The sequence below is a fragment of the Nocardia sp. NPDC001965 genome (assembly GCF_053594175.1).
In genome coordinates, this window is the sequence record NZ_JBSFDZ010000014.1 from 1 (window position 1) to 57,671 (window position 57,671).

At 66.2% G+C, this 57,671-nt stretch carries 47 protein-coding genes and 2 pseudogenes (1 of these 49 running past the window's edge); 19 read left to right on the top strand and 30 right to left on the bottom strand.

Going from position 1 to position 57,671, the window contains the following annotated elements; translation table 11 throughout:
• Positions 1 to 1,518 precede the first annotated feature (1,518 nt).
• From ACWCPQ_RS20225 to ACWCPQ_RS20260, 8 genes are all read left to right on the top strand, one after another.
• Positions 1,519 to 1,707, top strand: a complete 189-nt coding sequence (locus ACWCPQ_RS20225) for a hypothetical protein (protein WP_449900992.1) — start codon at positions 1,519 to 1,521, stop codon at positions 1,705 to 1,707.
• A gap of 82 nt (positions 1,708 to 1,789) precedes the next feature.
• Entirely contained in the window at positions 1,790 to 2,854 is a 1,065-nt protein-coding gene (locus ACWCPQ_RS20230) for a magnesium and cobalt transport protein CorA (RefSeq protein ID WP_449901249.1), read from the top strand.
• A 216-nt stretch (positions 2,855 to 3,070) separates the two neighbouring features.
• A complete protein-coding gene (locus ACWCPQ_RS20235) occupies positions 3,071 to 5,008 on the top strand; it encodes a potassium transporter Kup (RefSeq protein WP_449900995.1) in 1,938 nt (645 codons plus the stop codon).
• 149 nt (positions 5,009 to 5,157) lie between these two features.
• Positions 5,158 to 5,637 carry a hypothetical protein gene (locus ACWCPQ_RS20240; RefSeq protein ID WP_449900997.1) on the top strand — a complete coding sequence of 160 codons (480 nt, stop codon included), beginning with the start codon at positions 5,158 to 5,160 and terminating at the stop codon, positions 5,635 to 5,637.
• 42 nt (positions 5,638 to 5,679) lie between these two features.
• A complete protein-coding gene (locus ACWCPQ_RS20245) occupies positions 5,680 to 6,363 on the top strand; it encodes a TetR/AcrR family transcriptional regulator (RefSeq protein WP_449900999.1) in 684 nt (227 codons plus the stop codon).
• A complete protein-coding gene (locus tag ACWCPQ_RS20250; RefSeq protein ID WP_449901001.1) occupies positions 6,360 to 7,241 on the top strand; it encodes an alpha/beta fold hydrolase in 882 nt (293 codons plus the stop codon). The genes ACWCPQ_RS20245 and ACWCPQ_RS20250 overlap by 4 nt, the downstream gene beginning before the upstream one ends.
• Positions 7,242 to 7,289: 48 nt before the next feature.
• Positions 7,290 to 7,610, top strand: coding sequence for a hypothetical protein (locus tag ACWCPQ_RS20255; protein WP_449901002.1), 321 nt, complete (start codon positions 7,290 to 7,292; stop codon positions 7,608 to 7,610).
• Between the two features lie 1,013 nt (positions 7,611 to 8,623).
• Positions 8,624 to 9,823 carry a cytochrome P450 family protein gene (locus tag ACWCPQ_RS20260; RefSeq protein WP_449901005.1) on the top strand — a complete coding sequence of 400 codons (1,200 nt, stop codon included), beginning with the start codon at positions 8,624 to 8,626 and terminating at the stop codon, positions 9,821 to 9,823.
• Here ACWCPQ_RS20260 and ACWCPQ_RS20265 read toward each other — a convergent pair.
• On the bottom strand, positions 9,771 to 10,718 hold the full coding sequence (locus ACWCPQ_RS20265) for an AraC family transcriptional regulator (protein ID WP_449901007.1): 948 nt from the start codon (positions 10,716 to 10,718) through the stop codon (positions 9,771 to 9,773). The genes ACWCPQ_RS20260 and ACWCPQ_RS20265 overlap by 53 nt on opposite strands.
• A 394-nt stretch (positions 10,719 to 11,112) precedes the next feature.
• On the opposite strand from ACWCPQ_RS20265, the gene ACWCPQ_RS20270 reads away from it, so the two are divergent.
• The gene (locus ACWCPQ_RS20270; protein WP_449901010.1) at positions 11,113 to 11,328 is read left to right on the top strand and encodes a cold-shock protein; all 216 of its coding nucleotides are present in this window, start codon (positions 11,113 to 11,115) and stop codon (positions 11,326 to 11,328) included.
• Positions 11,329 to 11,976: 648 nt separating this feature from the next.
• Here ACWCPQ_RS20270 and ACWCPQ_RS20275 read toward each other — a convergent pair.
• The gene (locus tag ACWCPQ_RS20275; RefSeq protein WP_449901013.1) at positions 11,977 to 12,432 is read right to left on the bottom strand and encodes a hypothetical protein; all 456 of its coding nucleotides are present in this window, start codon (positions 12,430 to 12,432) and stop codon (positions 11,977 to 11,979) included.
• On the opposite strand from ACWCPQ_RS20275, the gene ACWCPQ_RS20280 reads away from it, so the two are divergent.
• Together ACWCPQ_RS20280 and ACWCPQ_RS20285 are read left to right on the top strand one after the other, a co-directional pair.
• Positions 12,425 to 12,751 carry a hypothetical protein gene (locus ACWCPQ_RS20280; RefSeq protein WP_449901016.1) on the top strand — a complete coding sequence of 109 codons (327 nt, stop codon included), beginning with the start codon at positions 12,425 to 12,427 and terminating at the stop codon, positions 12,749 to 12,751. The two genes, ACWCPQ_RS20275 and ACWCPQ_RS20280, sit on opposite strands and share 8 nt — an antisense overlap.
• Before the next feature lie 574 nt (positions 12,752 to 13,325).
• The gene (locus ACWCPQ_RS20285) at positions 13,326 to 13,823 is read left to right on the top strand and encodes a MarR family winged helix-turn-helix transcriptional regulator (RefSeq protein WP_449901018.1); all 498 of its coding nucleotides are present in this window, start codon (positions 13,326 to 13,328) and stop codon (positions 13,821 to 13,823) included.
• 294 nt (positions 13,824 to 14,117) lie between these two features.
• Here ACWCPQ_RS20285 and ACWCPQ_RS20290 read toward each other — a convergent pair whose 3' ends face one another.
• Positions 14,118 to 15,158 (bottom strand): hypothetical protein, encoded by a 1,041-nt coding sequence (locus ACWCPQ_RS20290; protein ID WP_449901020.1) that lies wholly within the window; start codon positions 15,156 to 15,158, stop codon positions 14,118 to 14,120.
• A 113-nt stretch (positions 15,159 to 15,271) separates the two neighbouring features.
• Positions 15,272 to 16,147 (bottom strand): helix-turn-helix domain-containing protein, encoded by an 876-nt coding sequence (locus tag ACWCPQ_RS20295; RefSeq protein ID WP_449901022.1) that lies wholly within the window; start codon positions 16,145 to 16,147, stop codon positions 15,272 to 15,274.
• 170 nt (positions 16,148 to 16,317) lie between these two features.
• On the opposite strand from ACWCPQ_RS20295, the gene ACWCPQ_RS20300 reads away from it, so the two are divergent.
• A complete protein-coding gene (locus ACWCPQ_RS20300; protein ID WP_449901023.1) occupies positions 16,318 to 16,617 on the top strand; it encodes a putative quinol monooxygenase in 300 nt (99 codons plus the stop codon).
• A 186-nt stretch (positions 16,618 to 16,803) separates the two neighbouring features.
• On the opposite strand, the pseudogene ACWCPQ_RS20305 reads toward ACWCPQ_RS20300, so the two are convergent.
• The 5 genes and pseudogenes from ACWCPQ_RS20305 to ACWCPQ_RS20325 form a co-directional block, all read right to left on the bottom strand.
• Positions 16,804 to 16,866 (bottom strand): annotated as a pseudogene (locus ACWCPQ_RS20305) (DUF202 domain-containing protein); the annotation flags it as partial.
• Between the two features lie 251 nt (positions 16,867 to 17,117).
• Positions 17,118 to 18,509 (bottom strand): dihydropyrimidinase, encoded by a 1,392-nt coding sequence (hydA, locus tag ACWCPQ_RS20310; protein ID WP_449901025.1) that lies wholly within the window; start codon positions 18,507 to 18,509, stop codon positions 17,118 to 17,120.
• On the bottom strand, positions 18,506 to 18,889 hold the full coding sequence (locus ACWCPQ_RS20315; RefSeq protein ID WP_449901027.1) for an allophanate hydrolase-related protein: 384 nt from the start codon (positions 18,887 to 18,889) through the stop codon (positions 18,506 to 18,508). The genes hydA and ACWCPQ_RS20315 overlap by 4 nt, the downstream gene beginning before the upstream one ends.
• Positions 18,890 to 18,900: 11 nt before the next feature.
• Positions 18,901 to 20,049: an NAD(P)/FAD-dependent oxidoreductase gene (locus ACWCPQ_RS20320; protein ID WP_449901029.1), complete on the bottom strand. Its 1,149-nt coding sequence runs from the start codon at positions 20,047 to 20,049 to the stop codon at positions 18,901 to 18,903.
• Entirely contained in the window at positions 20,039 to 21,004 is a 966-nt protein-coding gene (locus ACWCPQ_RS20325; RefSeq protein ID WP_449901031.1) for a dihydrodipicolinate synthase family protein, read from the bottom strand. The genes ACWCPQ_RS20320 and ACWCPQ_RS20325 overlap by 11 nt, the downstream gene beginning before the upstream one ends.
• Positions 21,005 to 21,179: 175 nt before the next feature.
• Here ACWCPQ_RS20325 and ACWCPQ_RS20330 point away from each other — a divergent pair, with 175 nt between their 5' ends.
• From ACWCPQ_RS20330 to ACWCPQ_RS20345, 4 genes are all read left to right on the top strand, one after another.
• Positions 21,180 to 22,226: a LacI family DNA-binding transcriptional regulator gene (locus tag ACWCPQ_RS20330; protein ID WP_449901033.1), complete on the top strand. Its 1,047-nt coding sequence runs from the start codon at positions 21,180 to 21,182 to the stop codon at positions 22,224 to 22,226.
• Positions 22,227 to 22,395: 169 nt separating this feature from the next.
• The gene (locus tag ACWCPQ_RS20335; protein WP_449901035.1) at positions 22,396 to 23,253 is read left to right on the top strand and encodes an ABC transporter substrate-binding protein; all 858 of its coding nucleotides are present in this window, start codon (positions 22,396 to 22,398) and stop codon (positions 23,251 to 23,253) included.
• A gap of 33 nt (positions 23,254 to 23,286) precedes the next feature.
• On the top strand, positions 23,287 to 24,027 hold the full coding sequence (locus ACWCPQ_RS20340; protein ID WP_449901037.1) for an amino acid ABC transporter permease: 741 nt from the start codon (positions 23,287 to 23,289) through the stop codon (positions 24,025 to 24,027).
• A gap of 26 nt (positions 24,028 to 24,053) precedes the next feature.
• On the top strand, positions 24,054 to 24,803 hold the full coding sequence (locus ACWCPQ_RS20345) for an amino acid ABC transporter ATP-binding protein (protein WP_449901252.1): 750 nt from the start codon (positions 24,054 to 24,056) through the stop codon (positions 24,801 to 24,803).
• Between the two features lie 341 nt (positions 24,804 to 25,144).
• Here the strand turns inward: ACWCPQ_RS20345 and ACWCPQ_RS20350 are convergent, their stop codons facing one another.
• Entirely contained in the window at positions 25,145 to 25,324 is a 180-nt protein-coding gene (locus ACWCPQ_RS20350) for a helix-turn-helix domain-containing protein (protein ID WP_449901254.1), read from the bottom strand.
• Positions 25,325 to 25,398: 74 nt separating this feature from the next.
• Between ACWCPQ_RS20350 and ACWCPQ_RS20355 the strand changes: the two genes are divergently transcribed.
• The 3 genes from ACWCPQ_RS20355 to ACWCPQ_RS20365 all read left to right on the top strand — a co-directional run bounded on the left by ACWCPQ_RS20355 (position 25,399) and on the right by ACWCPQ_RS20365 (position 27,186).
• Positions 25,399 to 25,725 (top strand): hypothetical protein, encoded by a 327-nt coding sequence (locus ACWCPQ_RS20355; protein WP_449901265.1) that lies wholly within the window; start codon positions 25,399 to 25,401, stop codon positions 25,723 to 25,725.
• 120 nt (positions 25,726 to 25,845) lie between these two features.
• Positions 25,846 to 26,615 (top strand): IS5 family transposase gene (locus tag ACWCPQ_RS20360; protein WP_449901039.1). Its coding sequence is split into 2 segments (ribosomal slippage): positions 25,846 to 26,154 and positions 26,157 to 26,615, totalling 768 coding nucleotides; the frame shifts between segments, so codons are not numbered across the junction.
• 136 nt (positions 26,616 to 26,751) lie between these two features.
• Positions 26,752 to 27,186 carry a hypothetical protein gene (locus tag ACWCPQ_RS20365; protein ID WP_449901041.1) on the top strand — a complete coding sequence of 145 codons (435 nt, stop codon included), beginning with the start codon at positions 26,752 to 26,754 and terminating at the stop codon, positions 27,184 to 27,186.
• 371 nt (positions 27,187 to 27,557) lie between these two features.
• Here the strand turns inward: ACWCPQ_RS20365 and ACWCPQ_RS20370 are convergent, their stop codons facing one another.
• From ACWCPQ_RS20370 to ACWCPQ_RS20465, 20 genes and pseudogenes are all read right to left on the bottom strand, one after another.
• On the bottom strand, positions 27,558 to 28,838 hold the full coding sequence (locus tag ACWCPQ_RS20370) for an ATP-binding protein (RefSeq protein ID WP_449901043.1): 1,281 nt from the start codon (positions 28,836 to 28,838) through the stop codon (positions 27,558 to 27,560).
• A 381-nt stretch (positions 28,839 to 29,219) separates the two neighbouring features.
• On the bottom strand, positions 29,220 to 29,660 hold the full coding sequence (locus tag ACWCPQ_RS20375; protein ID WP_449901256.1) for a DUF1931 family protein: 441 nt from the start codon (positions 29,658 to 29,660) through the stop codon (positions 29,220 to 29,222).
• 13 nt (positions 29,661 to 29,673) lie between these two features.
• Positions 29,674 to 31,401, bottom strand: a complete 1,728-nt coding sequence (locus ACWCPQ_RS20380) for an FAD-dependent oxidoreductase (RefSeq protein WP_449901045.1) — start codon at positions 31,399 to 31,401, stop codon at positions 29,674 to 29,676.
• Positions 31,379 to 31,645 carry a UBP-type zinc finger domain-containing protein gene (locus ACWCPQ_RS20385; RefSeq protein WP_449901046.1) on the bottom strand — a complete coding sequence of 89 codons (267 nt, stop codon included), beginning with the start codon at positions 31,643 to 31,645 and terminating at the stop codon, positions 31,379 to 31,381. Before ACWCPQ_RS20385 ends, ACWCPQ_RS20380 begins: the two co-directional genes overlap by 23 nt.
• Positions 31,642 to 32,094 (bottom strand): thioredoxin, encoded by a 453-nt coding sequence (trxA, locus tag ACWCPQ_RS20390; protein ID WP_449901047.1) that lies wholly within the window; start codon positions 32,092 to 32,094, stop codon positions 31,642 to 31,644. The genes ACWCPQ_RS20385 and trxA overlap by 4 nt, the downstream gene beginning before the upstream one ends.
• Before the next feature lie 14 nt (positions 32,095 to 32,108).
• Entirely contained in the window at positions 32,109 to 34,742 is a 2,634-nt protein-coding gene (gene clpB / locus ACWCPQ_RS20395; RefSeq protein ID WP_449901049.1) for an ATP-dependent chaperone ClpB, read from the bottom strand.
• Positions 34,724 to 35,053, bottom strand: a complete 330-nt coding sequence (locus ACWCPQ_RS20400) for a chaperone modulator CbpM (RefSeq protein ID WP_449901051.1) — start codon at positions 35,051 to 35,053, stop codon at positions 34,724 to 34,726. The genes clpB and ACWCPQ_RS20400 overlap by 19 nt, the downstream gene beginning before the upstream one ends.
• Complete coding sequence (locus ACWCPQ_RS20405; protein ID WP_449901053.1) at positions 35,050 to 35,970, bottom strand: DnaJ C-terminal domain-containing protein; 921 nt, start codon at positions 35,968 to 35,970, stop codon at positions 35,050 to 35,052. The genes ACWCPQ_RS20400 and ACWCPQ_RS20405 overlap by 4 nt, the downstream gene beginning before the upstream one ends.
• Before the next feature lie 6 nt (positions 35,971 to 35,976).
• On the bottom strand, positions 35,977 to 36,501 hold the full coding sequence (locus tag ACWCPQ_RS20410; RefSeq protein WP_449901054.1) for a nucleotide exchange factor GrpE: 525 nt from the start codon (positions 36,499 to 36,501) through the stop codon (positions 35,977 to 35,979).
• A gap of 8 nt (positions 36,502 to 36,509) precedes the next feature.
• A complete protein-coding gene (dnaK, locus tag ACWCPQ_RS20415; protein ID WP_449901056.1) occupies positions 36,510 to 38,390 on the bottom strand; it encodes a molecular chaperone DnaK in 1,881 nt (626 codons plus the stop codon).
• A 3-nt stretch (positions 38,391 to 38,393) separates the two neighbouring features.
• A pseudogene (locus ACWCPQ_RS20420) lies at positions 38,394 to 38,731 on the bottom strand (hypothetical protein).
• A gap of 425 nt (positions 38,732 to 39,156) precedes the next feature.
• On the bottom strand, positions 39,157 to 39,570 hold the full coding sequence (locus tag ACWCPQ_RS20425) for a GlcG/HbpS family heme-binding protein (protein ID WP_449901058.1): 414 nt from the start codon (positions 39,568 to 39,570) through the stop codon (positions 39,157 to 39,159).
• Positions 39,567 to 39,863, bottom strand: coding sequence for a hypothetical protein (locus ACWCPQ_RS20430; RefSeq protein ID WP_449901060.1), 297 nt, complete (start codon positions 39,861 to 39,863; stop codon positions 39,567 to 39,569). Before ACWCPQ_RS20430 ends, ACWCPQ_RS20425 begins: the two co-directional genes overlap by 4 nt.
• A gap of 28 nt (positions 39,864 to 39,891) precedes the next feature.
• Positions 39,892 to 41,031, bottom strand: a complete 1,140-nt coding sequence (locus tag ACWCPQ_RS20435) for a glutathione-independent formaldehyde dehydrogenase (RefSeq protein WP_449901062.1) — start codon at positions 41,029 to 41,031, stop codon at positions 39,892 to 39,894.
• 939 nt (positions 41,032 to 41,970) lie between these two features.
• On the bottom strand, positions 41,971 to 42,525 hold the full coding sequence (locus tag ACWCPQ_RS20440) for a phosphotransferase (RefSeq protein ID WP_449901064.1): 555 nt from the start codon (positions 42,523 to 42,525) through the stop codon (positions 41,971 to 41,973).
• A gap of 111 nt (positions 42,526 to 42,636) precedes the next feature.
• Positions 42,637 to 42,870, bottom strand: coding sequence for a hypothetical protein (locus ACWCPQ_RS20445; RefSeq protein WP_449901067.1), 234 nt, complete (start codon positions 42,868 to 42,870; stop codon positions 42,637 to 42,639).
• A gap of 699 nt (positions 42,871 to 43,569) precedes the next feature.
• Positions 43,570 to 47,946: an amino acid adenylation domain-containing protein gene (locus ACWCPQ_RS20450; protein WP_449901069.1), complete on the bottom strand. Its 4,377-nt coding sequence runs from the start codon at positions 47,944 to 47,946 to the stop codon at positions 43,570 to 43,572.
• On the bottom strand, positions 47,943 to 52,925 hold the full coding sequence (locus ACWCPQ_RS20455) for an amino acid adenylation domain-containing protein (protein ID WP_449901071.1): 4,983 nt from the start codon (positions 52,923 to 52,925) through the stop codon (positions 47,943 to 47,945). The genes ACWCPQ_RS20450 and ACWCPQ_RS20455 overlap by 4 nt, the downstream gene beginning before the upstream one ends.
• A complete protein-coding gene (locus tag ACWCPQ_RS20460; protein ID WP_449901073.1) occupies positions 52,912 to 53,766 on the bottom strand; it encodes a 3-hydroxyacyl-CoA dehydrogenase family protein in 855 nt (284 codons plus the stop codon). Before ACWCPQ_RS20460 ends, ACWCPQ_RS20455 begins: the two co-directional genes overlap by 14 nt.
• Positions 53,763 to 57,671, bottom strand: the 3' portion of a protein-coding gene (locus tag ACWCPQ_RS20465) for a condensation domain-containing protein (RefSeq protein ID WP_449901075.1). Its footprint extends 459 nt past the window's final position; only the last 3,909 of its 4,368 coding nucleotides appear in the window; its start codon lies beyond the right edge, outside the window — the gene reads right to left on this strand; its stop codon occupies positions 53,763 to 53,765. Before ACWCPQ_RS20465 ends, ACWCPQ_RS20460 begins: the two co-directional genes overlap by 4 nt.

The window sequence follows — 57,671 nt, forward strand, 5'->3', positions numbered from 1 at the left end:
CCCAGGCGATGGCCAGCAGCGGAAGGTAGATCCGAGCACCACCATCCACCAAATTGGTGATACCCGCCATCGCCAACAGCCGGCCGAATCTTCCTCGCAGCACGCCCGCTCCTCAGATCAGTTCAACATCGAGAGCTCTGGACACTCGCTCGAGCCTGCCGAAGCTGGTCAGACAGAGATGGGTACGTGTAGACATCGGCGAACCTGGAATACCAGGGGTCTTCCATCAACTTCCGGGATTTCGACTTCCCGGAGGGTGGCAACCCCTCGCGACAGTGGATCGATATCAAAGCAGTTCACCATCGCCGCGCCCCGCCGCCCGATCGTGATCTGCTGTCCGCCCTGATCGGCAACCAATACTTCCGTGACGACTACATCGGCGGCAGGATCGACCCGGCGGGCACCCGCCACCGCCCGTACCGGATCGACCGGATCTCCCCGGACTCCTACACGCCCGCATCGGCCGATTCCGTCGTCGCGCTGGTGACGCGCCGGGTCGATCAGTGCGGTGTCGTACCGGATGCGCTACGCCAGGTGATCGACAAGGAAGTGTTCGGTCCGGCGCGCACTGCCACACACATTGTCATACTGCCCCGGCTCGAAACTTCAGCGGTCAACGATTGCGGGTTCATCCACACCGAATTTCACGAGATCATCACGTTCGACACAGTGGGCAGGACTCTCCGGCTCACAGTTGCCGCCGACGATCAGTCTCGGGATGTCTGCATCGTGCACACCGCACGGTCGCTGCCGTACCCGCCGTGCCCATCACCGTGCAGCTCTCGATGGCATGACCGGCGAACTCGAAGTGCGGGCCGGCAGCTATGAAACCCACCGGTAGTGAGATCTCCCAGCAGTTCCCGAGCCTGAACCTGCGCGCAGTTTCTCGCTTGCGGGCCGGACGGACGCGAACGGCCGACGGCCGACTCGGCCTCGTGCGATACAGCAGTCACCGCACCAGTCTCGGCCCTCTCACGGCCGGAGCGCCCGCCGCTGACACGATCTCGACGCATACGGTGACCACCCCCTCACGCCCCGGGGATCACTGTCGGGTACGGCCATCGTCGCGACCCCGGACCACGACACCGTCCGGACGCAGACCGGCGCGGTCCGAGCGCATCACGGTCGAGTCGCCGCGGCTGTTCAGGCCACGCAGCACCAACATCACTGCGGCAAAGGCCACGAGCAGCACAACAGTGCACAGGAAACTTTCCACAAGACCCTCTTCACTGCGATCGAAACCGAACAGACACCACGCCAGTGTGAACAGCAGAACCGCAGCGGAAACGCCGGCCTCTCGATCCTGACGCGGTCTTGACCCCCGGTTCCTGAATCGCCGCCGGCCCGGGATCCGAAAGTGCGTCCCTGCCTGTTCTGTGCCACGGCAACCCGGCGTTCGAATTCCGTAAAGATCAGACCGGAGGCCCGGCCGACGGGGCAGAGTGGACGCACCACCGATTCCGATTCCAGAGGTACAGAGATGCCGGGCCTGCTCCTACAGCGCGAAAGACACAACAGGTGCTGCGACCGTTCCTGATCAGATATCGCTCCGCCGCTCAGCTGTTGACCTCGGTGTTCGCGGTGCTGATCGTCCTCGTCGGGGTCGGCGAGACCGGTGGCGGGTGGGCGATCGCAGCAGCGGTGGGACTGGGTGCGCTCGCCGCGGCGCTGGTGTGTCCGGGCTGGGATCTGTGGCTGCACCCCTGACACCACCACCCCGGCCCGCGCGCGGAAAATCTGTCTGCGTTCGACGGGCCGGTTGGGGCTGCGGTGGCGAGGCTTCTAGGCTCTGCCCGTGCTGAGTGGATCGGAGCACCGCGGTAGCGGATCGAAAGTGTCGTTGGAACGGAAACCGGTGCCGGTGGCACGGGCGGTTGTGGACTGCGGCATCTACCGTGACGGACACCGGCTACCCGGACGGTTCGATTTCACCGAGTCGCTGGCCGAGGTCCGCAACGCGGGCGGGTTCGTCTGGCTGGGTCTGCACGAACCCGATATCCACCAGATGAGCGTGGTCGCCGAAGCATTCGGACTGCATCGGTTGGCCGTCGAAGACGCCGTAGCCGGTAAGCAGCGCCCGAAATTGGAACGCTACGACGACACCCTGGTTTTCGGGATGCGGACCGTGGCCTATGTCGAGCACGATATGCACAGCGTCAGCGAGATCGTGTTGACCGGCGAGATCCTGATCTTCCTCGGTCCCGATTTCGTCGTCGCGGTCCGCCACGGCGATCACTCCGGATTGCGGGAAGTTCGCGCAGAGCTGGAAGCCGACTCCGACCGGTTACGGCTGGGACCCGGCGCGGTTCTGCACGCGATCGCCGATCATGTCGTGGATACCTATCTCGAAGTCGTGCAGGAGATCGAGACCGATGTCGAGGAGATGGAGCAGGAGGTGTTCACCCCTCGCTCCCGGCTCACCATCGAGTCCATCTATCAACTCAAACGCGAGATCGTCGAGTTGCGCCGGGCGGTGGTCCCGCTCGATCTTCCGCTGCAGATGCTGACCCGGCCCGAGTCCGGCCTCAGCAAAGAAGTGCGGCGATATCTGCGTGATGTCACCGACCACCACACCACCGCCGCCGAACGTGTCCACGATTTCGACGAGGCGCTGTCCGCGCTGATCGGCGCGACTCTGGCCCGGATCGCCGTGCGGCAGAACACCGATATGCGCAAGATCTCCGCGCTGGTCGCGCTCGCTGCGGTCCCCACCATGGTCGCCGGAATCTACGGGATGAACTTCGAACACATGCCCGAACTGAAACAGGTCTGGGGCTATCCGGCTGTGCTGGCCGTCATGATCACGGCATGCAGCGGATTGGTCGTCCTGTTCCGCCGCAACGGCTGGCTGTGATGCTTTCCGAGCCGAGGTGTTCGAGGAGGTGCTGTTCTTCGACATGGCAGCAACTATCAGCGTCCGGCCCCGACGCGGCCGGTGACACAGTGGCCGCCTGCTCACGCCAGGGCAGGAGTCTTCGTCGGTTTTCAGGTTCGCCCGGTGTAGCTGATCGGCTCCGATCGCGTCTACGGCACGATCTGATGCGGACCAGGTTCAGGAGGAACACAGCACATGGTTACCGAGACACAGTCGGCTTCGCCGGCACACACCGCGGGCCGTGGCCCGGTGCGTGCCGCGGTGGTGGTGGGTGCTTTGGGGGTGGTGTTCGGTGATATCGGCACCAGCCCGATCTACACGCTGCAGACGGTGTTCAATCCGGAGGATCCGCATCCGGTACCGGTCAATACCGCCAACGTGTACGGAGTGGTGTCGCTGATCTTCTGGTCGGTGATGATCATCGTCACCCTCACCTATATCTCGCTGGTGATGCGCGCCGACAACGACGGTGAAGGCGGCATCATGGCATTGATCACGCTACTGCGGCGTCTCGGCGGAAGCCGTGGCCGCCGGGCAGCCGCAGTACTGGCCGGAGTCGGAATATTCGGTGCCGCTCTGTTCTTCGGTGACAGCATGATCACGCCCGCGATCTCGGTGCTCTCTGCGGTAGAGGGGTTGAAGATCGTCGAGCCCGACTTCGAGAACGTGATCATCCCGATCACCGTGGTCATCATTATCGGGCTGTTCACCGTGCAGCGGCGTGGAACCGCCGCTGTGGGGCGCTTGTTCGGGCCGGTGATGATCCTGTGGTTCCTGGTGATCGGCGCCCTCGGTATCGCGGGGACCGCCCGGCAACCGGAGATCCTGAAGGCACTGTCGCCGACCTACGCGCTGAGTTTCGCTGTCGGACATTTCCATATCGCGTTCTTCGCCTTGGCCGCTATCGTCCTCGCCGTCACCGGCGCCGAGGCGCTGTATGCGGATATGGGCCATTTCGGGCGCAAGGCCATCACCACGGGGTGGTTGGGGCTGGTCCTTCCTGCTTGCACCCTCAGCTACTTCGGTCAGGGCGCACTGATACTGCACGACCAGGCCACGATCAGTGGCCCGTTCTTCCTGCTCGCCCCCGGCTGGGCGCGGCTACCGCTGGTGCTGCTGGCCACCGCCGCCACGGTGATCGCCTCCCAGGCGGTGATCACCGGCGCTTTCTCGGTGGCCAATCAAGCGGTGCAGCTTGGCTATCTACCGAGGCTGCGCATTGCGCACACCTCGGAATCGACGATCGGCCAGATCTACGTTCCCTGGATCAACTGGCTACTCATGGTGTCGGTGTTGACTCTGGTCTTCGCTTTCCAGTCCTCCGCGGCACTGGCCTACGCCTTCGGTATGGCGGTGACCGCGACCATCACCATCACAACCCTGCTGTTCTTCTACGTCGCCCACACCAAGTGGCGCACCCCACTGTGGCTGGTGCTGCTCGGCGCGATCCCACTGTTGGCGATCGACGCACTGTTCCTGGCTGCGAACCTGACCAAGCTCGTCCACGGTGCATGGCTGCCGCTGCTGATCGGCGTGACCGCGTTCACGGTGATGATCACCTGGGCGCGCGGCCGTGTCGTGGTCAATGCCGCACGAGAGAAGGCCGAGGGGCCGCTGCGCGAGTTCGTCGGCCGACTCCGAGACCGTGAACCACCACTGACCCGGGTGCCCGGCACCGCGGTGTTCCTCAACCGCGGTAACCGGACCACACCCCTGGCCATGCGCGCCAATGTCGAACACAACCGTGTGCTACACGAACACGTCGTGATCCTGTCACTGGAGACCCTCCCCGTCCCGCGCGTGGCCGCGCCCGACCGCGTCCGCATCGATGCGCTCGGCTACACCGAAGACGGCATCATCCATGTCACCGCCTACCACGGATACATGGAACCACCCCACGTACCGAACATATTGCGCCAGCTGGACCCGGCCCGCACCGAAGGCCCGATCTCGGTGGACGACGCCTCCTACTTCCTGTCCAAAATCGAACTCAAGAAAGGCGACGCACCCACCATGGCCGCCTGGCGCAAACGCCTGTTCATCGCCACCTCCTTCATCACCTCCGATGCCGCCGACTACTTCGGATTGCCCCGCGAACGGACCGTGATCATGGGGTCCCAGGTCGAGGTGTAATCGGGTAAATGATCTTCCGCGCGTAGCCGACGCACCCCGAATGGAGTTCCGTTCCGTTCGCGGCGCTGCGGGATACTCTGGCGCACAGTCGCGCTCGCACGCGAGTTCTCATTCTGGACTGCTGCTATTCGGGTCGCGCATTCGAGGCCGTGAGCAGCTCCGCCGCCGTGATCGACGGTCAGATCGATATCCAGGGCACATACACCATCACCTCGTCCTCCAGAAACGAAACTTCCGAGGCACCCGAAGGCCACCGGCACACGGCCTTCACCGGCGCGCTGCTCAGGGCCGCCGCCGTTACCGGACTCACCCTGGACGAGCTCTTCTGGCGCGCCGACGACATCCTGCACCGGAGCGGCCGGCCCCGCCCGCAGCGACGACGCGTCAATATCGCCGGCGAATTGCGACTGTTCAGCGCACCCGTCCGCCGACCGGCACCCGAGACCATCGCGTCCGAACCCGGCACTGCAGCCGACAGCCGGGCGCTGTTCGAACACGGTCTGCACTGCGCCGATCAGGGCGATGCCGCGCAGGCGGAAAGCGCGTGGCGGCGGGCTGCCGCCCAGGGCCATCCCGGCGCCATGAACAACCTCGCCGATCTGGCGCCGAGCACGCACCTGCTATCGTAGTGACCGATATCAACTTTATGGTCACTACGCCGCAGGAGCCATATGCCCCGCCCTCTCGTCCCCGACCGACGCGGAAGGATACTGACCGCGGCCGCCGATCTGATTCTCGAAATCGGATGGCCCCGCACCACGGTCGCGGATATCTCCGAACGCGCCGGTATCGGCAAAGGCGCCGTCTACCGCGAGTTCGCCGACAAAACCGCCATCCTGGACGCCGTCCTCGGCCACAGCATGCGGCGGATGACCGCACGGGTGCACCGACAGGTGCTCGATGCCGACGGCGTGGTCGATCTGCCCGCCGTGTACCGGTTCGGTGTGGAGGCGCTGCTCGCCGAACCTCTCATGCGAGCGCTGTATCTGGGCGATGACGCGGTCCTGGGCGAACACATCCGTGGAGTCACCGACCAGCGTTACGCGCTGCGTTTCGGCTGGCTCGCCGACTACATCGAACGATTGCAACGAGCCGGAGTGGTCGCGGACACCGTGCCGAGCGAGACCATCACCCGGATGCTCGGCTTCTTCACCATCGGCTTGATCAACGCCCCGGGCGTCCTCGGCGCCGCGAGCCCAGCGGAGTTCGGCGATGTCGTCACGCTGTTCGCGGAGCTGACGGGTCGCGGACTGGCCGGCGACGGGCCGGTGGACGCCGCGGCGGCTCGCCGCGCCCAGCTCACCCTGCTCGACCAACTGTCCGATCAGCTCGCCCAGCCGGGAGATCCCCTGTGACCACCACCGTTTTCACCGCTCATACCGACCTCGTCGTCCACGGCGGCCCGGTCCGCCACTACCGATCCGGCGATCAAGGCCCACCTGTGCTGCTCCTGCACGGGGGCATGCTCGATACCGCCACGGGCGTCTGGCGCGATGTCGCCCACCGCCTCGCGGCGAAATACCAGGTCCATGCGATCGATCTGCCTCGGCACGGGGCCAGCCGACCATGGCGCGGCCGCCTGGACCGCAGGTTTTTCGACAACTTCCTCGACGACCTGCTCGACCAACTCACCCTCTCCCGAACAGCGCTCATCGGGCTGTCCCTCGGCGGCGGACTCGGTATCGGATACGCCTTGCGCCACCCCGAGCGCGTCTCGGCTCTGCTTGCGATCGGGCCAGGCGGTATCGGCGCGAAGCGGCGCGCCCAATTCGGCACCTGGGCGATGATCAATACCCCGGGACTCCTGGAACTCACGAGCAAATATCTCTCCCGCAGCCCGAAAACACTCCGGAAGTCGATGATCGGCAGCCTCACCGCCGGAGTCGAGACCCCTGGCTTCGACACCATCCTCGACCTCGTCCGATCCGAAGCGCACGCCAAGGCCGAGCACGGTGAGCCGGCGCTCGACGACTGGATGGTCGACGCATACGGCCCCTGGCGTATGCGGCTGAACTACCTCACCGAATTGGCGGGGCTCGAGGTGCCCAGCCTCTGGATGCGCGGGGAACACGACACACTGGTCGGTCATACCGATCTCGCCGCCGCCGCAACGGCGGCACCCGGCGGAGAGCTGGTCACGCTACCCGGTGCGGGTCATATCGTCACCTACGACCGGCCGGCCGAATTCGTTCGCGTCACCGAAGATTTTCTCGTCCGGACCGGCCACCGTTGAACCGATCCTGTGACCATCCCTGTACGCCGCGCCACTACGATTCAGCATATGAAACATGATAAGTACTGTCTCGCAGCTGTTCTCGCGGTAGCCGCAGCGACCGCGATGGCTCCCGCCGCGGCCGCGTTACCCACCGGATCGGCCGGTTTCGGTGGCGGCCGGGACGTGGTGATCGTCGACAACAACCTGGAGCTGAGCGATCTCGACGCGTGCTGGGCGAGCGGTTTCGCGCGTGATATCCGGTTCGACAACCGCAGCTCTCGCGATTTCCGCGTGTACAACACTCCGGACTGCAGCGGCGCGCCTGTGGCCACGGTCCCGGCGGGCCGTACTGCCACCCACTACGGCTGGTCGGCTTCCGCCCGCTAGTCACCGTCCCGGACGCGGTCCCGAGCAGCCGGGCTCGGGGCCGCGGGGCCGGTGGCCGAGATGGCTGCCATCGCAGGTCAGCAATTATTTTTGTCTGACGTCGCCCACACCGGGCGAGGCTCGAGCCCCGGAATGGTCGGAGGTCGACCTGCGGGCGAGCATCAGCCGGCGGCTCAGCCTTCGGGTGATCCGGCAATATTGGTGTTGTACACCGAACAGACCCACCATGTCTCGTGGCGTTCGAGTAAGTCCCAGGTGCCCGGTCGCTGACCGAGAACTCCGGCGTGTGCAGTGATGGCTCGACATTGACGACCGCGTATTCGGATGTGAGGAGTCGTAGGGCGAGCCGGCCTCGGGCTTGCTCGCGCTCGGCATCGCGGGCGCGCCCCCGCCGAACCTCCGGTTGCTCTTCGAGTCGCGTCAGCAGCCCAGAGCAGGTCGAAGATCGATACCACATCGCTGTCCACAACCGGGTTGTCCAGGTCCCGGTACCGGATATAGCCGATCAGATCGCGCAGGTGCCGACTGGCCGGTAGTTCCGAGGAATGCGTGACCAGGACGAACAAGCAGTCACGAGCCGGAGCTTCAGTTGCCACCAACGCTTGTGCGACCAGATGGCCGAGGGCATCGGATCTGGTCCCCCGTTCGACATGAACCGAAGGGTGACCGCACAGGCCACAGCAGTGGGCCCGGCGACGGCCGGTGAACCCGCGATTGCGAGGGCGATGATCTCACACAGGGCGATGGGATCACCGCATATCCACGGCCGAGGTGAGCTCCACCGTCGGCGGGCGACCACCTTGACACGGTCGCGCGGCGCATCGAGCCCCGGGAGGTACTGCGGACACTGGGCAAGAAACGATCGGCAGGTTTCGATGCACCGCTTCTCCGGACTTACGGTTCCGCACACGAGAGTTGCGGAAATTGGTAGGAAAATCCCGCACGGATTGTGTCCGACTCAACAGCCCCCGAAACTGAGCTGCGTTCGCAGTCGAAATATCAAGGGAGACAATATGGCCGAGAAGTTGATCCAGCTTCCGACCCCGGGCGAATCCATTCTGGAGACCCACGAGCGCATCCGCCGGGCTGGTGAGATCGTCCCCATCGAACTGCCCGGCGGTGTGCCGGCCTGCATCGCGGTCAGCCATCGGGCCGTGAGCGAGATACTCGACGACAAGGTGTTCGCCAAGCATCCGTCGAATTGCCCGGCATTGCACGACGGGCGAATTCCCGCCGACTGGGCACTGCGGGCACTGACCGACGCGGAGCATATGCTCAATCAGGACGGCGCCGAGCACCGGCGATTGCGGCAGACCATCAACAAAGCCTTCACACCTGCGCGGATCGCTGCGCTCGAGCCTCGGATCCAGCAGATCGCCGACGAACTCATCGACAACTTCCCGGACGCCGACGAGATCGACCTGATCGCGAGCTACACCACCCCCTTGCCGGTCCGGGTGATCTGCGACCTGTTCGGTGTCCCCGTCGACGAGCAGCCGGCACTGAAGAACTGGACTCTCACCATTGTCTCGGTGACCAGTACCGGCGAGGAAGCACAGGCGGCGATGGCATCGATGGGGGCCTACTTCTTCGAACTACTCGCTCGCAAGAGGCGTGAACCCGGCGACGATCTCACCTCGGCGCTGCTCGAGGCGAACGAACAGAACGAGCTGACCGACGAGGAATTGGTGAGTATGCTCTGGCTGGCGATTGTGGCCGGTCATGAGACCACAGTGCATCTGCTCGGCAATGCTGTGGTGGCGCTGAAGGAGTACCCCGAACAGCTGGCCCGCGCACAAGCCGAAAATCGCTGGGCCGATGTCGTGGAAGAGACGCTGCGGTGCCGTTCCTCGGTGGTAGGCGCGCTGATGCGCTATCCCATCCGTGACGTGACCGTCGCCGGTGTCGAGATCGCCGCCGGCACACCGACGCTCTGGCACGGGGGCATCGGCCGGGACCCGGTGCGCTATCCCGACGCCGACGTCTTCGATATCGACCACGAGCATCGCGACCAGCTCGCTTTCGGCCGCGGACCGCACTTCTGTCTGGGGGCACCACTGGCTCGATTGGAGAGCCGGATCGCCCTGTCCACCTTGTTCACCCGGTACCCCGGGCTCACCCTGGCCGTCCCGGTTCCGGAGATCGAGTACACCGTTCAGATCAGCACGGTCGGCCCGGTCGCGCTGCCGGTCCGGCTGCATCCTGCACGGTAGCGTCACGAGACAGAACGACGTGCGGTTCACGCCCGCCGGCGGTGCTCGCGGCACACCGATGCTTCCGGTATTGCCGTGGCGTCATCCCGTAGCGTTCTTTGAACGCCGCGGAGAACCAGGTGGGTGTGAATCCGCACCGGACAGCCAGCTCGGTAATGGAGAGGGTGGTGCGCGGATCGGCCAGGAGGTCACGCGCCACACGGAGAGCCTCGTCACGACGAACATCTCGGAAGGTGGTCCCCGACCGGCTCAGCACTACACCGAGCTGGCGAGGTGACCAACCGAGCGCATGCGCGACCGCGGGCAAGCGCACATCCGCGCGACCGATATTCACGCGCAGGTACCGTCGGACGCTTTCGGCGATTTCCGTCTGACAGTCGTGCTGTGGTTGTGTCTCGCCGAGGGTCAGCATGCCCAGCAACTCGGTGACCCGATCACACACCGCGTTGAACTCTCGTTCCGTGAGCCCGGCCTGTTCGGTGTGGACGCCACGGAGCATATCTCCGGCGATTCTTCCCAGGCCCCGACCCGTGTCCAGCACTACCCTCATATGCGCGCGCGGGCGGGCACGGTGCTCGAATTCTGTCCGTGGCACCTGGAACGCGTAGGCCGCCGAAGCGGGAATGTGAAGGCTGCACGGTACCTCCAGCCCGGCCATCACCGCCTGTCCAGGCCCGATGTCGATAGCTTGGTCGTCGAATCGCATAGAGAACCCGCCGCGGTCGGGCATAACGACCCAGAAGAAGTCGTCACCGGGAACTGTCCGGATATGACGGCTGGTCCGTTGGCAATGGCGGGTTCCGCGCTGATCCCAGCGCAGGAGCCGGTAGCCACTCGACTCCTGGCCGGTGAGCCCTGCGGACCAGCTCCGCGAATCCTCGAACTTGTGTGCCATCGGCACGAATCCATCGGCGAGCCCCGCGAAGGTCTCGGGTCCGCATGTACCGATGGTGTAACAACGCACCCTGACCACCCCCGTCGATCGCGATCGGCTATCCGAGCTGTCTGTCGAAATGATCAGCGTCATCACGATACCGGGTACGCATGACACGGGGCACCGGGAGATCCCCTGTACGGGAAAGCTCGTCGGCTCGACCTTCTGGCCGATGAACGTCGACTCCGTCAACCGGAGGTCGCGGACTCGGTCGATCGAGAATGGTGCGTGGCCGGTGCTACCCACAGTCCTACGCCCGACCGACTCGATGATGTGCAGCAGCCCCACCGGCGACCCAATGTTCATGCGAGCATGTACCCGACCGAGGAAGCCAGTGAGAGAGAGGGTTCGGCCCATGGAACAGGCCACCGTGTACCGCTGGAACATCCGCAACGGCACTGGGGTGTTGACTCGCGCCGAAGGCTCACTCGCGTGGTTCCACATATCCAGCATGGCTCGGACCGATGCGCTGACCTTGCAGGAGGGAGACACGGTCGACGCCGAGATCGAGAACGTACCCCAAGGGGAGTACACCAGCCGCGCCGTATCGGTGCAGCGCCACGAGCCGTAACCGTCGCTTCTCTGGTCGCGGCGACTGCCGTGGCCCTTCCGGTATGGCCCGCCACCGCCGTAGCGCAGCCTCGGGTCTACAACTTCCACCCCGAGGACACCCGTTACCGCTACGACGGGGACCATGGTTCATTCACCGGCGACGTGGTCGATGCCAGCCAGAATCCCGACGGCGGTAACCGTCTTATATGGTCACTGCGTTTATCCCCCAAAGTGCAGAGCCTCGTCCAGGGTCCTACGTCGTGCGGTGCATCGGTGCACGGTAAGTCCGGCTACCACGACTCTCATCCGTCGATCCCGGCCGACTACAGCACTTATCCGGGGTCACAAAACAGCAGCTCAGAGGCTAGGTCGGCAATGCCGCAGTGCATGGCACCAGGCTCGGCGACGACCATCTGCGCCAAGCCACCGGGCGGAGGTTGCACCGCAATCGGCTCAGTCGGCGCCGGGTTCCGTATCCGGAGTGCCCGGTGGGCGAGAGAATTCCGTGAACGGTAACCATATGAAAGCTGGCGAGCGACAGAGGTGGATATAATCTCAGGTCGGGGCCCATATTCGAGTGAATTGCAGGACTATCCATCCCGTGATAGAAAAGCCGATATGCGAGGAAAGCGAAATCGATCCATGCGGAATCCCTTTTCGTAATTAACTATTCAGACTGGATATTTAATTCCGGAAAGGTTTTTCCGGAACACCGAGATCGGCGTTTTCGACCACAGAATGATGAGAACAGGCTATATTTTAAACACCCGCCTTCGGAGGGTTCGACATCCAGTCGTACCGTTGCTCGACATTCCCTGGAGATTGCCATGAGATCGACCTCGTCCCTGCTCCGTGCCGGCATTATTGCGCCGGTGGCCATCGCTTCCGTCTTTTGTTTGGCTGCACCGGCAAATGCCGCCGTCAGCGTGAACTGGAACTGCCGGGGCACGATCCTCGGTATCGGCCAAACATCGACCATGGCCACATCGGTCACCGGCACCGCACCGAGCTCGGCGGCGTCGGGCTCCGCGGTGGCCATCACCATCACACCGGGTTCCTCGTCGGTTCCGGGTACGGCTTCCGGCTTCACCGTCAACAACATCAGCAACCTGAAGATGACCATCCCGACTCCGGCGAATTCGACATTGGTCTCGGCTACCGCCTCCGGAGGTACCGTGGCCGGCACCGTCGCCACGTCGGGTGGGAATGTCGTTCTGACCGTACCGGGTCCGATCGCCGGGGGCACCAGCTTCACCCCACCGGCAGTGACCATCAACGTCACCGCCGGCGCCGCCGGAACACCGATCACCAGCAAGTACGCGGGGACCAGCTACACCAGTCCCGGCATGACCATGACGACCAACGTCTCACTGGTCGGCAATGTCGCGACCTCGTGCTACCCGAACCCGTCCCCGACCCTCACCACCACATCTGTCAGCTGAGCCTGCGGAAAGGCGCTGCGGCGTAATGACCGGTGCCCGCGCCGGTAGCCGGTGGTGAACATGCCCGGACCGGGTTGTCCCAGCATCCCGGTCCGGGTCTCACCCGAGACGGACCGGCGTAGCCGCTCCTGATAGTGATTGCCCTGCTTCAGGTTTGGTGTGGCGTCAGCCACTTCGACCGAATAATCCGATGCACGGTATCGCATCGGCCGCTGTGTCGTACAGTGCATGTCCGGCACAGCGACGGTCGCTTCGGCGGCCGGAGCGGTGCCCGCTTTCGTGATGATCGTCAGCCGCGGTTCGGGCTGCCGGCCAATCGATCGACAGGAGCCCACATGCCCGCTTCGAACGCCTGGCGGCGATCCCTACCACACGCAGGGAAAACGATGGCGGGCATGCGCGATTTCCCGGCTGCCCTCGATCCGCACCGCACTACCGCGGCCCGCGGTATTCGTCGAGTCCACCGATCTCCCTGACTCCCCGGAACGGAATCGGGCGCTCGGCAACCGAGCGCGCCCTGATCGGTGACTTCTGCTGAGCGGTTGCATATTTCAAGTGATCGAGGGGAATGCCTATGAGCCCGAGAACAACCGAACCCGCCCGAATCTCGGGCGAGCTCAAAAGGGCCCTGGAGTTCTATCACGGAACCGTCGAAGATCTGATCCGCGAATTGATCAGAGTGCTGGGCGTGAACGAGACCGACCGGCGTGCACTGGAGATCGTCCTGCTCGAGAATGAGAAGGCCGCGACGCCGGGAATGCTGGCCGAACGGCTCGGCCTCACCGCGGCCGGTGTCACGATCATGCTCAACCGGCTGGAGAAGCAGGGCTACATCGCCCGATCGCTGCACCCGACCGATCGTCGTCGTGTCATTGTGATGGCCACCGAACTCGCGGCCCATCGCATACAGGAACTGGTCGTACCCATGATCGTCGAGAGCTACAAGATGTTGCTGAGTTCGTACGACTCCACCGAACTCGACATAATCGCCGACTTTCTGATCCGCGCGGGCGAACTGCAACAAATCCATCGACAACGGCTACGGAACGTGGATCCCTACTCGAGATCCTGAAAAACTTCGATCACTGAGCCTCGCGTAAGTTGCGAGAAGTCCTAGATGCTTCGAAATCGAATGCCCAGAATTTGCTGTGGAAGTTTGCACGCACGGTGACCGCGCATGGCCCTTCTCGGTAAATCCTGATCAACGCATGCCTCGCTCGAGCTGTTCGGCAGGGCGATACCCTACTGCTCGCGCTCAGGCGTTCGGCAGAACTGCCGGAATTCAATGTTCCGACACTCGGGCTTCTTCTCGGTGATGAAGGCGGTGTGGTCGCGGATACCACAGGTTATGCCATCCGAAGTGTCGTCACCGGTTCCCGGCGGTCGGCACACATCGAGGAGAAAGCAGTAGTTGAATGCAAACAGGTGACAACAGCGAAGACCGAGTGACAAAGCCGGACCTCGATGCCGGACCTCGGCCTCGGATTCCGCGGCGGTGCGGTCGGCAGGCCGCGGGGCCATCGACCGATCGGTTCCGGCGGCCGATGTCGCGTGCGGGTGTGGTGGCCGCATTGGTGACCACGGCGATCGGGACCACGCTCATGGTAGAGGTGGGTTCCGGCCCGCCGGTGCGGACGAACGACTCGGGCGAATGCCCCATACAGGCTTTCGACCACCGCCGGACCAGCGTGACGACCCCGAGCACGACATCGAGCGCACCGAGCGAGGTCTCCGTACCGGACGACATCACGGTCCCCGACACGGCTACCGATCCCGGAACCGCCCAGCCGCCCCCCGAATCCACCGACCCCGGTACCGGCACGACCACTGCGACGGAATCGACGACAGCCACAGCGCCGGATGCCCCGGCCGGGAATTCGACCGATGCGTCGGTGAGCGCGAGTTTCTCTGCCACCGTGAGCCTTTCGATCCAGGCCACGGCCGGCGTGCCGGACCCCGGAGCGGTCACCTCGACCTCGATGTCCACGGTGACTGTCACCGTGACTCCGACGGATACACCGACGGTCCCGGTGACAGCCGACCCGAGCACGGCGACGGTGCCGACTGATCCGTCGACGATCACCGTCACATCCGCCCCGGCGACCACCACAGTGCCGACCACCACGACGCCGACCACCACCACGGTGCCGACCAGGACCGCAACTAGCACGACGGTGCCCACAACCACCACGACGACCCCGATTCCGGTGAGTTCGACCACGACATCCACGTCACCGGAGGTGCCCACAACACCTACGTCGCCGACGACCACATCGCCAGGATCTACCACGACCACGGCGCCGAAGACGACCAGTCCCCCGACGTCGACGACGCCGGCGCCTCCGTCGATCGCGCATCCACCGGACACATCACCATAGGTAGCGACAGCGGGATAGGCGGTCGACACCACCGACGATCGGCGCCCGCGAAGTGACGTCGACCGAGGACCTCGTCAGGTCACTGGCCGGTCCACCGGGCGGCCGGGATCGATGTGCCCGGTGCCCCAATGGCCGGTTGTGGTCAGGGACGTGGTTTCGGAGGGTTGGTCGGCACCGGCTCGGGAGCCGACGCGGTCAGCGCTGCCAGCAGCTGTAGGTCGGCGGCGGTGTCGGATCCGGCGGGTGCGCTGTAGATCATCATGGTCATGTCCGGGTCGTCGGGCGCTCGCATGGCGACATAGTCGAGGGCGAGCTCACCGATCCGGGGGTGGCGGAACCGCTTGCGGCCACGAGTCTTGGCGTGGACGTTGTGCTCTGCCCACAGGTGCCGGAATTCGCTGCTGGCCAGGGAGAGTTCACCGACGAGGCTTGCCAGTTGCGGATCGTCGGGATGGCGGCCCGCATCGTAGCGCAGGTTGGCGACGGTGTCGCGTGCCTTGGTCCGCCAGTCTGGGTAGAGGTCGCGCGACGCTTCGTCCAGGAAAACCAGTCGAGCCATGTTGCGTTCTGTGGCAGGAAGTGCGGGGAAGTCGGCGATGAGCAGTCGGGCGAGGTCGTTCCAGGCGAGGATGTCCAGGCGCCGTCCGATGATGTAGGCGGGGACTGCCGTGAGGGCCTCGAGAGCTTGCCGCATTTCGGGCCCGACCTGCTGGGGTCGGCTTGGGCGTTTGCGGGGCGCGGCGGGTTTGGCGAGGTTGTGCAGGTACATGCGTTCGTCAACGTCGAGTTGTAGGGCGCGAGCCACAGCATCGAGTACATCCGGGGAGACATTTCGGGCACGGCCCTGTTCGAGACGTGTGTAGTAGTCGACGCTGACGCCGGCCAGCAGGGCCAGTTCCTCGCGGCGCAGTCCGGGCACTCGGCGCTGGCCACCGAAGCCGACGGCACCGGCGTCGTCAGGGCGCAGGCGGGCGCGGCGGGTCTTGAGAAACTCGCTGAGCTGTCGGGCACGATCCATGTTCTCCAGTGTCCATCACGTCTGGTCCGTTCTGCCTGGTCCGGCCAGACCCAGGCGGGACCGCCCCCGGTTGATCGGAGTACTGGGAGGAACCGTTGCACGCCGACACGATGGACAGCGTTCGCTGCGCGGACACGACAACCACCCACAACACCCTGAGGGAGATTCTCATGTCGAACACCCTGTCCATCATCGCCGGCTTCGTCGCCAAGCCGGGACAGGAGCAGCGGCTGCGTGAGGAGTTGACCGCGATGATCGCCCCCTCGCTGGCAGAGGAGGGCTGCTTGGGCTACCACCCGTACACCGACCCCACCCGCGCGGATCGCATGATCATCGTGGAGGAGTGGACCGACGCCGAAGCGTTGGACCATCACTTCGGCCTGCCGCACTTCAAGCAGGTGGCCGCCGCGCTTGACGAGATCCTCGCCGAACCGTTCAGCCTGCGCCGCCTGACCGACGTCCCCGCCTGAGCTCACGCGCACATGCCGAGCGTCCAGAGGGCGTCGCTTCACCCGCTCCCGGCCGAGCGCGGCTTCAGAGACTGCCTCGGCCGCCGGGCCCCTGCCGCCAGCGCCCGTAGGCACCACCGGCGAGAACCATAGACCGAGGCAACCGAGCGCGATCCCGGTCCGCGCCGCCGGTAGGTCGAACGGCGCGACGAACTGATGCACCGCCACACCCCCGGCCAGCAGCGCGAACGACGTTCGGATCCACGCCAGAAAGGTGCGTTCGTTTGCCAGCGTGAACCGGTAATCCGGCTCGTGACCGTACTCGGAGTCGTCGCGCCGAGGCGTTGACGGTGGCCGGCGCCGGGCACGGTCACCACGGCGAGGTTCGAAAGGACTGTCGGTCACGCCCTCGATCGAACGATCCACCAACACATAGGGTCAATGACAAAAAAGCACCCGAACCAAGTGTTTTCACCTATCCATCGGCTCGGCACTTCGCCGTTCCTGCGTGGATCACCGGCTCACATGTGGAATGCGCCGCTGAAGTCCAACGGATCCGCCCGCAGGTGCCGGCCCCGCGGCGTCCCGTCGACCAGCTTCCCGTCCTCGACGACAACGACACCGCCCACCAGGACAGTAACCGGCTTACCACGGAGTCGCCGTCCCTCGTACGGGGTGTAGTCGGTGGCCATATGCAGCTCGCCGGTGGTGACCGTCCACTCGAGTCCGGGATCCCAGATCGCGATATCGGCATCGGACCCCGGCATCAGTGAACCCTTCCGAGGGTAGAGACCGTTGGTCCGCGCGGGATTCGTCGCCGTCAGTTCGACGAACCTGCTCGGCGCCAACCCCATCCCGTTCACATAGTGGGAAAAGACGACAGGAAGCCGTGTTTCGACACCGGGCAGCCCATTGGGCATATGCCGCACGTCGTGACGGTGTGATCGCTTCTGCGTCGTGTCGTAGCAGCAGTGATCGGACCCGATAGTGGTGATGTTCCCGGTGAACAGCTGCCGGCCGAGGCCTTCGACGATATCGGCGGATCGCAGCGGCGGACAGCAGACGAAACGTTCCGGTTCCGCTCCGGCGTATTCGGTGTCGTCGAGCGTGAGATGGTGTGCGACGGTCTCGGTGAAGGCGACCAGACCCCGCTTCCGTGCGTCGACTACCAGCTCGACCGCGGCGGAGCTGGATTGATGCACGAAGTACACCGGCGCGCCCTGCGATTCGGCGATCGCGAGTATCGCGGCGACGGCCGCGGTCTCGGCGAGTTCCGGTCGCGTCTGCGACATATGGGCAGCATCGATACCGTCGGTGGCCGCCGCGGAGTTCTGCGCATCGGTGACGATGGCGTCGGATTCACAGTGGATGACGACCATACCGCCGAGGTCGCGGGTGACCTGCATGGTATTCAAGATCGTGTGTTCGTTCGCCATGGTCTCACCGGCGTAGGTGGTGAACATCTTCACCGTGCGAATACCGGCGTCGGCCATGGCCGTCAGTTGCCCGGCAGTCGTCTCGTCCCATTCGACGACGCAGGCGTGCAGGGCCGAATCACACAGTCCCTCGACGGCTTTGGCACGTTGCTTTTCCGCGGCGTCGAGTGGCTGCTGGCCCGGACGTGGAATGGCGAAATCGACGATCGTCGTGGTCCCACCGAAGACCGCGGCGGTGGTGCATTCGAGGTAGGAATCCAGCGAGGTGAACTCGCCGGAGGTGAATCCGACATGACAGTGCGGGTCCACGCCCCCGGGCATCACGAGTTTGCCGGTGGCATCGATGGCCTCGGCGGGATCGCCGACCGCGGTCCCGGGTGTGACCACTGCCACGATCTTGCCGTCATCGATCACGAGGTCGGCTGCCGCGGACCAATTCGATTCCACGACGGTGCCACCACGGACGACCTTCTTCATTTGTCCTCCAGGTATGCCAGCCATCCGCCGCGGTCACTGATATCGGTCACACCGGGCGCGCCGAGTGCGCTCTCCCGCATGCGCATGGAGAGCGAACCGGTACCGTCCGCGAGTTCGATGACGCCGAGTTCGAGTTCGGCCGGTTCGCGTGGCAGCAGTTGCTCACGCAGGACGTCGTAATCGACCTCGTACAGTTCCCCCGGAACCGTGCTGCCGCCCTCGGCGACAGGGTGCAGGCCGGGGAATTCGTCGCGGACAGAGTAGAACCGGTACTTCGGGGCGGTCTCGACTTTGCCGAGAAATCGTGCGTCGGTCAACGCGTCGTTGAGTGTGCCGCCGGACATCGCCTGCCCGTTGACGAACATTGTGACCCGATCCATGAGAACCGTCCTCAAAGCGTGGGAAGTTGAACGAGTCGTGCGGGCGAAAAGCCCGACACGTCGAGACCAGCATCTCTACCGAGCGCGAGTGCCGTGAGCAGCTCCGCCCACAGGGGCGCGAAGGTGAACGAATAGGTACCACCGGCGACGAAAAGTCCGGGTGCACCGGAGAGTTCACCGATGACCGGCATTTCGTCGGGAGTCGTCACGACCGGACCGGTCCACGCCTCGCGCAGTTGCCCGCCGGATAGCGCCGGGAGCAAACGGGCGACCTGGGCGAGGTTGCCGGTGGTGCTGTTCTCCAGAATCGGCGCGGGGTCGCTGTCGTGGAACGGCCCTGCGGGCCAGCCGCCCCCGAGGACGAGACGGTCTCGCCGGTCCTGTTTGATCGACATACCCTCACCGACGTGCTGGACCAGCACCTCGAGCGTATTCGGGGCGGCGGCGAGAGCATGCATTTGCAGGGATGTCGGCGCCAGGTCCAGATGCACACCGGCCAGGGCGGCGATATCGGCCATCCACGGGCCGGCGGCGTCGATCACCACGGGTGTGTGCCATGTTCCGGCAGGTGTGCCGACCTCCCACTGCCCGTGTGCGCGACGCAGCGTCGTCACCGGCGTGTTCGAGTGCAGGGCCGCGCCTTCGGCGACCGAGCGCCGCAATAAGGCCGGTCCCGCCATATCGGGTTCGGCGAAGCCGTCCCAGGCACACCAGGTGGCCCCTTCGATCGACGGCCCCAGTAGCGGTAATACGCGACGCGCTTCGTCCCCGGTCAGGACTTCCGTCGGTATTCCGGCGGCACGTTCCCACTCGTGTTTCGTGTGCAGCCGGCGTACTTGTTCCTCGGTCTCGGCGACCATGTATCCGCCGCAACGGACGAGGCCGAGATCGGGTACGGAGTCGGCGAGCGTATCCCATAACCCGCTGGTGGCCTTCTGCAGCGGCAGTAGGCGTTCGACATCGACGGCAACGCCCTGTCCCGGCCGCCGCGCGTGAATGGTCTGGATATGCAGGTTTCCCGCCGTGGTACCCGAACCGGCCGTGTTCGGTGTGGTGCGGTCCAGCACGGCGACCCGCGATCCGGCCCGGGTAAGCGCCAATGTGGTCGCGGCGCCTACTATTCCGGCTCCGATGACCACTGTGTCGACCTCAGTGTGCACTGCCGGCTCCCAGGGTGCGCGCCGACGCTTCGGCGATGCCGGATTCGTCGATGATCGTCTGCAATGCCGCAAGGGTCGTCGCGTCCGTCACCGGGAGCAACGGTTCCCGCACCGCGCCACCCGGTTGGCCCAGCAGATTCATGACCGCCTTCAGCTGCGGAATCGGTGAGGCGAACACGCCGCTGTAGTCGCCGTCGATGAGCCGCCCGGACAGTGCCCGGTACCGGTCGGCCCAGCCGCGTGCGGATTCGGCATCGCCGGATGCCACCGCACGATAGAACGGCACGGCGAACGGCGCGCCTACGCCACCACCATCGATATTGCCGTCACCACCCAGTTCGAGCAGTGTGGCGAGTCCGCGCCGATGCAGAAAGCTGCCGAATACCCGGACTCTGTCCGCCACCGCTTCGACGGTGTCCAGCATCGACAGCCAGTTCCCGGTGCTGTCCTTGATTGCGACGACGTTGTCGAGATCGGCCAGCCGGGAGAACAGCCCCGGGCTGGTGCCCATATCGACGCAGACCCCGCGCGGCCAGTTGTAGACCATGAACGGCAACGACGTGGCGGTGGTGACGCTGGCGAAGAACTGCAGCGTCTCGTCGGGTGAGGTGTGCACGTACGGCGGGGGTGTGGCGAGTACGCCGTCGGCACCGGCCGAAGCGGCGTGCACCGCCAGCGCCGACGCCTGCCGAGCCGTATACGCGCTGATTCCGATGACGACGGGGAATCGACCGGCGACAGCTTCGACCGCCACCTCTGTCACCGTCCGGCGCTCGTCGTCGGTCTGGCTGAACCATTCACCGGTGCTGCCGTTGACGAGGACCCCGTTAACGCCCATACCGGCGTACAGGTCCATCAACGACCCGAGCGCTTCGGTATCGAGCGCGCCCGAAGGAGTGAACGGGGTAGGGGCCGCCGGCCAGTATCCGGACCACGAGACGTCATCGCGATTCATTGGTGCTGCCTTTCGAGCGAAGAATCCACCGGAGATGGCCATTCGCCGATAATTATGGGATCGATTGCATAGACTGCCGTCAGACAACCGCCGCCGTCAAGCCGGAAACCTCGTCGTAACGTCGGCGGTGTCGACTGTTCGAAGTCGGGAAACAGCATGGAGACAAGAGGAGTCGATGGCGGTCACTTTGGTCGATGTCGCGGTCGCCGCGGGCGTATCGCGCAGTACCGCATCACGCGCGCTGAGCGGATCCCCGTTGATCTCCGCCGAGACGCGGACAGCAGTGGAAAACGCTGCCCGGACACTCGGGTACCGACCGAACCGGGCCGCGAGCGCGCTTCGGTCGAACAGGTCGCACCTGATCGGGCTGGTGATGAACAACCTTCTGAACGCGACCTTTCACACAGTCGCGGAAGTGGTACAGAAAAGAGCTTCGGCCGGCGGGTTCCAGGTGATCCTGTGCATCACCGACGCGGATCCCGGCCGGGAGAACGACGTGCTCGCGATGCTCGGCGAGCACGGGGTGGACGGCACAATAGTCATCGGCAGCGGACGCAGCGCCACCGCGTCGAACGCATTGCTGTCGCAGGGGCGCGCGGTGGTCAACCTCATCAGATCGGTACAGGGCAGCAAGGCCGCCACCGTACTCGCCGATGATCTCGACGGCGCCCGGGACGCTACCGCGCACCTGCTGGCGCTGGGACATCGCCGGATCGGTTATCTGGGCGGCACCACGGACGCGACCTCCGGCCGGGAGCGGTTCGAGGGCTACCGGCTGGCGCTGGCCGACGCGGGAATCGAGGTCGACGACGAACTCGTACGCAAAGGGCCTTTCACAACGGAGTTCGGTGCGGAAGCGGTGAACTCCCTGCTCGACGGGACAGCGTCGATGACCGCGTTGTACGCGGCCAATCACGAGGCGGTGTTCGGAATCCTGCCCACATTGTCGGCACGCGGCGTATCCATTCCCGACGAATTGTCCCTGATCTGCCATGAGGACATGCCGTGGCTGGCGATGTGGAAACCGGCGATCACCGTTGTGGACAACGGCGCCACTCAGCTGGCGAATGTCGCGATGGATCTACTCTTCCAGCAGATCAACGACGCGGCCGAACCGGATGGCCGGACGTATCGGATCGGTGCGCGCCTGATCGAACGTGAATCGTGCCGCCCCCGCGCCGGAGCCCAGCCGAATTCGTCGCCCGATCCACCGTCTCGTTAACAGTTGATTTCCTGGGTGCCGGACGCGTTAACCGTATTGACGGCTCCTCCGGGTTTTGCCACTCTCAATGCAATCGATCCCAATGCAATCGATCCCATCACATCAGGTGAATCGATGTCGAATTTCCCCGACCTCGACTGCGGTGCAGTACATCTCGAAAGGCTCGTCAATGCTCAAGATCATCGGACTCGCGGTAGCTGTCGTCACCGCCGCCGCTGTCACCGGATGCAGTTCGGCCGAGGAGGCCGCCGCCCCGACAGATTGTTCACCGACACTCGGCGCCGCCGACCTCGCGGACGCGGGCACGCTGACCATGGCGACCAACGCGACCCTCCCGCCCATGCAATACGTCGACGCCGACGGTGCGGTCATCGGCATGCGCGTCGATCTCGGCAAGGAGATCGCCAAGCGACTCTGCCTGGTGCCGAAGTTCGTCAATATCGAGTTCGACGCGCAGATTCCGGGTGTGCAGAGCGGCCGCTGGGACATGATCGATACCGGGATGTTCTACACACCGGCCCGCGCGGAGACCATCGATCTCGTACCCTACGAGGAGCAGGCGGTGTCCATCTCGGTCCCCTCCGGCAACCCGGAGTCGATCGCCGATATCGACGACCTGGCCGGAAAGACGATCGGCGTCGAAGCGCCCGGATACGAGTTCGACACCCTGACCGAGCTCGCCGCACAGTTCACCGCACAGGGCAAGCCCGCGCTGAAGGTCCAGACCTTCAAGACCAACGCCGATGCCTACCAGGCATTGTCCGCCGGCCAGATCGACGGAGCCTCGATCGTGGAGTCGGTCACGTCCTTCTACCAGAAAGACGGCCGGTTCGAGACTGCTGTCGGCGGTATCAACAAAGCGCCGCTGGCCATGGGCTTCGCCAAGAACAGCAAGGCGGCCACCGAGGTGGCGCGCGTACTCACCGAGATGCGTGCGGACGGTTACCTCCCGGATCTGTTCGGTCAGTACGGCGTCGCCGGCTACGAGGGTGATATCGCCGTGCGCACGGGTCCGCTGGACAGCTGATCCACAGCTCAGCTCTATCCGAAAGGCATCCCCATGTGGTCCTGGGACGCATTCTTTTCCATCCTGACGAGCCGACAATTACTCGAGGGGGCGTGGGTCACGATCTGGCTCACGGTCGTGAGCATGGTGCTCGGTCTCGTTCTCGCGGTAGCGGTCGCCGCCGCACGGTCTTCGCGGTTCCTGCCACTGCGCGCGGTATCCGGGTTCTATGTCTGGTTGATGCGCGGTACTCCCCTGCTCGTCCAGCTCGTCATCATCTACACCGGCTTGCCGCAGGTCGGCATCAAACTCGGGGTCATCCAGGCCGCGCTGCTCGGTCTGGTGCTCAACGAAGCGGCCTACCTCTCCGAGATCGTGCGGTCGGGTCTGCTCTCCGTTCCCGCCGGTCAGACCGAAGCCGCGCGGGCGCTCGGTATGTCGCCGACGAAAGTGTTCCGGGTGGTCGTACTGCCGCAGGCGCTGCGCGTGATGATCCCACCGCTCGGAAACAGCTTCAACGGGCTCCTGAAAACCACCACGCTGGTGTCGGTCATCTCGGTTCAAGAGCTGCTCCGGCGAACACAGTTCCTGGTGCAGGTCAATTTCCGAGTGCTCGAGGGGCTCTGTGCGGCAGCGCTGTACTTCCTGGTCCTGACCACCCTGTGGGGTGTGATCCAACGGATGCTGGAAGCCCGTGCCGGGAAGGGCTACGACCGCAACTACAAACGTAAGGGCACCCGGGATTCGACGGTCCTGGACGAGAGTGCGCTGGAAGCAGAGGCGGTGAATCGATGACCGGTGTCATGGAGAAAGCTCCGATGATGGTCGAAGTCCGGAATATGACCAAGGCGTACAACGACCTGGTCGTGCTCGACGGGATCGACTTCTCCGTGAGCAAAGGAGAAGTGGTCCTCTTACTGGGTCCTTCGGGAAGCGGTAAGAGCACCCTGCTCCGTACCTTGAACTGCCTCGAGACAATCGAATCGGGCACAGTGCGGGTTTGTGGCGAAATGATCGGATTCACCGACGACGATCGGCGGCGCTCTCTCCCCGAGACGCAGCTCGCGAAACAGCGGCGGCGCACCGGAATGGTGTTCCAGAGTTTCAATCTCTTCCCGATGATGACAGCCCTGGACAATGTCGCCTCCGGACCGCGGCACGTACTGGGCACCCCGAAGGACCTCGCGCGCCGGCAAGCCCGGGAACTGCTCGACCTGGTCGGCCTGGGAGACAAGGGCGACAACTACCCTTCGCAACTGTCCGGCGGACAACAGCAACGTGTCGCCATCGCCCGCGCGCTCGCCATGAAACCCGAAGTCATGCTGTTCGACGAGCCGACATCGGCACTCGACCCCGAAATGGTCAAGGAGGTGCTCGACGTGATGATCCGGCTGCGGGACGAGGGAATGACCATGGTCGTGGTCAGCCATGAAATGGGCTTCGCCAAGGCAGCAGCCGACCGCATCGTCTTCATGAGCGATGGCAAGATCGTCGAAGACGCCGGCCCGGATCAATTCTTCGGCAATCCGCAGAACCCCAGGACCCGGCAGTTTCTGCGCCAAATCCTCTGATCCGGGCCGGAGGTCGTCGTCACGGGATCCAGGCGCGACGTTCAGTCGCTACCGTGACGCGCGGCGACCTTCGGAGGGCTCTGAGCACGCTTCGCCCCGAACGCCGAAGCAGGCCCCCGCTCGCGCTGGACGTGGCACCGCGGCCGCGTGTCGTCCCGGCCCTGAATTGCCAGGGACCGGACCGATACCCGTGCCACCGGACTGCCCCGGGCAGTGCGGCTCCGTCCACCACGCACGTCCAGCACGCCTCACGATTCAGGTTTGTCGTGGTGTCGGCCCATGATTCACGGACAGTGAGCGGCCGCTGTGACGTGCGGTGCGCTTCCATGGGCCCATTCGATTCACAGGCCGAGCCCGGCGCCCGCGTGGAGGTATCGTCCGGGTGAGGTCCCCACGGTCCGGCGGAACGCCGCGAGGAAAGCGCTCGCAGTCGTGTATCCCACGGCGTGGGCGGCCTGGGAGACGGTACGGCCTTCGGCCAGGAGAGGCAGGGCGGCGCGCAGCGCATATGGGTGCGCCAGCGGTCGAAGCTCATACCGGTGTCGCGGACAAACAGCCTGGTCAGTGTTCGTCGGCTCACTCCGATGTCGTGCGCATGTGCTTCGAGGCTGCGGGGGTCGGCGGGGTCGGCGAGCAGCGTGTCGGCCACCGCGCGGACCCGTTCGTCCACGGGGTGGGGGACGTCGATCGGCAGGGTCGGTACGGGGTGCAGCAGGTCCGGCACGAGAGCCTCGGCTCGCTGCCGTGCGTCTTCGGCGAGATCCTGGCGGGCGAGATAGGTGATCAGTTGGGCCAGCAGCGCGCCGACGCCCACCGCGGTGGGCTCGGACCAGTCCGGGGAGCATGCTGCCGGATCGAGGTAGAGGCTGCACAACACTGCCTCGCGGGTGGCGCCGGTTCGGTGCACCACCCCCGCCGGTAACCACAGGGCCCAGGTCGGCGGCAGTACCCAGTAACAGGGCGTCTTACGTGGATGTAATTCGTTGTGCGGCATAGTGTGACCCGTGGTCGTCAGACTTGCTCAGAGACTGGTCCCGATACGTTGTGGGACATCGTGAAACCGTTGCTACCGGAGTTCAGCCCCAGACCGCAGGGCGGCGGGACTGCACTGGTGGACGAACGAGCTGTGTTCACTGCGGTCGTGTTCGTGTTGACCAGCGGTTGCGCGTGGCGGCACCTGCCGCCGTCGTTCGGGGTGAGCGTCCCGACCGCGCATCGACGGTTCATGGTGTGGGCTGATGCCGGCGTATTCGACGCGCTGCACCGAGAGATACTCGACCGGCTCGGAGCAGCCGGCGAGCTCGACTGGAGTGCGGCGATCCTGGACGCAGCGTCCATACGGGCAAAAAAGGGGGATCTCTGACCGGCCGCAGTCCGGTCGATCGCGGGAAGAAAGGCTCGAAACTTCACGTCATCTCCGATGCGAACGGAATACCGCTGTCCACCGGGGTTTCCGCCGGGAACACTCACGACTCGGTGATGCTGCAACCGATGGTCCAGAAGATCGCGCGGGTGCGGTCGCGGCGCGGCCCGCGCCGCGGGAAACCCGCCAAGTTGCGTGCCGATGAGGGCTACGACTTCGACGTTCACCGCCGCTGGCTCCGCGCTCGCGGGATCGTGCCCCGCATCGCCCGTCGTGGGGTCGAGGATCCCACCAGGTTGGGCCGGCACCGGTGGAAGATCGAGCGCACCATCGCATGGTTGACCGGCTACCGGCGTCTCACCATCCGCTACGAACGCCACGGCCATCTCTTCGCAGCATTTCTCCAACTCGCTGCCGCTCTCACCTGCTACAAGAAACTCCCCACGTAAGACACCCTCTTATGCAGACTTCGTCGCCGCCGCCATCGCAGACCTCGACGACTACGTACTGATCGGAGACTCCTTCGGCGCCCAGATCGGGCTCGCATCGGCGGTTCGCCGACCCCAAGGCCTTCGCGGACTGGTGATGTCGGGTGGATTCGCCGCCAACCCCATCACCTCCCCGTTCTGGAACACCGCGATGCGCGCCATGGGCAAGATGCGCGGTGGCGCCTACCAGCACATCGTCCTGCGCGCCCACGCCCAGCGCCTCGCCTCACCGTTCGACCGCGAAGGACAGGTCCGCTGGAGCAAGGCCGAAAGCCGCCGCGTGTTCCGCGAGAGCACCCCCGCGCAGTCCTACGGTGCCCGCATCACCGCCACTCTGGCGGCCGACTACGTCGACAAACTCGACCGCATCACTGTCCCGACCCTGATCCTGACCCCGAACACGACGTCATCGTCGGAGCCGCCCCCGCCAAAGTCATGCTCGACGGCATCCACGATGCCACCGAGGTCGTGCTGGAACGCACCGGCCACATGTTCCGCTTCTCCCACCCAGGCACCTACTCCACCGCAATAGCGACGTTCCTGACCGACCGAGTCGACCACCGAGAGCTCGTCGGTGCAGCCGGCTGAAGAATTCAGATACCTCGCCCTGGCACTGCAACGCGAAGAAGCCCGACTCATCGGCCAGGCAATCAGACCCTCGGCATCTTCACTGCCCAAGGCGAGGTAATCCGAGTCCTACAAACCACCACCCTCTCACCCTCGACGGACTCGCCTCCTCGACCTATTACTGGTGGTGCAAACGCCTGGAACAGCCCTCGGCGCGGCAGGTCGCCGACGAAGTATTGCTCGTCGGCAACGGCCCCCACATGCCGCCGAATCGCATCCGGCAGATCGGTGAGGTCCGGCTGCTGCCGCCCGCCGAATCCCAGCGACAGGGCGGGGTCAGATACGGAGGTAGTTTCCGATGTCCTCGGCGAAGCTGGCCAGGGCCTGCTCGGTAAGGGTGGGACGAGTATCGGCGATCGCGGCGAGATAGTCGTCGGTGCCGGCAGGGACACCGGTACGGTACGTGACCTCGTGTTCGAAGGCGCGCTGTGAACCCTTACGGGCGGCGTACTCGATATCAGCGGGTGTGAACATCTCGCTGGCGGCGACCAGTTCGTCGAAGTCCACGTTCTCGGCCGAAGGCCCGATGTAGAGGCGCCAGATCGCCTCCCGCGCGGCCGGGTCGGGCGGGCCGACCGGGATGAAGTAGTCGAACCGACCCGGACGCAGGAAGGCCGGATCCAAGGTACGCAGCGAATTGGTCGCACAGACGAGCAGGCGATTATCGTGACAGCGGAACGCGGGGATGAGTTTGAGGAGTTCGTTGGTGACCCCATGACCCGGGTCCAGGGCGGTACCGGAGCGGGCGGCAGCGACCTCCTCGACCTCGTCGATGAACAGCAGGACGCTGTCCAGATCGATCAGATCCGCGAAAACCTCACGCAGCGAGGCTGCGAGTGCTCCTTCGGAGCTGGCCGCCAGGCGTGAAGGGAACAGTTCCACGAACGGCCAGCCCAACCGGGAGGCGACCGCTTTGGCGAAGCTGGTCTTACCGGTCCCGGGCGGACCGAAGAGGATGACCGCTTTCGGCGGGCGGACCCCGTAACGCTCTGCCACCTCCGGTTCTGTGAGCGGGAGCACTATACGCTTCTCAATCGTCTCCTTCGGCTCCCACATACCCGCCAGCTGCCCCCACAGGCCGCGCGGCAGGACCCGGCCTCCGAGCTGGGCGAGCAGCCCCGCGTCCCCGGCCCCCACATGTTCCACCTTCTCGTAGTAAACCAGGCCGTCCACCTGGCGATAGCCAGAATTCTCCAGGGCGGCCGTCCCGGTCGACCCAGGAGTAAGGATCGCGCTGATCCGCCGGACACCCCTATCCCGCAGCCGACGCTCGATCTCCGAGATCAGCACACTGCCCAGGCCGCGATTGCGCCACGCACCGGACAGAGCGACGATCAGGATCCAGCCCCGCTCACCCTCCGCCCGAGCCACGGCCATCCCGACCAACTCTTCCCTGACCAGCGCGACCACAGCCGACTGACCGCCCCGGGCGGCGGCTACGACCTCCGAAACCGGGAACACCGGAATGGACAGGTCAGCGTGTCGACCCTGGTCCCACAGCCGGATCGCCTGGTCCAGATCATCGTTATGGAAGTCCCGCAGGTGCCATACGGACACGACTGTCCCCTTTACCTGTCCTGTTCCAGTATGACACCGCGTTGAACGCCTACTTCACGAACGAGTGGGTGGCGAGTGCTCTGATGACACAGGCGGCGAGCGCGCGAGATCCGGCGGTGTTCTCGAGGTTCCCTGTGGCGATCACATGAGGGCGTTCGTGGCGGGGTCTTCCGAGGATGACCAGTGTCCAGATGTGGTTCGGCGGCGCGGGGAGCCGCATCGGCCGAGAGGTCGGGTTGGACGTGGAACCGCGGGGTCGAAGGCCGACCGATGTGCTGGTGACCGTTGCAAGCTGGATACATTGCTGTGCAGGCTATTTCGTAGTAGATGAGCCGTCGCACCAGGCGGCGGTCTACTGGTTCGACGGGCTGCGGACGGTGGTCAGAGCAGGAGGTGGAAGATGTCGAAGGCGACGTTCCATTCGGCGGTCCCGGGGTTCCTATGATTCGGCTCGATCGTGACGAATGTGTGCGCCAGTGCCTCGCTCAAGCCCCCGGCGATCAGCGGAAGTCGCTGCTCGGTCGACTCGGAGAGCGTCATGTCCAACGGCGGCCGGGCTGTCAGTTGATCGAGCACGGACTGTAGTTCGATCTCCTGGTCGAGTTTCTCGAACCGGTGGATGCTCTCCTGCAGTCCCTTGGTGATCGGGAGGTCCCACGGTTCGATCACGTCCCTCAGATTTGCCTTTGCCGACACCTTACCGATGAGGATCAGGTCGTAGATCTTGTCGTCGACGAAATCCGTATAGCGCTTCAGATCGTTCCGGTCGACTTGCAGGCCGGCCGCTGCCCGGAAGAATTGCTGGAATTTCACGGTACCCATTACTGGCATGTCGTCAGCTCCTGTCGAAGTATTCATGGATTCGGCGAACCGCCATCGCGCCTTCGCCGACCGCGGATGCGACCCGCTTCACGGAGCCGCTACGGACATCGCCTGCGGCGAACAGGCCGGGCAGGCTTGTTTCGAGCGTCCTCGGCAACCGGGCACCGGTCCGCTGTGTGCCGTCGCCTCGGGCGGGGACCGCGTCCGTGCCCGTGAGGACGAAGCCGTGGTCATCGAGTGCGATCGTGTCGGCCAACCACCCTGTGTAGGGCGTCGCCCCGATGAAGACGAACAGGGCGCGCACCCGGACAGTGTCCTGCTCCCCCGTGTGATTGTTCTCGACCACGATCTCTTCGAGGTACTTCTCCCCGTGGACCGTACGAATCTCGGTATTTCGGTGCACGGTCACCCGCGGATGGCGCTCGATCTGGTCGACCAGATACCGGGACATACTCTTTCCGAGGTCACTGCCGCGGATGAGCAGGTGAACCCGGGAGACACTGCCCGCGAGAAACACGGTGGCCTGTCCGGCGGAGTTTCCGCCGCCGACGATGGCCACCGGGTCGGTGCCGCACATCCGCGCTTCCTGATGGGTCGCGGCGTAGTACACGCTCGTTCCCTCCAGTGCCTCGATCCCCGGGACCGTCAGCTTGCGGTATCGCGCCCCGGTGGCGAGCACGACGGCCCGGCCGCGAGCCACACCGCCGTCCGCGAGCGGGAGCGCGTGATGCCCGTCCTCGGGCACCAAACCGGTCACCTCCGCTGACACCAGCAGCCGGGCGCCGAACTTCCCGGCCTGGATCACGGCCCGCTCCGCCAATTCGGCGCCGGAGATACCGGCCGGGAAGCCGAGGTAGTTCTCGATCCGGGAGGAGGTACTGGCCTGCCCACCTGCGGCGATCGACTCCAGTGTCACCGTGTTCAACCCGTCCGAAGCGCCGTACACGGAAGCGGCCAGACCGGCCGGTCCCGCCCCCACCACGACGAGGTCGCACACGTCCTGAGTCGCGTCCCGGACCGTGTCCGGAGCCGGCAGCCCGACGATGCGGGCGAGTTCGGCGTTGGCCGGATTCCGCAGCACCTTTTCGCCGTGCCAGATCACGACGGGAGTGTCCTCGGGAGCGACGTCCAGGCTGCGCAGCAACTGCTCGGCCCTTTCGTCCTGCTCCACATCGATCCATCTGTGGGGCAACCGATTTCGCATCGCGAACTCGCGAAGCCGCAGCGTGTCGGGTGAATAGCAGGAGCCGATTATCCGGAACCCGGAACCGAGCCCGATCAGCAGGTGCCGGCGCACCAGGTAGGCGCGCAGGATCAGATCGCTGAGCACGAGATCGTGGGCCACCAGTTCACGGACTCGCTCGGCCGGGACGACGAGTATCTCGCCGTCCTCGATCGCTTCGGCGGTGAAGAAGGCCACCTGGCCTTCCAGCAGCCCGAGCTCACCCAGGAATCGGCCGGGACCGTGCACCCGCAGTATCCGGCGTTGGCTTTTTCCCTCGCCCTCGTCGATGATCGCGACCTTGCCCGAAAGGATCACGAAGAAGTCCTTGCTGAGTTCGCCCTCTCGGATCAGCACCTCGCCGGCGCGTACCGGTCGGCGCGCGCCACCGACTTCGAGCGTCGCGATCTGGTCGTCGGTCAGCCGCGGGAATGCCCCGAGCTCATCGGGAGTCTCGTCATCGACCTGCGGGATGTCGCGGACGGGAGTGGTGTCCTCAGACGATGTTCTGGTCGACATAACACCAGCGCCAATCTTCACCCGGCTCCATCGACTGGACGATCGGATGGCCGATGGTGCGAGCGTGCGCGCTCGCGTGCTTGCCCGGTGAGGAGTCGCAGCAACCGACGTGTCCGCACGTCAGGCACAGCCTCAGATGGACCCACGGGGTGCCGAGGCGAAGGCATTCCTCGCAGCCCTGCGGGGTCCGGGGTACGACGGGTCGGATGGCGGTCACGTGTGGGTCCACAGGTACAGAAGTCATGGCTTCATCTCCTTGCCTGCCTTTTCCGAGAGCGCTCGATCGAGCCAGGTGCGCAGTTGTGATATAGGAGCGGCGCCTGCCTGACGTGCCACAACGTTGCCCTGGTCCATCACGAGCAGAGTCGGTACGGCGCGGACGGTGAACCGTTCGGCGGTCTCGGGCGCAGCATCCACGTCGGTCTTCACCAGCTTGACCCGACCCGCGCGTTCCCGGGCGAGCTGTTCCAGCGCCGGGCTGACCATGCGGCACGGGCCGCACCAGGTCGCCCAGAGGTCGACGAGCACAGGCACCGAAGACTTCTCGGCGATCTCCGCGAAGTCGTCATCTGCTGCCGAGGCGATCCAGGGCAGCGGCTCATGGCAGTTCCCGCAGCGCGGTGTTCCCGCTCCTGCTGCGGGGACCTTGTTCATCTTGCCGCAGTTCGGACATTTCACCGTTTCGGATCCCATGACCGCACCCCTTCTCACGCCGCCGCGACAGCGGGTTCGGCATAGGCGACGGCGAGCTCACCGCCGTCCACCGTGACACGGATGGCGCCTCCCGGTTCGATCTCGCCACGCAACAGCGCGCGACCTATCTTGGTCTCGACCTCGTGAGCGATGTAGCGCCGCAGCGGCCGCGCGCCGTAGACCGGGTCGAAACCGTGTTCGGCGATGAGCCGGCGTGCCTCCGCGGTGATATCCAGGTGTATCTGCCGCTGCGACAACCTGTTCCGAAGATCGATGAGTTGGAGGTCCACGATGTGCTCGATCTGGGGCAGGGTGAGCGGCGTGAACAACACGATGTCGTCGACCCGGTTGAGGAACTCGGGACGGAAGTGACCGCGCAGTTCCCCCAGCACCCGCTCGCGTGCGTCCGGCTTGATCTCGCCGTTGGCTGTGACGCCGTCGAGGAGGTGATGGGATCCGATATTGGAGGTCATGATGATCACGGTGTTGCGGAAATCGACCTGTCTGCCCTGGGAATCGGTGATCCGGCCGTCATCGAGCACCTGCAGCAGGGTATTGAAGACGTCGGCGTGGGCCTTCTCGATCTCGTCGAAGAGCACCACCGAGTACGGCTTGCGGCGCACCGCCTCGGTGAGCTGGCCGCCCTCGTCGTATCCGACGTACCCGGGGGGCGCGCCGATGAGCCTGCTCACCGTGTGCCGCTCCTGGTACTCGCTCATGTCCAGGCGCACCATATTGTCTTCACTGTCGAAGAGGGCACCGGCCAGTGTCTTTGCGAGCTCGGTCTTTCCCACGCCTGTCGGGCCCAGGAAGATGAACGAGCCGATGGGCCGGCGCGGGTCGCGGATACCGGAGCGCGCCCGGATCACCGCGTCTGCGACCAGTTGCACCGCCTCGTCCTGGCCGACGACCCTTTCGTGCAGAATCTCGTCGAGCTTGAGCAGCTTCTCCCGCTCGCCTTCTTGTAGCCGGGCGACGGGGATTCCCGTCCATGCGGCCACGATCTCTGCGATTTCGTCTTCGGTGACGACCTCGCGCAGTAACGGATTGCCGCCCTGCCTGGTGGCCAGCTGTTCCTCTGCCGCCTCGAGCCTGCGTTCCAGCTCGGTGATCTCGCCGTATCGCAGCTCGGCGGCCCGATTGAGGTCGTAGTTGCGCTCCGCTTCCTCGGCTTCGTGACGCAGTCGTTCCAGGTCTCCACGCAGTTCCTGCACCCGCCGGATCGCCTGCCGCTCCGCCTCCCACTGCGCGTGCCGGGCGTCGGCTTCGGCGCGCAGGTCGGCCAGTTCTTTGCGCAGCTCTTCGAGGCGCGCCTTGCTGGCCGCGTCCGCTTCCTTGGACAGCGCGGCCTCTTCGATCTCCAGGCGGGTGACTTTCCGGGTGAGTTCGTCGAGTTCGGCGGGCATCGAGTCGATTTCGGTGCGCAGCCGCGCGCAGGCCTCATCCACCAGGTCGATCGCTTTGTCCGGGAGGAAGCGGTCGGTGATGTACCGGTGCGAGAGGGTCACCGCGCCCACCAGTGCCCCGTCCTGGATCTTCACGCCGTGGAACACCTCGAGGCGTTCCCGGAGACCGCGCAGAATCGAGACCGCGTCCTCGACGGTGGGTTCGTCGACCAGAACGGTCTGGAAGCGGCGCTCCAGGGCCGCGTCGGATTCGATGTGCTTGCGATACTCGTCGAGTGTGGTGGCACCGATCATGTGCAGTTCGCCGCGGGCGAGCATCGGTTTGAGCATATTCCCGGCGTCGAGCGACCCCTCGCCGCCGACCGATCCCGCGCCGACAACGGTATGCAATTCGTCGACGAACAACAGGATGCGGCCCTCGGCCGCCTTGACCTCGGACAGCACCGCCTGTAGTCGCTCCTCGAACTCGCCGCGGTATTTCGCACCGGCTACCAGGGAACCCATATCGAGCGAGAAGATCGTCTTGTCGCGCAGACCCTCGGGCACGTCGCCGCGGACGATCCGCTGGGCGAGGCCCTCGACGATCGCGGTCTTGCCGACGCCGGGGTCGCCGATCAGTACCGGATTGTTTTTTGTCTTCCGGCTCAGGATCTGCGTCACCCTGCGGATTTCGGCATCTCGGCCGATGACCGGATCGAGTTTGCCGGCCCGTCCTTCGGAGACGAGGTCGCGCCCGTACTTCTCCAAGGCCTCGTACGCGCCTTCCGGGGTCGCCGAGGTGACGCGCTGATTGCCACGCACTGCGGTCAAGGCAGCGAGGAACGATTCTCGCGTGACCCCGTGGCTCGCGAGGACCCGCCCGGCCGCACTGGCCGACCCCTCCTCGGAAAGGGCCATCACGAGATGTTCTACCGAGACATAGGAATCCTTGAGTCGCTTCGACTCCCGTTCCGCGGCATCGAGCAGCTTGGCCAGGCGCTGGGTGATTGTCACCTGACCGGGCGTCGCGCCGGGTCCGCTGACCTTCGGCCGGCGCGACAGCTCACGCTCCAGATCGGATCGCAGCGCATCGATGTCCGCGCCGGCCTGCTCGAGCAGTCTGGGGACCAGTCCGCCTTGCTGATCGACCAATGCGAGCAGCAGGTGCTCACCGTCGACCTCGGTGTGGCCCTTTCTTGTCGCTACATTCTGGGCTTCCTGCAGGGCTTCTCGTGACTTCTCGGTCAGGCTGCCGGTGTCCATGGGGGCGTCCTCCTTCTGCGGGAAGCGGCTTCGAGTTCCTCGATTCGATCCAGCAGATCGAGTACGAGCCCGATTGCGGAGTAGTTCAGGCCCAGACCGGTCCGCAGCCGCTGGATACGGGCCGCGTGGGCCACTTCGGATGATTCGAACGACATCTCGCCGCCGGCATCGCGGTGGGCCTCGAGCAATCCGAGAGCGACCAGTTTTCGGGCCAGGTCGGGGTGTATCCCGGTTCGTTCGGCGAAGGCATCCGGCGACAATCCGGTACGGCGAACCAAGACGTATCGGGCGCCCGGGAGTGGAGTGCTCATTTCACTTTCCTCGGATCGAAGTTCGATTCATCGGCCAATTGCTCGAACAGGTCCCGTTCGCGTGCTGTCGGTTTCGACGGCACCATCACCTTGATCTCGGCGTAGAGGTTGCCGGCGGCGCCACGCGGATTGGGCATTCCTTCGCCGCGCAGCCGCAGCTTCCTACCCGTCGACGAACCCGGCACCACTTTGACTTTCGCCTCGCCGCCCGGGGTGGGCACGACGACGGTCGCGCCGAGGACCGCCTCCCAGGGCGATACGGGTAGGTCGACGTAGATGTCGCGGCCCTGCACTCGGAACCGGGGATGTGGCTTGATCCGCACCACGAGGTACAGATCGCCGGGTGGCGCATCACCATTGCCCCGGCCGCCCTGCCCGGCCAGCCGGATTCGCCGGCCGTCCAGAACACCGGCCGGTATGTCGACGTCGTATTGTCGTCCGTCCAGTCGGAGAGTGCGTTTGCCGCCCCGATAAGCCTCTTCCAGGGTCAGTTCCAGTTCCGCTTCCTGGTCCGCACCGGGAATCGGCCCATACCCGCCACCGCCGGTGAACATCTGCCCGAAGAGGTCCTCGAAGTCGACGGGGCCCTGGCCACCGAAACCTCGACCGAAATGCACCCTGCCGCCCCCGCCGCCGTACCCCCCGCCACCGTACCCACCGGCGCTTGCCCGGACCCGTTCGTCGTAGTCCTCGGGCACCCGCCGGAAGTCCTCACCGAATCGGTCGTAGCGTGTGCGGGTGTCCGGGTCGGACAACACCTGGTAAGCCTCGTTCACCTCTTTGAACATGTCCTCTGCAGTGGGGTCCTTGTTCACGTCGGGGTGATACTTGCGTGCCAGCTTGCGGTACGCCTGCTGGATTTCGTCGGTGCCGGCGCCACGTGGGACTCCGAGGACTTCGTAGTAATCGCGCGCCATCGCCGCTCACCCTTCGGGTCGGCTGACGACCACCGCGGCGGGACGCAGCTGCCGCCCGTCCTCGCCGTAGCCCGGGCGCACGACCTCGATCACGGTCCCGGAGGCGAGGTCGGGCCGGTCCACCACACCGACCACTTCGTGGAGTTCCGGGGAGAACGGCACACCGACCTCGTCGTGGCGTTCGAAGCCGAACTGTGACAGCACCTGCACCGCCTGATCTCGGATCGCCTTCACACCTTCGACGACAGCCTGAGGATCACTACCGGCATGGGCCAGCGCGAGCTCCAAATTGTCCAGAACCGGCAGCCACGCCGCGGAAACCTTCGCCACCTCGGCAGCGCGTTCCCGGCCCAGATCCTTGGCGTAGCGTTTGCGCAGGTTGTCCAGGTCGGCGAGGGCCCTGCGCCAGCGGTCTTCGAGTTGAGCCGACTCGGCCTCCGTACCGGTGTGATCGGGCGGCGTCTCGGCCTGGTCACGGTCGGTACCGTCGGTCGCGGGCTCGGTCGTCGAACGATCTGCAGACCCTTCCATCGCGTGCCTCAGCTCCGGTCGAATTCGGCGTCGATCACGTCGTCGTCCTCCGACGACGAGGTGTCTCCGCTGTCTGCCCGGTGTCCGTCGCCGCCTGCGTGGACCGGTGCGAGCCCGTACAGCAACTGCTGCAACTCCGAGGTGAGTGGCGCCACCTCCGCCGGTGAAGCACCGTCGTTCACAGCTTTCCTGGCGTCGGCGATCAGCATCTCGGCGCGCGCCTTGTCGTGCGGTGGAGCACTGTCACCGAGTTCGGCGAGTCGCCGTTCCACCTGATAGGCCACCGAATCGAGCGCGTTGCGCGCATCCACCGCCTTCCGCAGCGCCTCGTCCTCACTCCGGTTCCGTTCGGCCTCGGCCAGCATGCGCTCGACCTCGCCCTGACCCAGATTTCCCTGCTCACTGATCGTGATGCTCTGTTCCTTGCCGGTGTCCTTGTCGCGGGCGGTGACGTTGAGGATGCCGTTGGCGTCGATATCGAAAGTGACTTCGACCTGGGCCTCGCCCCGCGGAGCAGGGCGGATGTCTTCCAGCCGGAACCGGCCCAACACCCGATTGTCAGCGGCTCGTTCACGTTCGCCCTGCAGCACCACGACATCCACTGCCGACTGGTTGTCTTCCGCGGTGGAGAACACCTCACTGCGCCGGGCCGGGATCGTCGTGTTGCGCTCGATGATCTTGGTCATCACCCCACCCTGGGTTTCGACGCCGAGGGACAACGGGGTGACATCGAGCAGCAGCACATCGGAGACTTCGCCCTTGAGCACGCCCGCCTGGACCGCGGCGCCGAGCGCCACGACCTCGTCGGGGTTGACGCTCATATTGGGGTCCTTGCCGCCGGTGAGCCGGCGCACCAGCGCCTGCACCGCCGGAATACGTGTCGAACCACCGACCAGGATCACCTCGTCGATATCGTTGGCGGTGACCTTGGCGTCACTCATCGCCTGTTTCACCGGTCCGAGGCAGCGTTCCACCAGATCGGCCGTCAGATCCTCGAACTTCGAGCGCATGATCGTCGTGGTGAGATGCTTGGGGCCGTTCGCGTCAGCGGTTACGAAAGGCAAATTGACCTGGGCCTGACTCACCGAGGACAATTCCACCTTGGCCTTTTCCGCCGCCTCGAACAGGCGCTGCAACGCTTGCGGGTCCTTGCGCAGATCGATATTCTCCGCACTCTGGAATTCATCGGCGAGGTAGTCCACCAGCCGTCGATCGAAATCGTCGCCGCCGAGGTGGGAGTCACCAGCCGTGGAACGCACCTCGACCACTCCCTCGCCGACATCGAGCAGGCTCACATCGAACGTGCCGCCGCCGAGGTCGAAGACCAGTACGGTCTCATGGGTCTGCTTGTCCATGCCGTACGCCAGTGCCGCGGCGGTCGGCTCATTGATGATGCGCAGGACTTCCAGGCCTGCGATGCGGCCGGCATCCTTGGTGGCGTTGCGCTGCGCGTCGTTGAAATAGGCGGGAACGGTGATGACCACCTCCTTGACCTTCTCACCGAGGAACTTGCTCGCGTCGTCGACGAGCTTGCGCAGAACCAGGGCACTGATCTCCTCCGGCGCGTATTTCTTACCCCGCACATCGAATCGCGCCTCACCGTTGTCCCCCGGCACGACGTCGAAACTCACCGCCTTGGCCTCCTCGGAGATCTCGTCGAAATGACGTCCGATGAAGCGTTTCGCCGAGTAGATCGTGCCCTTCGGATTCAAGATCGCCTGCCGACGGGCGAGCTGACCCACCAGGCGCTCGCCGCTCTCGGTGAACGCCACCACCGACGGCGTCGTCCGAGCTCCCTCGACATTGGAGATCACCACCGCCTCGCCGGCTTGCCAGCTCGCGATGACAGAGTTGGTGGTGCCCAGGTCGATGCCTACTGCAGTTGCCATGACTCATTCCCTTCGATCGGTCCGGCCGGCGAGCAGGCGGACGGCCTCGTCCGCGGCGTCGACGTCGGCGAGGACCTCGTAGTGACGTGGTTGTAATGACTGGATCGAGGTGAAGTCGCGCCGGCCGCCCTGCAGCGCATACATGAGCAGGCCGAGCAGAGCTCCGTCCGACGATGGCTGGTTTGTTCACCGCGAAATGCTGGTTTGTTCACCGCGAAATGCTGGACGGAGAGATAGTCGACAGCGCTTTCGGCGTCAGCGTAAGAGCCGAACGTTGCCACTACCCGACGTGCCGGCCGGCTCGGATTCACCGCGGAGGCACCGCCACTGGACTCTGACATCACGCCCCCTCGGCGGCGATGATTCCAGGTTTACCGAGCCGCACCTGTACCGGTTCGGCTCCGGTCGGTCAACGGGTTGAACTCACGCACGGCTCAACCGCATCAGTTCTTCATCCGCCTGGGCATACGACGAAACGGGAGTCGGTGACGGCCGGACCGTACTACCGGCACGGCTGCAGGCCGACCACTCGATCGGCTCGCATCCACGGGCTCAACGCATCAGCCGCTACATCGTGCTTTCGCGAGCAGGACTCCCGATACACGAAATTATCGCAGCCGACGCATCATGTGTCGACCGCCGCAGCACATTCGTTCGCCGAACCGTTGCTACTCCGCCGCAGCTTCGAGCTACCCGAGAACACGCCCGGTTCGTCGGCGCCCGCGGGTGACCTCCGCGACATCGCCCTGTCGACGCAGCTCACGGTTCACATCGCCGCCACGGCCGCCGCGGCGACGGCCTTGTCCTGCTCCCCGGTGCCGCCGCTGACGCCGACCGCCCCGACGACCTGGCCGTTGTGCCGCAGCGGGACACCGCCGGCGAAGATCATGATGCGCCCCCCGTTGGAGGCGTGTATCCCGTAGAACTGCTCACCCGGACCCGCATCGGCCGCAAGCTCTTCGGTCGAGATGTCCAGCGCTCGCGCAGTGAATGCCTTGTTTATCGAAATGTCGATGCTCGCGATCCAGGCGCCGTCCATCCGCACATGGGCTACGAGGTTGCCGCCGGCATCGACCACCGCGATATTCGACGGCGACTCGATCTCGGCGGCTTTGGCCCGGCCGGCGGCAATCACCCGCTGCGCATCGTCGAGGGACACCGACCCCTGGTTCACTGTCATGACGCACCCGCCCCGGTCTTCGCGAACTGCTCGACGACGGTCTGACAGAACGTGAGGAGGTCGTCGAACGGCAGGCCCGAGATCAGGTTGCCGTCGACCACGATTTCTCCGCCGAGGCAATCGGCCCGGGCGCTGCTCGGGTCGGGTGTACGGATTTCGCCCCGCTGCGAAGACCACAACTCTGTATACCCAACGGTTTGTCGCACCGGGTCGCGGGGTCGCCCGAGTTCGACGCCTTCGATCATGTCAGTAGCCAGTGCCGCGATCGGCGTGCCGTGTAGTGCCGTTGTCATCGTTGTGCTCCTCTCGGTCAGGGCCGCCTCACGGATGCAGTACGACTTTGGTCCATCCGTCGTCGCGGGCATCGAAATGCTGGTAGCCGACCTCGGCCTCGGCCAGCGGGAGCTCATGAGAGATGATCCAGGACGGTGTGGCCCGGCCCTGGTGGATCAGGTCACGCAGCTGCCGGTTGTAATGCTTGACGTTGGCCTGCCCGGTGCCGACCTTCTGCCCCTTGAACCAGAATTTCCCCATGTCGAAGGCGATCTTGCCGTCGCGTTCGAGTTCGTCGGGGGCGTTGCGGTCCTGAGGCAGGAAAATACCGACCACGCCGATATGTCCGGTGAAACGCACCGAGTCGACGAGCCGGTTCATCGTCATCGCGGCGTCCTCGTGACCTTGCGGATCGTGCGCCTGATACCCGACGCACTCACAACCCTTATCGGCGCCGCGCCCGCCTGTCATATCGAGGACCTGCTCGACCGGGTCACCGATGGAATCGTCGATGGGTGTGACCCCGACCTGCTCGGCGAGCCGCAACCGGTCGGGATGACGATCGACGATCATCACCTGGCTCGCGCCCTGGATCATCGCCGAGTACGCCGCCATCAGACCGACCGGCCCGGCCCCGTAGACCACCATCGAATCCCCGGGCTGCATATCGGCCAGGCGGGTGCAGTGCCAACCGGTGGGGAAGATATCGGAAAGCATCACATAGTCGGCTTCCTTGTCCTCGGCGTCCTCGGGCAGTCGCAGACAGTTGAAATCACCGAACGGCACCCGCAGATACTCCGCTTGCCCGCCCCAGAACGGCCCCATCCCGGCAAAACCGAACGCGGCACCGGCCATCTTCGGATCCGGATGCACTGTCAGGCAGAACGCGGTCAACCCCTCCTCGCAGTTGCGGCAGAAACCGCAACCGATGTTGAACGGTAGACACACCCGGTCCCCGGTGCTGACCTTGACCACCGCATCGCCCACCTCTGCGACGATCCCCAAATTTTCGTGACCGAGAACCATCCCGGGCTCCAGATCGGTGCGGCCCTCGTACATATGTAGATCCGACCCGCAAATGTTGGTGCTGGTGATCTTTACCAGCACATCGGTCGGCTGCTCGATTCTCGCATCGGGCACATCTTTCACGTGAACCTCACGTGGCCCGTCGTACACAAGCGCTTTCATCTCGACACTCCCTGACATGCGGCGTTTCCGGATGATGCCCGGCCAAGCCACCACAGGCGATTACACGTGAGCGACCGACCGAATGAATCTGTCTGCCGGGGCAGACGACGCGACAGCGCATAGAACGCGACACGGCACAGAACCTGAAGCCGACACCGAAGTGGCCACCAACTGTTGCGCGTTACGGGCGACCAACAGCGGGCGCACTCCAGGCGTCGCATTCGCTCCACCTTGGAGTCTCCTCTTCCGGCTCCGCGATCGCCAGAGGTGGAATCGGGTTTCATTGATTTGTGGGCTCGGGCGGTTCCTTCCCTTACCCGGTCTGAGAGAGATGCTGCTACACGTGTCCTCCTATCGGACACCTCCGGACCGTGCTGCGCCTGGTTGTCCATGTGATTTCGGCGTCGTTCATCGGCGAAATCGGACGTCGTGTGTGTCAGTGCAGCCGTGATCGTGACGATGAACAGTGAAAGCAACGCATTTCGTCAGACCTGACGAATGCAGGACCGGGCGCCGACGGCTCGGACTCCGACACCACTGCTCAGCATCATGAGCCGAACCGACGACAGCATCCGCGTCTGCACACTTCCGCGAGGAACGTGCGCCGACGCAGTCAGACTCGGCAACTCACCCTCCGTAGGTTACCGCGACCCCCTCATCTTCTGATCCCACTCCCTCCTTCAGAACCTGAAGCGTCCAACGACACGCCTGGCGGTTCCGAAGTGGATTCCGCGCGGGTCGGTCACGAATGGGTCACCTCTGTATAGTCCCGAAACATATGGCCCCTGCTCGTGCAGGGGTGGCGCCCATTCGGGGTCGGCGAGAATCGCAACCCATCGGCGCCGGCCGTACACGGCCGACCGGTACGACGGTGGCAGCGCCCCTTCGGAGTCAGCGAGGATCACAACACACGAAACGCTGTCCACTCGCGTGATCACGCTAGTCCTCGGCCAGCAACTGCTCGATCCGTTGGACGCAGAACGCAGTCACATCGATTTCCGGCGGCAGCTGTAGTCGGTGCACCATCCGCAGCAACGGGATGCTGGGCAAGACAGCCGCCAGGATTTCGTTGTAGCGCAGGTTGCAGACCGTCATCCCGCTGCGTTCCTCGTAGCGCGCGATGGTCTCCTGCCGGGTGGGCGTTCCCGGAAGTCGTTCGGTGTCCTGGAATTCCGAGCACGCCCAATCCAGGAACAGCATCCAGGCGAGGTCGGCCTCGTGGTCGCCGATGTAGGCGATCTCCCAGTCGAGCACGCCGGTGACCCGGAATTCGGTGTCGTAGAGGATGTTCGACATGCGGGCGTCGCCCCAGCACAGCGTCACGTACTCGGGTTCGTACAGATCGGCGCGCAGCCAGTCCACGGCCCGGCGCAGGGCGGGCGCGAAGGCGGCACCAACAGCTCGAACAACACCATGCAGCGGCCACCCGGCGGCTACTGCCGGGACCCCACCGGTTCGACGAACTCGCCGTCCATTACCCGGGACCATGCACATCGCCGCCGTCAACCACCGGCTCGGACACCCGCGGAGCCGGCACCCCGCCTGCCACGCCCCGATACCGTGCGGGCGGTATTGCCCGCCGTCACCGCCGCTTCGCCACAGACCCTAGGTCACCGTACGTTCGGGGTGTTGTGGTGGTTTCCGGGCCGGACCCGCTGCCTCGAGGGCGGCATGGACCGCCGCGCGGGTCCGGGCGGCGACAACTTCGGGCGCGGTGGCGTCGAATTTTCCATCGAGATACAGGAAGGCCAGACCGAGCACCAGTGCCCAGACGGCATCGGTCATGGCGTCGGGTTCGACCCTGATCGAAAAGGTCCCGTCGCTCCAACTTTCGACCATCGATCAGGTGCCAGAGCGAAGGCGAGCCGCACAGCCTCGAAACACATTCCAGCGCGCCGAGACTTCCGCAACGCGATCTCGATGTTCGACTTCATCGCCGAGGATTCGTGACGACAGTTACCCCTGGTCGATCGTTCGCACTAGGTGAGCATCATGAGTTGGGCGCAACCATCTCCTGCCGCCGGCGCGCCAGCGGACAAAGCACAGCTCTACAGGGCATTGGAGCTAGAGGCGAGGTTCCATCATGTGGAACAGAAAGCAATCGTCGGTGCGATCCTCTGTGGGGTCAGCACTGATGTCCGGGGGCGAGTCGACCACTACGCCCACGCGCTCACCAGGCAACGCCTCCTGTATATCGAGTAATGGACGCGAGTGCGACCGCCCTGCTGCGCGACCGGACTCAGCGCCCTGCCCGGGAGGCCGCGGATGGCCACCGGCCCGGTCCCAGCAGACGATCCCCGGCCACCGTTTCCGAGATCAGGCCTCGGCTGCCGTCCTCGCGGTCCAACCAACTCCTCGTCGAATTCGCGGCGCGCGGCGCGGGCCTGCTCGTACTCACCCTTGGGAATCGACCACGCCCCGCATCCTTACGCGCCCACAGGGCCCGACCCGTCGGCCCCGGCAGCACTCGCACCTCCGGGTCACGACGGAACAGCAGAACTCCGGCGCTGTATTTCATGACGTGTGTTCTGCCGCAACCTACCCGTTCGACAATGCGGTGATCGCGGATCGCAGGCCGCGTGCGAGCGCGGTGATCGTCGTGGCCTCCCACAGCGGTGCGGCGTAGCGGATCTCGCCGTGGATGCCGGCCGGTTCGCCGCCGGGGCCGGTGGCTTCTCCGAGCTGGATGAGTATCTCGAACTCCGCTCGCTGGGGTGGCAGTTCGCGCAGCCGGACCTCGATATCGCCCGCGCCGCCCGCGACCGGGATATCGCGGAAGAACGTGGTGACGATCTGGGGCAGCGGGCGGTCCGTTCCGGCGTGGGCGGCCGTGGCTCGCTCGAACGGGTAGCGCCTGTGCTCGTGGGCTTCCAGGATGCGGTCGCGAATCTGGTCGATCAGTTGTCCGGCGTTCGGTGCGGTGGTGCGGTCGGTGCGGATCAGCACGATATCGGCGGCACAGCCGAGCATCGTGTCGAGTTCGGGCCGGTCGCGTCCGCTCAGTGCCGTACCGATGACCAGATCGCGTCCGGCGCCCATATCGGTGAGGGCGTGGACGAGGGCCGCGTGCAGGACAGCGTAGGTGGTCGCCCCACGGCGACGGGCGGTGTCCCGCACCGCGGCGTGGGCGGCCGCGTCGAGGGTGAACGGCTGCAGCGCCGCCGGGTATCCACCGGCAGCGGAGCGGGGGTGGTCGACGGCCAGCGGCGGGGTGTACTCCAGTCCGGACAGCAGGTCACGCCAGTACTGCGCGTGGACGGAATCGTCGCCGTGGTCACGCAGCCACCGGGCGTAATCGGCGAACTGGACCGGTGGCGTCGGCCAGCCGGGTGCCGCGCCTTCGGCGCGTGCGAGGTAGGCGAATTCGAACTCGCGCAACAACAGCGCCAGTGATTCGGCGTCACCCGCACAGTGATGCAGGATCACGAGCAGAACGTGATGATCTGGGGCCAGCCTGTACAGCCGCACCCGCAGCGGCGCCTCGGTGAGCAGCCGGAAACCGCGGTCCAGCTCCGCTGCCAGCAATCGGTTCAGGTCCTCGACGTCGGTGACCTCGCGGTAGTCGACAGCGTCCCGGTTGAAGGCCGCGATCCGCTGGATCGGTCCCGAAGCGGTGAAAGGCAGTGTGGTCCGCAGTATCTCGTGCCGCCGCACCACATCGCGGACCGCCGTCCGCACGATCGCCGCGTCGAGTGAACCGATGAGGTCCACGGCGGCGGGCATCAAGTAATCGGCCGCGCCGTCGCTGAGATAGTTGACCGTCCACAGTCGCTGCTGGCTCGGCGTGAGCGGAATCGCGTCCTCGGGAAGGGAGGCGGTACCGTCGCTCTCCCGGTACGCGACGTCCACTGGTTCCCGGTCGACAGCGCCTGGATCGCCGCCGCGATCGGCGATGCGCCGCTCCAGCGCGGCGACGGTGGGCGCGTCGAGCAGATCGCGCGGACTCACCACAACCCCGAAGGTCCGGCTCGCCGCCGCCGAAAGCCGGATCGCCGCGAGCGAGTTCCCGCCGATACGGAAGAAATCGTCCTGCACGCCGACCCGCTGCTGTCCGACGGCGTCGGCGAACAGCCCGGCGAGAATCTGCCGGCGTGGTGTCCGCGGCGGCTCCGCGGCGACCGAGGCGGGCATGGTCAACGCGGTGCGGTCGACCTTGCCGTTGGCCGTCAGCGGTAGCGCGGGAATCTGCACGATCACGGCCGGCAGCAGATAGGCGGGCAGGACTCGCGCCAGCCGGGTCCGCATGACCGCGGTGTCGATCGGTTCGGCCGCGACCACATGGGCGACCAAGCTCGTGCCCGCCGCCACCCGGTGTGCCGTGACAACCGCCGCGGTCACCCCCGGCATGTTCCGGATCGCGTGTTCGATCTCGCCGGGCTCCACGCGGATGCCGTTGACCTTGACCTGCCGGTCACCGCGGCCGAGGAACCGCACGGCGCCGTCGGCGCCCCAGCTGCCGTGATCGCCGGTGCGGTACATCCGCGACCCCGGAGCGCCGAAGGGGTTGGCCGTGAAGACGGTCGCGGTGCGGCCGGGCATCCGGTGATATCCCCGCGCGAGGCCCGCTCCGGTCAGGTAGATCTCGCCGACCATGCCCGGCGGTACCGGGCGCAGCAAGGCGTCGAGAATCAGTACCTCGGTGTGGTCCACGGCTCGGCCGACCGGAATCGCCTCGTCGGGCAGCGGTCCGGCCGGAATCGAGTAGGCGGTGGCGTAGGCGGTGGCTTCCACCGGGCCGTAGATGTTGACGATGGCCAGTCCGGGCGCCGTCGCGCGCATCGCGCGCACGGTATCGGGAGGCAGGATGTCACCGGCGCTCGACAGCGTGCGCAGCCGGCCGAGACTGTCCGGTATATCGTCGACGAGTACCTGGAACAGCCCTGCCGCCAGCAACGCCGCGGTGACCTCGCCCGCCCGCAGCACTTGGCGGAAGTCTTCGGCCCCGAGCCGGTCCGGTGTCGCGATCACCACGGTATGTCCCTGCAACAGCGGCATCCAGAGTTCCCAGACGACCATGTCCCACGCGTAGGGCGAATGCATCAGCATCCGTGCGTATTCCGGGCCCGCGGCGATCCGGTCGATTGAGCGCGTCACCATCGCTCGGTGCGTGGCGAGTACACCTTTCGGTGCGCCGGTCGATCCGGAGGTGAACATCAGCCAGGCCGCCGCGTCGGCGGGTACCGAGTGGGCCGGTTCGGTCGGGACCGGCCCGTCGGACCGCGAGACGCCGCGCACCAGCGCGATATCGTCGACAACGAGTTCGGTGCCGGTGTAGGACAGCATCCAGGCGACACGGTCGGGCGGGTCCTGCTCGTGCAGGGGAACGCAGATCGCGCCGAGCCGCATCAAAGCCAGCGCCGCGACGACCAGCTCCGGGGTGCGCGGCAGGCGCAGACCCACCGGCGTTCCGAGTCCGACACCGTGCCGGGAAGCGAGGTGGTGGGCGAACCGTCGCGCGCGGACCTGCAGTTGGCGATAGTCGATGTGCTCACCCTCGTACCAGAGCGCAGGGCGTTCGGGGTGCCGGCGCGCGACCGAATCGAAGACCTCCGCGATACTGCGATCCGTCGCGCCCGCTGGATCCTCGTGCGGGCTGCGCGGCACGACCACCGCGGGCGCGCGGGTCAGCCGACCGGCGGGCGTATCCGCGGCAGCTGCCGCCACGTCCTTCATCGCGGTCAGGAAGCGGCTGTGCAAACTCGCCAAGGCCTCGGAATCGCACCGATCTGCGGTGCTGTCCATATCGATGCGTGGCGGACCGTCGCCGAGATGGATGCCGATGCCGAAAGCCTCGGTGTATCCAGTCGATACCGGGATCGGTGTGGCGACCACATCACCGAAGCGGATATCGGTCGCAGCGGGCAGGATATTGAGCACCGGGCCGGTGATGCGGTGCTCGCCGCCCGGGGACGCGCCGTCGGCGAGCAGGTCGAATCGCCGATAATGCTGGTGGCGCAACACTTTTCGCAGTTCCGACTGTGTTGCCGCGACGAGTGCGCCGATGGACCCGCCGGGGTCGACCTCGACGCGCAGTCCGACGACGTTCGAGGTCATACCGAGCGCGCGCCAGGATCGTTTTGCCGGAACCGGCAAACCGAGGACCACGGTCCGGGCACCGGAATCGGCGTGCAGCAGCAGCGCCGTCGTCGCGGCCAGCAGGGCCGGCCAGTCCACGCCGAACCGCGCTGCCGCCTGCCGGAATTCCCGCCATTCTTCGTCACCGGGACTACCCGAGTGCCGGATCGGCCCGGACGCGCCGACGGCGACCGGCGGATGGGCGAACATCGGCGCGTCGGGCAGCCCGGCGAGCCGTTCGGACCAGAACACACGGTCGTCGGTGAACCGGCGTGAGGCGCGATACCGCCGGTCCTGCTCGACATATCCCGCGACGGTATCGACGACTTCCGGCGCCGGCTCACCCCCGAGCAACGCGGTGTAGGCCCGCGCGACCGCCCTGATGAGAGCCAGCGACGCGCCCCCGTCGAGGACGATGTGGTGGGCGCGGAGGGCCCAGAGGTGACCCGCCGCACCGAGGTCCAGCAGATGGTGGTCGAACAGCGGTGCGACGGCCAGGTCGAAGGCGGGTGGTGCGGCGCGCAGGTAGGCCAGTGCTGCCTCGACCGGGTCGGATGCCGCACCGAGATCGCTCCGATGCAGGATCCATTCGGTGCAGTCCTCGATCACCTGACGTGGTTCGGGGCCCTCGGTGTCGAGCCGGATGCGTAAGGTCTCGGCGGCCGCGACGACACCGCGCAGCGCGCGTTCGAACAGGCCGGGATCGATACGCCCGCGCAGATGGATGTAGCCCTCCAGGCGATAGCGATGATCCGCGCCGTTCAGGGTGGTGTAGGCCCAGATCTCCTGCTGCGCGACGGTCAGCGGGTGGTCGATCCGGCACTGTGTCGTCTGCGTCATCTCACTCCGTTCGCGCCGGCGGCGGGCAGGGTCGCGACCCGTTCCAGTTCGGCTTCCAGCCGGGCGATCACCCGGCGTACCAGATCGTCGTCCAGCAGATCGCGGTGCCAGTTCAGTGCCACTGTCAGCCGGTCGCGCGGCCATACCGTCGCGGTCAGCGGAAACAACGTGATCTCCCGCGACGACAGCTCGGTCAGCACCAGGTCACCCACGGTGATGGGGGTCGGCGCGACGTCGACCGGATACGACTCGAACACCAGCAGCGTGTCGAAGTACTCGCGCACCGGAACGCCGGCCGCGGTCTCGATCTCGGCCGGCCCGAGATGGTGATGGTCGAGTAGTGCCGCCTGCTCGGCCTGCACCGCCCGCAGACGCGCCTCTATCGGCTGGTCGTCGCGGCGGCGCACCCGCACTGGCACGGTGTTGATGAACGAGCCGACCATGGCGTCCACGCCGGGGATGCTCGCGGGCCGTCCGGAGACCACCACGCCGAACACGACGTCGTCGGTCCCGGTGAGATCACCCAGCACCGACGCCCACACGTACTGCAGGACCGTGTTCAGCGTGACACCGGAGGCGGCGGCAACATCGGCCAGCGCGGCGGTACGCGCGGCCGTCAGCGTCACCCGGTGCTCGGAGTGCGACCGCACCGGATCGCGCGGTGCGGCGCCGGGCGCGGCGACCAGGGTCGGTGCGGCGAGGTCGCGCAGGGCAGCGCGCCATGCCGCGGCGGCGGGCCCCCGGTCCTGCGCGGCCCGCCAGCGCAGGAAGGTGGCGAACCCGTCGTCCACCTCGCCGGCGTCGGCCACACCGAGCGCGAAGGCGCTCAGCAGGTTTCGCATCAGGATCGGCGCGGACCAGCCGTCGAACAGCAGCCGGTGATTGGTCACCGACAGCAGGTAGCGGCGCTGCGCGGTCCGGATCAGCAGGAATCGGATGAGCGGCGGCGTTTCCAGGTCGAATGGACGCACCTGTTCCGCGGCCAGGACATCGTCGAGTTCGGTGCCGCGGTCGCGCAGGTCGATTTCCCCGACCTCGATCGGCGCGGTCGCGACGACGAGCTGACGCCACCGGCCGCCGCCGTCGCGGAGGAACGCTGCCCGCAGCGCGGAATGCCGATCCACGACATGCTGGGCGGCAGCGCGTAAGCGTGCGAGATCGGGAGTTCCTTCGCAGGCCAGCACCACCTGGAGCGTGTGGACCTCCGGTCCGTCCGAGGGTGCGAGGTCGGCGAACTTCTCCTGGATCGGGGTGAGCGCCCGGATATCGCACAACCGTCCGTAGTGGCGCTCCCAGCGATCGATCTCGGATTGCCGCAGACCGGCGGGGGCGAAATCCGAGGGTGTCCACCCGCCGGCGGCGGGATCGGCCGCGTGCCGCGCGAGGGTGCGCAGGACCGTTCCGAACAGCTCGGCGAACTCGTGAACGCGGTCGGGCCCGATCAGGGTTTCGGGGAACGAGAAGCCCGCGGTGAGCCGATCACCGACCACCGCGGTATCGATCGCGAGGGTCACATCGGCAGGTAGGCCGGGGTCGATCGGATCACGGTTGCTCGCGAGGGCTGTGGGCAGCCAGGGGCCGTTCGCCGCGGAGATCGCGCCCAGATACGTGAACGACAGTTGGGTGGTCTCGGCCGGCAGATCGAGGCCGGTACCGAAGTAGCGCAGCAACCCGTAGCCGAGGCCGCCCTCGGGTACGGCACGTAGTTGTTCCTTGACGGTTTTCACCGCACCGGCGAGTGCGCGCCCGCCCACGATCGCGTCCGCGATATCGATACCCGTCAGGTCGAAACGGCACGGATAGGCCGCGGTGAACCAGCCGACCGTGCGTGCGAGATCGGCGCCGGGCACGAGCTCGCCGTGCCTGCCGTGGGATTCCATCCGGACGGGAACAACGGAGCTGTCACCGCCGCGCCACGCGACCATCGCCACGGTCAGCGCGGTCAGCAGGACAGTGTTGGTATCGGTGCCGTAGCGCGGAGGCACCGCGGTCACGGCGGCGGAGGTCGTCGCCTCGTCGAACTCGCAGACGATGCGGCGCATCGTGGCGGGGGTGTCGATACGCGGATCGAGCCGGCGATCGGTGAACAGCGGATCGGGCCCGCGCAGCAGCTCCCGCCATATGTCGGCCTGGGCGAGCAGCTCGATGTCATCTGCTCTGTCGCGCAGCGCGTGTGCCCACCGCCGCACCGAGGTGCCCGTGGCGGGCAACCGCGGCGACCGGCCCGACTCGAGCCGGGCCCACGCCGCGACGAAGTCGGGGATCAGGACGCGCCAGGACACGCCGTCCACCGCGATGTGGTGGATCACGACAACGAGGAGCCCACCGCGATCGCCGCGGCCCCGATCGAGCCAGACACACCGCAGCACGACCCCGTTCGCCGGGTCGAGGCGGCCGGTCGCGGCGTCCGTCTCACGAGCGAGGATCACGGCCTCTTCGACGTCATCGGCCGACGAGATATCGACCCGACGGAGAACCGACCCGACCTCGAAGGATCCGGGTGGGTCGGCGAACAGGCGCCACTCGCCGCCTGCGTCGCGGTAGAGCCGGGCGCGCAGCATGTCGTGCTGTTCGACGACCGCCCCGATCACCTGTCGCAACGCGGTCGCGGTGATGCCCGCGGGCAGGTCGAGCACCATATGCTGGGCGTACCGGTCGAACGGCACACGACCGGATGCGGCGCGGTCGATCAGTGCGAGGACGGCGGGCGTCGGTGGCATCTCCCCCACCCCGGCGCCGGGCAGTTCGGCGAGCATATGCCGCTGGGGCGCTCCGGTCGTGGCGACCGTGGACAGCCCCGCGACGGTGGGACGTTCGAAGACCTGCGCGGGGGTGACGTGGACGCCCCGCGATTTCGCCCGGGAGACCAGCAGAATCGACATGACGCTGTCGCCGCCCATGGCGAAGAAGGATTCGTCGATACCGACCCGATCCCGGCCGAGCACCTGCCCGAACACCTCGGCCAACGTCTGCTCCACCGGCGTCGACGGCGCACGGTACGGGATGTCGCGTGGCGCCGGTTCGGGCAGCGCCGACCGGTCCACCTTGCCCGCCGTGGTGGCGGGGAACGCCTCCAGCACGACGATATCGTCGGGCATCATGGCGGCCGGTAGGACACGGGACAATTCCGTGCGGAGTGCGTTCGGGGCGCAGACCGCGCCCGCTACCGGCACGACATAACCGAGGAGCCTTCCGTCGGGGCGCAGCGTCGCCACTGCCTGCGCGACCGTCGCGCATGCCGAGAGCGCGGCCTCCACCTCGCCCAGTTCGATGCGCACGCCGTGGCGTTTGACCTGAAGATCGGCTCGGCTCTGGTACTCCAGCAGCTCGGTCGCCGCATTCCACCGGACGATATCGCCGCTGCGGTACAGCCGCGCACCGGGCTCGAAAGGGTCCGCGACGAAACGCTCTGCCGTACGAGCGGGTTCGCCCTGATAGCACCGCGCCAGCTGTGCGCCCGAGAGATACAGTTCGCCGGGCAGCCCGTCGGGAACGGGGCGCAGCCGCGCGTCGAGTACGTACGCCCGCGTATTCGTGGCGACCGAACCGATGGGTATCGAAGCCGGATCCAGCACATCCACCGGGTATCCCGTGACGGCCCCGGTCGCTTCGGTCGGCCCGTAGAGGTTGTGCAGCCGCGCGGAGGTCGCCGCACCGAAACGCCGCGCCAGGGCGGGTGTGAGCGTCTCCCCGATGGTCAGCACGCGGCGGACGCAGGCCGGAAAGCCGGACACCAGTGCGAGGTGGTTGCTCAGTGTCGAGGGCACGAACTGGAGGGTCGTCACCGCGTGCGCGGCGATCAGCCGGGTCAGTTCGGCCGGGTCGGTATGCGCGGACGGCGGGGCGATGGCAAGGGTCGCTCCGATACTCGCCGGCCAGAACAGCTCCCAGATCGAAACGTCGAAGGTGACCGGCGTTTTCTGCAGGACGGTGTCGGTCTCGTCGAGGCCGATGTACTCACTCATCCACCGCAGATGATCCACCACCGCCGCATGCGGGACCGCGACCCCCTTGGGCATACCGGTCGAGCCGGAAGTGAACATCAGATACGCCAGATTGCCGGAGCGCAGCGGCGCGTGCCGGTCGGCATCGTGCAGCGGTGTGCCGTCTTCGTCCACATCATCCGGCTCGTCGAGGTAGTGGACGGGCACGGCATCGGTGGCGAAGCCGTCGCTGCGCGTGCTCAGCACCAGTACCGGCTCGGCCACTGTCAGGATTCGATTCAGCCGCTCGGCCGGATGCCCCGGTTCCAGCGGCAGATACGCACCGCCCGCCTTCAGCACCGCGTACACCGCGACGACCGCTTCGATCGAACGGACCATCGCAACGCCGACCACCGTATCCGGCCGGACACCACGCCGAATCAGGCTGCGTGCCAATCGATTCGCGCGGGTGTCCAGCTCACCGTAGGTGACCGAATCCGCACCGTGCACCAGTGCGATCGACTCGGGTGACCGGCGGGCGATCGACTCGAAACCGGTCAGAGTGGTGGCGTGCGGGTCCCGGGCGCGAACCGGGCCGCCGCGGCGCAGAATGCGCGCGCGTTCCTCCTCGGCGGTGAGGTCGACCCGGGCGACCGGGGTTCCGGGCGCGGCTACGAGTCGCGCGAAAAGCTCGGTGAAAATCGACAACTCGGCCTCGGGCACCCCGACTTGCCACCCGTCGTCGTTGTCCTGCACCGCGGTCGGGCATTCCGATCCGGTAGCGCCGGTCGTATTCTGCCGGAGGAGCGCCCCGACCCGGGTGACGACGCCGCGGAAGTCGTCGCGTGCCGCCACCGTCACACGGACCTCGATCGCGGTGGTACCGGACCGGTAGCCGACGGTCACCCGGTCCACGCCCGTCCGGCGATGCGTGTACACCGCCAGCGCGGCCAGCACGACCGCTGCCGTCCCGCCGCCGCTGTGCCGGGCCAGCGGACCCAGCCCCGGCGTCTGCTCGAGCGGGTGGTCGAGTGTGCTCGTCTCAGGGGTAGGCATGGAATCCCCTTCCCGATTTCCGACCCAGGTGCCCGTTCTCGACCAGCGTGGCCAGCACGTCCGGCACGCGATAGCGGCCGTCGCCGGTGGCATCGCGCAGAACCGCGAGAGTGTCGGCCACATTGTCGAGGCCGATCAGATCCGCGGTGCGCAGTGGCCCCATCCGATGGCCGAGGCAGCCCTCGAACAGGGCGTCGACGGTGGCGGCGTCGGTTCCGGATTCGGTGACAGCGGCAGCCTCCGCGATAGCGAGCATGAGCACCCGGTTGATAACGAACCCCGGACCGTCGCCGACCACGATGCCGCGTTTGCCGAGTGCACTCAGGAAGTCGAGCGCGGTGGCCAGGGTGCCGGGCGCGGTCTGCGCGGTGGTGATCACCTCCACCGCCTCGGTCAGCGGCGCGGGGTTCATGAAATGCAGTCCGAGCATCCGCTCCGGCCGGGTGGTGCGGGCCGCGAGGTCGGTGATGGGGATGGCCGAGGTCCCCGACGCGAACACCGCCGACGACGCGCACACGCGGTCGAGTTCGCCCAGTACGCGGTACTTGAGTGCGGCTCGCTCCGTGACGGATTCGATGACGAAGGTGGCCTCTCGCAGCTCCTCGAGGCGCTGCGACCACCTGATACGGCCGGTGATCTCGGCGAGCTCGCCGGGGCGCGGACCGCGGCCCAGCAGCACGCTCGAACGCAGCGCAGCGCGGATGCCGCGCCGGGCGCGTTCGGCAGCAGCGGGATCGGGATCGACCACGGTGACGGGTAGGCCCGCTTCGGCCACGCACTGGGCGATACCCGCGCCCATCGTGCCCGCGCCGACCACGCCGATCCGGTGCTGTGCGGTCACGAGTGGATCTCCTGTTCGTCCTGGAAGGCTTCGATGCCGAGCACGGTGTCGTGCACCGGTTCGTCCGGTCTGTCGATCGCGGCCCGCGCCAGCGCGACCAGTTCGTCGGCGATGGCCTCGGCGGAGGACCGGTCGAACAGTGCGGTCGCATAGTGCACACGCAACTCGGCGGAGTCGGGCGCCCATGCGAGCGCGAGTTCGGTCGCGGTATCCGCCGGCACAGCCCGCGCATGGCCGAGATACCGCAGGGTCGTCGCGCCGGTACTCGCGGCCGATTCCGGCGGGTTGTCGCGCAACGTCCGCCAGGTGGTGTCCGGGCGGACGGTCACGATGACCTCTCGCGCGCCCTCGGGTCCGCCGGGCAGGCCGATACGCAACCGGTCACCGCCGCTGTACCAGCCGAGCAGCACCGTGTATGCGTCGAACAGCGCGGTCTCGAAGGGATCGAGGTCGGCGCGATCCAGCTCTATTGCACGCGTGACCACTTCGTATTCCGAGGTGTTCCCGATGCGTGGCCGGTCGGTGGGGATCGACGTCGCCACGTCCGGGTCCCGCCGGGTTCCGGCGATCAGCGTCTCGATCGGCGGCGCGCCGGCGTCGGACACCATCGCCGTCAGGATCTCCAGGAACGCGTCGCCGAGCGCGGCCACCGTCTGCGTGGTGAACAGCTCGGTGCTGAACTCGAGGCATGCGCCGATATCGCGCGGGGCGCTGTCGGTGTATTCGAAGGTGATCAGCGTCAGGTCGAATTTCGCGGTTCCGGTGGGCAGTCCGCCGAATTCGTTGCTTGCGGCGTGATCGAGATCGAACAGTTCCGCGCCCGCCTCGTCGATCCGCTCCATTCGTGGCGTCACCTGGTGGATGTAGAGCACATCGAACAGCGGTGTGCGCGACAGGTCGCGCTGCGGCGCCACAGCATTGACCACCCGGTCGAACGGGATCTCCTGGTGTTCGAGCGCGTCGAATACGACCGAGCGCACCCGGGTCAGCAGGTCCGGCAATGTGGTGTCGGCGGTGAAGTCGGTGCGCAAGGCGACCGTACTGTTGAAATAGCCGATCAGGTCCTGGAATTCGCTTCGGCCGCGTCCGGTGGTCGGCGTGCCGACGACGATATCGCGCTGGCCACTGTGCCGCGCGAGAGTCAGATAGAAGGCGCTGAGCAGGACCACGAACAGCGAGACCGAGGCTCGACCCGCCGATGCACGCAGATCGGTGAGCAGTTGCGCGGGGATGGTGAACGGATGTAGGTCGCCGACATAGGTCTTGCGGTCGGGTCGTGGAAAATCCGTGGGCAGTTGCAGCACCGGCGCGTCGGCCAGCGTGTCACGCCAGTAGTCGAGTTCGTGGTCGAGCGCCGAACTCGCCAGCAGTGCGCGATGCCAGGCCGCGTAGTCGCGGTACCGGATCGGCAGTGGCGCCAGGTGGTGCGGCCGGCCCTCGCGCCGCGCGGCGTAGAGCTCCGGCAGCTCGCGTCCGAGAATCGTCGGGGTCGCACCGTCGGTGACGGCGTGATGGCAGGTCAACTGCAGTACATGGGTATCCGGTCCCACGGTGATGAGCAGCACCCGTAACAGGGCGTCCACCGCGAGGTCGAACGGCTCGGTGGCGGCGGCGTGCACGAGGTCGCGGGCCGCGGCGAGCGGATCGGGTTCCATGGAGACGTCGATGCGGCGGACGTAGTCGTCCAGTCGATCACGGATGCGTAACACCGCGACGCCGTCCACTTCGGCGAAGTTGTACCGCAGGGTCTCGTGACGTTCGACGAGGTCGTCGAAGGTGCCGTGCAGCGCGTCCGGGTCGATCGGCCCGCGCAACAGCTGGACGACCGGGTAGTTGTACAGCGTCGTGCGCGGATCGAATTGGTGGTGGAACCACATCCGTTCCTGCCCCGAGGACATGACCGGTTCGTCGTGCGCGACCAGAGCCGGGATCGGTGCGCGCGCGGCGCCGATGGCGCGCCCGGTCGCGAGAAGCTCGGCGAAATCGGCCAGTCGAGGACGCTCGTAGACGTCGAGCAGTTTCGGCCGGAAACCGTAGGCCTCCTCGATCCGGTCCACCAGTTGCACCGCGATCAGCGAATTGCCGCCGAGGGCGAAATAGTCGGCGTCTTCGTCGATCTCGTCGTCGGTGTACAGCAGTTCGGCGAGAGTACGACGTAGCCAGCGCACCGGATCGGAGTGGTCGTGCGGCGTGACCGGCACGGCGGGCGGTACGGCGACGGACGCCGCGGCGCGGGGCAGGTCGACCCAGCAGCCGGATTCGCGCATCGGGTGGCCGGGCAAACGTATCCGGCGGGCGTGGCCGGGCGCGACGGCCGACCAGTCGAGGTCGACACCGTATTCGTACAACCGGCCCAGGAGTTCGTCCAGGTCGGCGGTATCGGTGGCGGCGGAAACGATCTCGGCGTCCGGTACCGCGTCGGTGATGAGCGCGGCGAGCCTGCCGTCCCGGCCGGGCTCCACGAAAACCACGGGTCCTTCGGCCATGAGGGTGCGCACCGCGCCGAGGAGCCGGTCGCCGTCGATGGTGGGCGCCGCGTCGGCGAGGTCGGCCGGTTCGACCCCATCGCGGGAGCCGAGCAGGTACCGGGCGGCGAAGCGGGACGATCCCGCGCTCAGCAGTGCCGCGAGCCGGACCCCGCATGCGATGAGCCTTTCGTGCACCGCGATCTGCCCGGCCAGCACCGACGCCGTCGTTCCGGTGGCGGGCAACTCGGCGGGCAGTGTGGGCGGCTGCGCCGCGACGGTGCCGGGACCCGGTGGGACCGGAACGGCGTCGGGAGAAAGCAACAACACCACACGCGGCGCGGTCGGCACGCGGCGCGGGCACACCGCCGCCTTGTCCAGCGACTCGGCGAGTTCCGCCGTATCCGATGCGGTCACGGCGACCCGGTGCTCGTACTGGTCCCGACCGAGGGTGAGAGTCGCGGCCACTTGGTCCAGCGTGGCGTCGGTGCTGCGCACCGCCTCGGCGAGTCGGGCGCACAGCTCGCTCAACGCCTCGGGCGTGCGCGCGGAAACGCCGATCAAATGGGCGCGGCGCGACGGCGGGGTGGCGGGCACCGGCGGAGCCTGCGACACCACGCAGTGCGCGATACTGCCGCCCAGGCTGAAGGAGCTGACTCCGGCGGCGCGCACCGCGTCACCGCGCCACGGGCGACTCTCGGTCACCACGTCGATACCGGCGGCCGCCAGGTCGAAGTCGCCGGTCGGCCGGGTGAAGTGCAGCGACGGGAACAGCTGCGCCTCCGATACGCTCAGCACGGCTTTGACCAGGCCGGCGATACCCGAGGCATGATCGAGGTGACCGATGTTCGTCTTCACCGAACCGATGGGCAGGCCGGGGCCGCCACCGAAAACAGCGCTGATCGATTCCAGTTCCACCGCGTCACCGAGCCGCGTCCCGGACCCGTGGGTCTCGAGGTAACCGGCCGCGCGCGGATCGAGTCCGGCAGTCTCCCACGCCTTGCCGATGACGGCGGTCTGGGCGGCGGCGCTCGGTGTGCTGATGGTGGCGGCGGCCGCTCCGTTGTGCCGGGTCGCGCTACCGCGGATCACCGCGTGGATCGGGGCACCGTCGGCCAGTGCCCGAGCCACCGTGGTGAGCAACAGGATCGCCCCGCCCTCGCCGTTCACAGTGCCGTCGGCGTCGGCGTCGAACGCGCGGCAGACGCCGGTGGGCGACATGATCTCGGAAAAGCTCCCCCCGCCCCAGGACGGAGTGCCGTGCACCCGGACGACCACACCACCCGCGAGTGCGTAATCGGCGTCGCCGCCGCGCAATTCCCGGCAGGCCTGGTGCACCGCCACGAGCGCGCTGTTGCATCCGCTGTCGACACCGAAACACGCGCCGGTGAATCCGAACCGGTGCGCGATACGCGCCGGGCCCGCGAAGGTGGCATTTCC

Excerpts from the sequence above, each read along its gene's own strand:
- ACWCPQ_RS20405 (WP_449901053.1), bottom strand. The coding sequence starts at position 35,970 with ATGGCGCGCGATTACTACGAAGTCCTCGGAGTCCCACGTGGCGCCGGC.
- ACWCPQ_RS20380 (WP_449901045.1), bottom strand. The coding sequence starts at position 31,401 with ATGTCGACCAGAACATCGTCTGAGGACACCACTCCCGTCCGCGACATC.
- ACWCPQ_RS20270 (WP_449901010.1), top strand. The coding sequence starts at position 11,113 with ATGGAACAGGCCACCGTGTACCGCTGGAACATCCGCAACGGCACTGGG.
- trxA (WP_449901047.1), bottom strand. The coding sequence starts at position 32,094 with ATGGGATCCGAAACGGTGAAATGTCCGAACTGCGGCAAGATGAACAAG.
- ACWCPQ_RS20345 (WP_449901252.1), top strand. The coding sequence starts at position 24,054 with ATGGTCGAAGTCCGGAATATGACCAAGGCGTACAACGACCTGGTCGTG.
- ACWCPQ_RS20425 (WP_449901058.1), bottom strand. The coding sequence starts at position 39,570 with ATGACAGTGAACCAGGGGTCGGTGTCCCTCGACGATGCGCAGCGGGTG.
- ACWCPQ_RS20375 (WP_449901256.1), bottom strand. The coding sequence starts at position 29,660 with ATGGGTACCGTGAAATTCCAGCAATTCTTCCGGGCAGCGGCCGGCCTG.
- ACWCPQ_RS20315 (WP_449901027.1), bottom strand. The coding sequence starts at position 18,889 with ATGGATCGGGTCACAATGTTCGTCAACGGGCAGGCGATGTCCGGCGGC.
- ACWCPQ_RS20235 (WP_449900995.1), top strand. The coding sequence starts at position 3,071 with ATGGTTACCGAGACACAGTCGGCTTCGCCGGCACACACCGCGGGCCGT.
- ACWCPQ_RS20385 (WP_449901046.1), bottom strand. The coding sequence starts at position 31,645 with ATGACTTCTGTACCTGTGGACCCACACGTGACCGCCATCCGACCCGTC.
- dnaK (WP_449901056.1), bottom strand. The coding sequence starts at position 38,390 with ATGGCAACTGCAGTAGGCATCGACCTGGGCACCACCAACTCTGTCATC.
- ACWCPQ_RS20265 (WP_449901007.1), bottom strand. The coding sequence starts at position 10,718 with ATGGCACACAAGTTCGAGGATTCGCGGAGCTGGTCCGCAGGGCTCACC.
- ACWCPQ_RS20295 (WP_449901022.1), bottom strand. The coding sequence starts at position 16,147 with ATGGATCGTGCCCGACAGCTCAGCGAGTTTCTCAAGACCCGCCGCGCC.
- ACWCPQ_RS20260 (WP_449901005.1), top strand. The coding sequence starts at position 8,624 with ATGGCCGAGAAGTTGATCCAGCTTCCGACCCCGGGCGAATCCATTCTG.
- ACWCPQ_RS20300 (WP_449901023.1), top strand. The coding sequence starts at position 16,318 with ATGTCGAACACCCTGTCCATCATCGCCGGCTTCGTCGCCAAGCCGGGA.
- ACWCPQ_RS20325 (WP_449901031.1), bottom strand. The coding sequence starts at position 21,004 with ATGAATCGCGATGACGTCTCGTGGTCCGGATACTGGCCGGCGGCCCCT.
- ACWCPQ_RS20400 (WP_449901051.1), bottom strand. The coding sequence starts at position 35,053 with ATGAGCACTCCACTCCCGGGCGCCCGATACGTCTTGGTTCGCCGTACC.
- ACWCPQ_RS20280 (WP_449901016.1), top strand. The coding sequence starts at position 12,425 with ATGACCATCCCGACTCCGGCGAATTCGACATTGGTCTCGGCTACCGCC.
- ACWCPQ_RS20330 (WP_449901033.1), top strand. The coding sequence starts at position 21,180 with ATGGCGGTCACTTTGGTCGATGTCGCGGTCGCCGCGGGCGTATCGCGC.
- ACWCPQ_RS20285 (WP_449901018.1), top strand. The coding sequence starts at position 13,326 with ATGAGCCCGAGAACAACCGAACCCGCCCGAATCTCGGGCGAGCTCAAA.
- ACWCPQ_RS20435 (WP_449901062.1), bottom strand. The coding sequence starts at position 41,031 with ATGAAAGCGCTTGTGTACGACGGGCCACGTGAGGTTCACGTGAAAGAT.
- ACWCPQ_RS20445 (WP_449901067.1), bottom strand. The coding sequence starts at position 42,870 with ATGGTCGAAAGTTGGAGCGACGGGACCTTTTCGATCAGGGTCGAACCC.
- ACWCPQ_RS20410 (WP_449901054.1), bottom strand. The coding sequence starts at position 36,501 with ATGGAAGGGTCTGCAGATCGTTCGACGACCGAGCCCGCGACCGACGGT.
- ACWCPQ_RS20430 (WP_449901060.1), bottom strand. The coding sequence starts at position 39,863 with ATGACAACGGCACTACACGGCACGCCGATCGCGGCACTGGCTACTGAC.
- ACWCPQ_RS20335 (WP_449901035.1), top strand. The coding sequence starts at position 22,396 with ATGCTCAAGATCATCGGACTCGCGGTAGCTGTCGTCACCGCCGCCGCT.
- ACWCPQ_RS20455 (WP_449901071.1), bottom strand. The coding sequence starts at position 52,925 with ATGCCTACCCCTGAGACGAGCACACTCGACCACCCGCTCGAGCAGACG.
- ACWCPQ_RS20365 (WP_449901041.1), top strand. The coding sequence starts at position 26,752 with ATGTCGGGTGGATTCGCCGCCAACCCCATCACCTCCCCGTTCTGGAAC.
- ACWCPQ_RS20440 (WP_449901064.1), bottom strand. The coding sequence starts at position 42,525 with ATGTGCATGGTCCCGGGTAATGGACGGCGAGTTCGTCGAACCGGTGGG.
- clpB (WP_449901049.1), bottom strand. The coding sequence starts at position 34,742 with ATGGACACCGGCAGCCTGACCGAGAAGTCACGAGAAGCCCTGCAGGAA.
- ACWCPQ_RS20255 (WP_449901002.1), top strand. The coding sequence starts at position 7,290 with ATGAAACATGATAAGTACTGTCTCGCAGCTGTTCTCGCGGTAGCCGCA.
- ACWCPQ_RS20245 (WP_449900999.1), top strand. The coding sequence starts at position 5,680 with ATGCCCCGCCCTCTCGTCCCCGACCGACGCGGAAGGATACTGACCGCG.
- ACWCPQ_RS20355 (WP_449901265.1), top strand. The coding sequence starts at position 25,399 with ATGTGCTTCGAGGCTGCGGGGGTCGGCGGGGTCGGCGAGCAGCGTGTC.
- hydA (WP_449901025.1), bottom strand. The coding sequence starts at position 18,509 with ATGAAGAAGGTCGTCCGTGGTGGCACCGTCGTGGAATCGAATTGGTCC.
- ACWCPQ_RS20450 (WP_449901069.1), bottom strand. The coding sequence starts at position 47,946 with ATGACGCAGACGACACAGTGCCGGATCGACCACCCGCTGACCGTCGCG.
- ACWCPQ_RS20340 (WP_449901037.1), top strand. The coding sequence starts at position 23,287 with ATGTGGTCCTGGGACGCATTCTTTTCCATCCTGACGAGCCGACAATTA.
- ACWCPQ_RS20275 (WP_449901013.1), bottom strand. The coding sequence starts at position 12,432 with ATGGTCATCTTCAGGTTGCTGATGTTGTTGACGGTGAAGCCGGAAGCC.